The 57,671-nt window shown below is 69.5% G+C and carries 38 protein-coding genes and 4 pseudogenes (1 of these 42 running past the window's edge); 19 read left to right on the top strand and 23 right to left on the bottom strand.

The annotated features are described in order from the left end of the window. Window positions 1-115: 115 nt before the first annotated feature. From ABZT03_RS25425 to ABZT03_RS25455, 7 genes and pseudogenes are all read right to left on the bottom strand, one after another. Window positions 116-2,098: an alpha-L-fucosidase gene (locus ABZT03_RS25425; protein ID WP_356042939.1), complete on the bottom strand. Its 1,983-nt coding sequence runs from the start codon at window positions 2,096-2,098 to the stop codon at window positions 116-118. A gap of 68 nt (window positions 2,099-2,166) precedes the next feature. After that, window positions 2,167-4,569 (bottom strand): ricin-type beta-trefoil lectin domain protein, encoded by a 2,403-nt coding sequence (locus tag ABZT03_RS25430; protein ID WP_356042941.1) that lies wholly within the window; start codon window positions 4,567-4,569, stop codon window positions 2,167-2,169. Between the two features lie 144 nt (window positions 4,570-4,713). Beyond that, window positions 4,714-6,726: an RICIN domain-containing protein gene (locus ABZT03_RS25435; protein ID WP_356042944.1), complete on the bottom strand. Its 2,013-nt coding sequence runs from the start codon at window positions 6,724-6,726 to the stop codon at window positions 4,714-4,716. A gap of 44 nt (window positions 6,727-6,770) precedes the next feature. Then, window positions 6,771-8,198, bottom strand: a complete 1,428-nt coding sequence (locus ABZT03_RS25440; RefSeq protein WP_356042947.1) for an arabinofuranosidase catalytic domain-containing protein — start codon at window positions 8,196-8,198, stop codon at window positions 6,771-6,773. Between the two features lie 392 nt (window positions 8,199-8,590). Then, a pseudogene (locus ABZT03_RS25445) lies at window positions 8,591-10,060 on the bottom strand (endo-1,4-beta-xylanase); the annotation flags it as partial. 79 nt (window positions 10,061-10,139) lie between these two features. Then, complete coding sequence (locus tag ABZT03_RS25450) at window positions 10,140-11,279, bottom strand: ricin-type beta-trefoil lectin domain protein (protein ID WP_356042950.1); 1,140 nt, start codon at window positions 11,277-11,279, stop codon at window positions 10,140-10,142. 448 nt (window positions 11,280-11,727) lie between these two features. Continuing rightward, entirely contained in the window at window positions 11,728-13,323 is a 1,596-nt protein-coding gene (locus ABZT03_RS25455) for an arabinofuranosidase catalytic domain-containing protein (RefSeq protein ID WP_356042953.1), read from the bottom strand. Window positions 13,324-14,259: 936 nt separating this feature from the next. On the opposite strand from ABZT03_RS25455, the gene ABZT03_RS25460 reads away from it, so the two are divergent. Together ABZT03_RS25460 and ABZT03_RS25465 are read left to right on the top strand one after the other, a co-directional pair. Continuing rightward, the gene (locus ABZT03_RS25460) at window positions 14,260-15,282 is read left to right on the top strand and encodes a LacI family DNA-binding transcriptional regulator (RefSeq protein WP_356042956.1); all 1,023 of its coding nucleotides are present in this window, start codon (window positions 14,260-14,262) and stop codon (window positions 15,280-15,282) included. Between the two features lie 391 nt (window positions 15,283-15,673). After that, on the top strand, window positions 15,674-16,435 hold the full coding sequence (locus ABZT03_RS25465) for an isocitrate lyase/phosphoenolpyruvate mutase family protein (protein ID WP_356042959.1): 762 nt from the start codon (window positions 15,674-15,676) through the stop codon (window positions 16,433-16,435). 274 nt (window positions 16,436-16,709) lie between these two features. Here ABZT03_RS25465 and ABZT03_RS25470 read toward each other — a convergent pair whose 3' ends face one another. Next, window positions 16,710-16,913, bottom strand: a complete 204-nt coding sequence (locus tag ABZT03_RS25470; RefSeq protein WP_356042961.1) for a hypothetical protein — start codon at window positions 16,911-16,913, stop codon at window positions 16,710-16,712. Window positions 16,914-17,485: 572 nt separating this feature from the next. Here ABZT03_RS25470 and ABZT03_RS25475 point away from each other — a divergent pair. The 5 genes from ABZT03_RS25475 to ABZT03_RS25495 all read left to right on the top strand — a co-directional run bounded on the left by ABZT03_RS25475 (window position 17,486) and on the right by ABZT03_RS25495 (window position 22,092). Further along, the gene (locus tag ABZT03_RS25475) at window positions 17,486-18,346 is read left to right on the top strand and encodes a class II fructose-bisphosphate aldolase (protein WP_356042963.1); all 861 of its coding nucleotides are present in this window, start codon (window positions 17,486-17,488) and stop codon (window positions 18,344-18,346) included. 4 nt (window positions 18,347-18,350) lie between these two features. Then, window positions 18,351-19,202 carry an HAD-IA family hydrolase gene (locus ABZT03_RS25480; protein ID WP_356042966.1) on the top strand — a complete coding sequence of 284 codons (852 nt, stop codon included), beginning with the start codon at window positions 18,351-18,353 and terminating at the stop codon, window positions 19,200-19,202. A 20-nt stretch (window positions 19,203-19,222) separates the two neighbouring features. Next, the gene (gene dhaL, locus ABZT03_RS25485; RefSeq protein ID WP_356042969.1) at window positions 19,223-19,879 is read left to right on the top strand and encodes a dihydroxyacetone kinase subunit DhaL; all 657 of its coding nucleotides are present in this window, start codon (window positions 19,223-19,225) and stop codon (window positions 19,877-19,879) included. 65 nt (window positions 19,880-19,944) lie between these two features. Continuing rightward, window positions 19,945-20,940, top strand: coding sequence for a dihydroxyacetone kinase subunit DhaK (gene dhaK / locus ABZT03_RS25490; protein ID WP_356042970.1), 996 nt, complete (start codon window positions 19,945-19,947; stop codon window positions 20,938-20,940). Between the two features lie 111 nt (window positions 20,941-21,051). Beyond that, window positions 21,052-22,092 carry a YdcF family protein gene (locus ABZT03_RS25495; protein ID WP_356042973.1) on the top strand — a complete coding sequence of 347 codons (1,041 nt, stop codon included), beginning with the start codon at window positions 21,052-21,054 and terminating at the stop codon, window positions 22,090-22,092. A 616-nt stretch (window positions 22,093-22,708) separates the two neighbouring features. Here the strand turns inward: ABZT03_RS25495 and ABZT03_RS25500 are convergent. Then, window positions 22,709-23,848, bottom strand: a complete 1,140-nt coding sequence (locus ABZT03_RS25500) for a helix-turn-helix domain-containing protein (RefSeq protein ID WP_356042976.1) — start codon at window positions 23,846-23,848, stop codon at window positions 22,709-22,711. Window positions 23,849-23,934: 86 nt separating this feature from the next. On the opposite strand from ABZT03_RS25500, the gene ABZT03_RS25505 reads away from it, so the two are divergent. The 7 genes from ABZT03_RS25505 to ABZT03_RS25535 all read left to right on the top strand — a co-directional run bounded on the left by ABZT03_RS25505 (window position 23,935) and on the right by ABZT03_RS25535 (window position 33,379). Then, complete coding sequence (locus ABZT03_RS25505; protein ID WP_356042978.1) at window positions 23,935-24,990, top strand: ferredoxin reductase; 1,056 nt, start codon at window positions 23,935-23,937, stop codon at window positions 24,988-24,990. 7 nt (window positions 24,991-24,997) lie between these two features. Continuing rightward, entirely contained in the window at window positions 24,998-26,116 is a 1,119-nt protein-coding gene (locus tag ABZT03_RS25510) for an acyl-CoA desaturase (RefSeq protein ID WP_356042981.1), read from the top strand. A gap of 389 nt (window positions 26,117-26,505) precedes the next feature. Continuing rightward, the gene (locus ABZT03_RS25515; RefSeq protein WP_356042983.1) at window positions 26,506-26,886 is read left to right on the top strand and encodes a VOC family protein; all 381 of its coding nucleotides are present in this window, start codon (window positions 26,506-26,508) and stop codon (window positions 26,884-26,886) included. Between the two features lie 379 nt (window positions 26,887-27,265). Continuing rightward, a complete protein-coding gene (locus ABZT03_RS25520; RefSeq protein WP_356042985.1) occupies window positions 27,266-28,507 on the top strand; it encodes a low temperature requirement protein A in 1,242 nt (413 codons plus the stop codon). Between the two features lie 435 nt (window positions 28,508-28,942). Then, a complete protein-coding gene (locus ABZT03_RS25525; RefSeq protein WP_356043053.1) occupies window positions 28,943-32,143 on the top strand; it encodes a TIM-barrel domain-containing protein in 3,201 nt (1,066 codons plus the stop codon). A gap of 333 nt (window positions 32,144-32,476) precedes the next feature. Next, window positions 32,477-32,824: a hypothetical protein gene (locus ABZT03_RS25530; protein ID WP_356042987.1), complete on the top strand. Its 348-nt coding sequence runs from the start codon at window positions 32,477-32,479 to the stop codon at window positions 32,822-32,824. 24 nt (window positions 32,825-32,848) lie between these two features. Next, window positions 32,849-33,379, top strand: coding sequence for a hypothetical protein (locus ABZT03_RS25535; RefSeq protein WP_356042989.1), 531 nt, complete (start codon window positions 32,849-32,851; stop codon window positions 33,377-33,379). Window positions 33,380-33,780: 401 nt separating this feature from the next. Here the strand turns inward: ABZT03_RS25535 and ABZT03_RS25540 are convergent, their stop codons facing one another. The 3 genes and pseudogenes from ABZT03_RS25540 to ABZT03_RS25550 form a co-directional block, all read right to left on the bottom strand. Beyond that, window positions 33,781-35,559, bottom strand: a complete 1,779-nt coding sequence (locus ABZT03_RS25540; RefSeq protein ID WP_356042991.1) for a cation:proton antiporter — start codon at window positions 35,557-35,559, stop codon at window positions 33,781-33,783. A 292-nt stretch (window positions 35,560-35,851) separates the two neighbouring features. After that, window positions 35,852-36,772: an aldose 1-epimerase family protein gene (locus ABZT03_RS25545; protein WP_356042994.1), complete on the bottom strand. Its 921-nt coding sequence runs from the start codon at window positions 36,770-36,772 to the stop codon at window positions 35,852-35,854. 189 nt (window positions 36,773-36,961) lie between these two features. Further along, window positions 36,962-37,555, bottom strand: a pseudogene (locus tag ABZT03_RS25550) (DUF389 domain-containing protein); the annotation flags it as partial. On the opposite strand from ABZT03_RS25550, the pseudogene ABZT03_RS25555 reads away from it, so the two are divergent. Next, window positions 37,550-37,780, top strand: a pseudogene (locus tag ABZT03_RS25555) (GMC oxidoreductase); the annotation flags it as partial. The pseudogenes ABZT03_RS25550 and ABZT03_RS25555 overlap by 6 nt on opposite strands. Window positions 37,781-37,817: 37 nt before the next feature. Here ABZT03_RS25555 and ABZT03_RS25560 read toward each other — a convergent pair. From ABZT03_RS25560 to ABZT03_RS25580, 5 genes and pseudogenes are all read right to left on the bottom strand, one after another. After that, entirely contained in the window at window positions 37,818-38,858 is a 1,041-nt protein-coding gene (locus ABZT03_RS25560) for a cytochrome d ubiquinol oxidase subunit II (RefSeq protein WP_356042997.1), read from the bottom strand. Next, entirely contained in the window at window positions 38,858-40,345 is a 1,488-nt protein-coding gene (locus ABZT03_RS25565; RefSeq protein WP_356042999.1) for a cytochrome ubiquinol oxidase subunit I, read from the bottom strand. The genes ABZT03_RS25560 and ABZT03_RS25565 overlap by 1 nt, the downstream gene beginning before the upstream one ends. 90 nt (window positions 40,346-40,435) lie before the next feature. Next, a pseudogene (locus ABZT03_RS25570) lies at window positions 40,436-41,772 on the bottom strand (NAD(P)/FAD-dependent oxidoreductase). A gap of 6 nt (window positions 41,773-41,778) precedes the next feature. Next, the gene (locus ABZT03_RS25575) at window positions 41,779-42,588 is read right to left on the bottom strand and encodes an SDR family oxidoreductase (protein ID WP_356043055.1); all 810 of its coding nucleotides are present in this window, start codon (window positions 42,586-42,588) and stop codon (window positions 41,779-41,781) included. A gap of 984 nt (window positions 42,589-43,572) precedes the next feature. Continuing rightward, complete coding sequence (locus tag ABZT03_RS25580) at window positions 43,573-43,962, bottom strand: hypothetical protein (RefSeq protein WP_356043057.1); 390 nt, start codon at window positions 43,960-43,962, stop codon at window positions 43,573-43,575. Between the two features lie 887 nt (window positions 43,963-44,849). Between ABZT03_RS25580 and ABZT03_RS25585 the strand changes: the two genes are divergently transcribed. Both ABZT03_RS25585 and ABZT03_RS25590 read left to right on the top strand, forming a co-directional pair. After that, window positions 44,850-45,623, top strand: a complete 774-nt coding sequence (locus ABZT03_RS25585) for a heavy metal-responsive transcriptional regulator (protein WP_356043002.1) — start codon at window positions 44,850-44,852, stop codon at window positions 45,621-45,623. Beyond that, on the top strand, window positions 45,620-45,934 hold the full coding sequence (locus ABZT03_RS25590) for a hypothetical protein (RefSeq protein WP_356043005.1): 315 nt from the start codon (window positions 45,620-45,622) through the stop codon (window positions 45,932-45,934). The genes ABZT03_RS25585 and ABZT03_RS25590 overlap by 4 nt, the downstream gene beginning before the upstream one ends. Window positions 45,935-46,222: 288 nt before the next feature. Here the strand turns inward: ABZT03_RS25590 and ABZT03_RS25595 are convergent, their stop codons facing one another. Continuing rightward, window positions 46,223-47,068: a helix-turn-helix transcriptional regulator gene (locus ABZT03_RS25595; protein ID WP_356043007.1), complete on the bottom strand. Its 846-nt coding sequence runs from the start codon at window positions 47,066-47,068 to the stop codon at window positions 46,223-46,225. A gap of 94 nt (window positions 47,069-47,162) precedes the next feature. Between ABZT03_RS25595 and ABZT03_RS25600 the strand changes: the two genes are divergently transcribed. Further along, window positions 47,163-47,939: an alpha/beta hydrolase gene (locus tag ABZT03_RS25600; protein WP_356043009.1), complete on the top strand. Its 777-nt coding sequence runs from the start codon at window positions 47,163-47,165 to the stop codon at window positions 47,937-47,939. Window positions 47,940-48,188: 249 nt separating this feature from the next. On the opposite strand, the gene ABZT03_RS25605 is transcribed toward ABZT03_RS25600, so the two are convergent. After that, entirely contained in the window at window positions 48,189-49,430 is a 1,242-nt protein-coding gene (locus tag ABZT03_RS25605) for an Ig-like domain-containing protein (protein WP_356043060.1), read from the bottom strand. Window positions 49,431-49,852: 422 nt separating this feature from the next. Between ABZT03_RS25605 and ABZT03_RS25610 the strand changes: the two genes are divergently transcribed. Next, window positions 49,853-50,740 carry a hypothetical protein gene (locus tag ABZT03_RS25610; RefSeq protein WP_356043011.1) on the top strand — a complete coding sequence of 296 codons (888 nt, stop codon included), beginning with the start codon at window positions 49,853-49,855 and terminating at the stop codon, window positions 50,738-50,740. 329 nt (window positions 50,741-51,069) lie between these two features. Here ABZT03_RS25610 and ABZT03_RS25615 read toward each other — a convergent pair whose 3' ends face one another. The 4 genes from ABZT03_RS25615 to ABZT03_RS25630 form a co-directional block, all read right to left on the bottom strand. Next, window positions 51,070-52,362: an RICIN domain-containing protein gene (locus ABZT03_RS25615; RefSeq protein ID WP_356043013.1), complete on the bottom strand. Its 1,293-nt coding sequence runs from the start codon at window positions 52,360-52,362 to the stop codon at window positions 51,070-51,072. A gap of 22 nt (window positions 52,363-52,384) precedes the next feature. After that, window positions 52,385-54,634, bottom strand: a complete 2,250-nt coding sequence (locus ABZT03_RS25620; protein ID WP_356043015.1) for an RICIN domain-containing protein — start codon at window positions 54,632-54,634, stop codon at window positions 52,385-52,387. A 37-nt stretch (window positions 54,635-54,671) separates the two neighbouring features. After that, window positions 54,672-56,048, bottom strand: coding sequence for a ricin-type beta-trefoil lectin domain protein (locus ABZT03_RS25625; protein ID WP_356043017.1), 1,377 nt, complete (start codon window positions 56,046-56,048; stop codon window positions 54,672-54,674). 943 nt (window positions 56,049-56,991) lie between these two features. After that, window positions 56,992-57,671: the 3' portion of an amidohydrolase family protein gene (locus tag ABZT03_RS25630; protein ID WP_356043019.1), read on the bottom strand. The gene runs 301 nt beyond the window's last position; 680 of the gene's 981 nt are visible here — the last part of the coding sequence; its start codon lies off the right edge, out of view — the gene reads right to left on this strand; it ends in the stop codon at window positions 56,992-56,994.

Consider the following 57,671-nt stretch of genomic DNA (forward strand, 5'->3'; position numbering starts at 1 on the left):
GACACCACCTTTTCGATCATCTCGACTGGGGGCTCAAGTCATACCGGGGCCGAAGGCCGGGAGCCCCATTGCGAGGCCACGAAGAAGGTAACGGGGGAGCGTCGATCGAGCCGGCTCAGACGGCGGTGACGGTCCATGCGTTGTTGGTGCTGGAGTTCGGCGTCCACATCACCGCGGTGGAGCCGGCCGCGGCGGAGCCGCTGCCGTCGAGGGCGGTGCCCGTGCCCCGGTTGACGATCTGGTAGCGGTCGTCGCCGAGGCTGTTCAGCGACCACTGCTGGTTGTCGCTGCCGTTCCACGCCTGCTGGCGGGCGGGAGCGCCGTTGGCGGAGTTGCCGAAGCTGTCGGCGGCCATCCCGTTGGTGCGGTTCACGATGCGGTGGTAACCGTTGCCGAGGGCGATCAGCTGCCACTGCAGGTTGGTGCTTCCGTCGTAGTTCCACTGCTTGAGGTTCGAGCCGGAGGCGACGTCGCCCCCGCTGTCGAGGACCAGGCCGCTGGTCACGTTGGCGATTCTGACCCAGGTGGTGGTGCCGCCCGGCGCGCCCAGGACGGGTATCTCACCGGAGAAGGTGAGCTTGACCGTGTACGCCAGGGCGCTGAAGGGCGGGTTGGACGAGGGCATGGTCAGGTGCAGACCGGACGCGTCCTGGGTCGGTGCGGGCAGGTCGACGTACGTGCCGGCGGTGTTGTCGAGCAGCTTGGCGCTCGTCAGGCTGCTGAGGTTGATCCGGGTCGAGTTCAGGGTCGTGATGGTCATGGCGCCGCCCTGCCAGCCCAGCGCGATGGCATAGAGCACCTTGTTGTCCAGGCTGCGGGTGAACCGGACGTCCTGCGGTTTTCCGGCCACCGGTCCACTGAACGAGCCTCCCCCCATCTTGGTGGGGCCCTCGCCGTAACTGGCCCAGGGGCGGGTGGAGTAGACCGCCTGTCCGAAGCGGCCGAGCCAGTCGCCCATGGCGAGCAGGATGGACTGCTGCCCGGAGGGGATGGTGCCGTCGGCCATCGGGGCGATGTTCAGCAGCATGCTGCCGCCCTTGCTGACCCGGTCGATCAGGGAATGGAGCAGCGCCTGTGTCGAGTAGTAGCCGATTCCCACGGTGTAGCACCAGCTGGAGGAGGAGATGCTGTCGTCGGTCAGCCAGTAGGGGGTGAGCAGCCCTGCCGGGCCGCCGCGCTCGAAGTCGAAGACCTCGCCCTTGGTGTCGAGGCCGTCCTTGTAGGTCGCGACCACGTCCGTGTTCCACGCGACCGCCTGGTTGTAGTAGTGCGCGAGGAACTGGAGCCGGTAGGACTCCTGCACCAGGTTGAGGTCGAAGTCCTGCCAGACCAGGTCCGGTCGGTAGCCGTCGATGACCTCGATCAGCTTGTCGTACCAGAGCTTGTTCTCCGCGGCGGAGCCTTGCTGGCCGAAGAGGAAGCGCAGGTTCGGGTCCGACTGGTTCGGCACATGGTCGTAGAAGCCGTTGAAGTGATAGGCGTGGTGCAGGGAGGCCATGAACTTCAGTCCCTGCCCCCGGATGGCCTGCGACTGCAGCCCCACGAGGTCGAGCCTGGGACCGTGCTGGACCGAGTTCCAGGGGTTGGAGCGGCTGTTCCACATGGAGAAGCCGTCGTGGTGCTCGGCGACCGGACCGGCGAACCGCGCGCCCGCGGCCTTGAACAGCCGCGCCCAGGCGTCCGGGTCCCAGTTGCCGCCCTGGGAGGCGAGCTTGGGAGCGAACTGCACGTAGTTGCCGGCCTTGTCGCGGGCGCCGTCGATGAAGTTGTTGTACGGCCATGCCGAAGGGTCGCCGTAGGTGGCGATGTGGTGCCGGTTCTCGGCCGATCCGCCGATGTACATGTTGCGCGGGTACCACTCGTTGCCGAACGCGGGAACGCTGAAGACGCCCCAGTGGTAGTAGATGCCGAACTTGGCGTCCTGGAACCAGGCCGGGGCCGGGGGGTGGCGGTCCACGGAGGACCAGCTCGCGGTGTAGTTCGTGGGGCCGTCGGTCGCGGCGGCCTCGGGAGCGAACCGCAGCAGGCCGAAGGCGCCGGCCGCGCCGGCCGCAGCCAGCAGTCGGCGCCGGCTGACGGGCGGGGGTGAGGGGGACATGGGGGTGCCTCTCGGAGGGAGTCGACGGAGGAGTTGCCGCTGTCGTTGATCGTCAGCCGGTCACCGGATCAGTCGCGCCTCCACTTCTGGTTGCCGCCGGCGTCGCAGGTCGACAGCCGCAGCAGGGCGCCGTTGGCCGTGCCGGGGGCGTCAAGGCACAGGCCGGACTGGACACCGGTGATCGTGCCGTCCGCGTGGATCGTCCACTTCTGGTTGGCGCCGCCGTTGCAGTCCCAGATGTCCACCTTGGTACCGGGGGTGGTGCCCTGGCCCGCGGCGTCCAGGCAGTCGCTGCCGTAGATCCGCAGCTCACCGGCCGAGTTGTCGGTCCACTGCTGGTTGCCGCCGCCGTTGCAGTCCCACAGCGCCACCTGGGTGCCGGCCGTCTGCGACTGGTTCGGGACGTCCACGCACCGGCCGGAGCCGACTCCGACGATCGCGCCGGTCGTGCCGCCGTCGTTTCCGCCGCTGCCGGGGGTGATGGACAGGTTGTCGAACTGCGCCGTCTCGCCCTGGCCGGTCGCGTAGCCGACCTGTCCGCCGGCCCAGGTGCGGTCGTCGACGGAACCGACGGTGGTTCCGTCGACGACGGCGGAGATCGTGGAGCCGGAGAAGGTCAGGGCCAGGGCGTGCCAGCGGTTGGTGCCCAGCGCCGCGGTCGTGCCGCGGGCCAGGGTGGAGACGGTGCCGTTGGTGTTCGTGTTGAGGATCGACCAGGCCCCCGTGTCGCTCACCCTCAGGTGGTAGGCGTTCAGCCCGCCGGTGCGGTCGTAGTCGTGCCCGCCCGCGCGGCCGATCAGCTCGGCGTATCCGGGCTGTTCGAGCATCACGTCCGACGAGAGGGTGTAGTTGCTCCAGCCCACGTCACCGAGAAGGGCGTGCGGATCGGTCAGCGCGTCCCAGGTGATCGGTTTCTGCGGGCTCATCTGGCGCACGCACTTCCCGCTGCGTCCGCCGCCACAGCTCACCCCTTCGAAGGCGCCCTGCCAGTCCATGAGGTACTTGGCCTCGGCGCCGGTGGCGTAGCCGTCGAAGGAGTCGCCGTACGGCAGCTTGAGCGCGCCGCGCGCGGGGCCGGTGGCGGTGCCCTTGCCCTGGCCGGTCGTGGTGGTCAGGGTGTACAGGTGTCCGGGCTGTACGGTCAGGCTGAAACCGCCGCCGGACGGGGTGATGTCCGTGGCGTGCACGAAGTGGTCGGCGGGGTTGCCGGAGGTGACGTCGGTCGACCAGACGTGGACGGTCTTGGTGGACAGCCCGCCGGTGACGCTGAGGTTCAGCGTCTGGGCGCTGCCGGCGTCCATCGTCTCGATGACCGTGGAGTAGTCGGAGTTGTTCGTGGACTTCAGCGAGACGTAGCTGCCGTTGTTCCGGTTGCCGCCGAGGTAGCCGCTGGAGGCGTCGAGGTAGTGCCACCCCGGGGCGGTGAACTGGCTGGTGTGCGCCATCACCCAGGTGTTCTTGCCGATGGAGTACGAGCCTGACCACGGCTGTGCGGCCAGGGCGAGACCCATGGTGGGATACGGCAGGTTGGGTGTGATCGCGGCGACCACGGGCCAGTTGAGGTACGCGGTCATCCGTCCGTCGATGTACCCGCGGTTGATGCCGCGGGCCATCGCCTGCGCTCCGCCGTTGTAGTCGTCCGAGCCGTTCTCGCTCGCCCACAGCGGCTTGCCGGACGAGGTGGCGGCCGACGGCACCGAGCAGGAGGACTGGGCGGACCGGTAGCCGCAGGGGTAGTGCGTGCCGATGGCGCTCACGGCGGCGGCGAAGGCCTGGTTGGAGTTGACGTCGTTCGCCACGGTCCAGTCGGAGTCGGCGGCGACGATCTTGACGTTGCCGTAGCCGTTGGCGTTGAGCGTGCTGCGCAGCTGCACGTACCAGGAGACGTTGTAGCCCCGCTCGTTCCATCCTCCGAGGTAGTCGATGGCCAGCCCGTGCTGTTTGGCGCAACCCAGCCACGAGAGCAGGTAGTTGCTCATGTCGTTGGACCAGAAGTTGCCGCCGCCGATCCAGCCGGGCGCGCCCCAGGCCAGCCCGTACAGCTTGATGTCCGGGTTGCGCGCCTTGGCCTGCTCCATCAGCCACCATTCGTAGCCCCGGTCACAGTTGAGGTCGGACCGGGTGTGCTGGTGACTCGGTTCGGCCCCCGAGGTGGAGTTGGTGTCACCGCCGATCTCCGCTTTGAGGATCTGCAGGGAGGCGCCGTAGCCGGGCCGGAACAGGTAGTCGAGGACCTGGCCGCGCTGGGGCTCGGGGTAGTCGATCAGGAGTCTGCTGTTGCCTCCCCCGCCGCTGATCGCGCCGACGCCGTCGAAGGTCCGGCCGCCGGACGCGCCGTTGATCGTGAGGGAGGTGGCGGCCTGGGCAGGCGCAGCGACCGTGGCCACGACGCCGCCGGCGATCAGGAGGAGACCCGCGAGCACGGCCGCCCAGGCGCGCAGGCGCCGTAACGACCGGTTGAATGCTGACACGGTGGGTTCCTTTCGCGATTCGTGGACGACTCGCGGCCGACGGGGTGTGCCGGCCAGGAGACGCGATGGCTGTGCCGCTCATGGTGGCCGTGGCCCCACGGCCGACGGAGGTCGCTCGTGGGCCGGTGTCCGTGGGGCAAGGGTTCAGCGCACGATGAAGTCCTGGTTCGTGCCGGGGATGTTCTTGCACTGCCACTGGTCCAGCTGCTGTCCCGGGTTGGCGCCGGCGCCGTAGACGTCCAGGCACAGGCCGCTGTTCTGGTTGTGGAACTCGTAGGAGCCGTCGGACTGCCGCACCGGCAGCCAGAGTCGGTCGGCCACGGCCCCCGGGGCCCGCTGGACGATGTCCGGGATGCCCGCCGTGGTGGAACCGTCGGCCACCGCCACGTCCAGGCCGGAGTTCTGCGCCCGCAGTTCGCCGTAGCCGCCCGAGGCGGGCACGAACCGGAACTGCTGGTTGCTCTGCCCGTTGCAGGTCCACTGGTCGATCGCGGCGCCCGTGCTGCCGGAGCCGCCGGCGACGTCCACGCACAGACTGTCGTCGGCGACCACGAGTCGGTGGTAGCCGTCCGGGAAGCCGCCGCCGGACGCGGCAGGTGTCAGCTGGACGGCGAATGCGTCGTGCGCGCCCTGGAACGTGATCGGCACGGTGATCGAACCCCCCGAGGCACTCACGTTCTGGTCGTACACCGTCTGCGGGGCGCTGAGCGGGGCCTGGTCGGGGATGCGGTGCACGGTGACGTGCACACCGCCGGCGCCCGCCAGCCAGGGGACGGACGACACCCCGCCGAACGTCACGGCCGCGTCGCCGGTGTATCCGTTCGCATCGCCGACGATCGCCACCGCGCGCTTGTTCGCGGAGTCCTCGGAGGCCGAGATCGCCGTCGAACCCACCTGGCCGGAGGTGTCCACGAGGGTGCCGGTCATGTCGGCGTAGTCCCGAAGCGCCCACCAGGTGCCGGTCGGCTGCCAGCTCCCCCCGCTCTGGGTCAGGGCTCCGGTCAGGTTCGGGATGACACAGCACACCCAGTTGCCGCGCATCGCGTTGGTGTACCCGGACTGCGCGAACCGTGCAAGGTACCAAGCGGTCACCCCGGCGGACTGCCGGTCGGCCGGCTGGTACTCGTTCGAGGACAAGGGCAGCGCACCGATGCCCGCCGCGGTCAAGGCGCTGTTCAGGCTCTGCGCGACGGTGACCGGGTCGTCGACGTCGCCCTCGTTGTGGTTGGCGATCATGTCCGGCACGGTGCCGGCCGCCTTGACGTGCGCGAGCCAGGTCCGCCATTCACCCGGGTTTCCCTGCGGGGTGAACGCGAGCGACGGTCCCACGATCTGCGCCCCGGGGGCGATGCGCCGGATCTCCCGGTAGGCGGTGTCCCACATCTGGAAGTACTGGGCGCTGTTCACACCCCGGGTCCAGAACGCGGAGATGTCCGGCTCGTTCCAGATGTCGTAGGAGAACGTGAGTCCTGACGCCTGCAGCGCTCCCACCGTGGAGTCGATGAAGCCGACCCAGTTCGCGCAGTCGCCGTTGTCGCACGGGTACCTCGTATTGGACGGCTGACCGCCGTTCGCGCCGTAGATGTCGCTGACCAGAACCTGGTACTGCGCGTGGTAGGGCGGCCGGGTGAGCCGCTTGGCCTGCGAGATGATCGAGGCGACGTCGGCCCGGGTGGCCGAGCCGTACTGGTAGCCGTCCTTGATCCAGCCGCCGGAGAACCATCCCCCGCCACGGAAGGCGTTGATCCCCAGCGGCTGGATGAACTGGTCCGCCGGCAGGCTGCCGTCCTCGTCGATGCCGTAGAGGAACCCCTCCCCCACGCCGGTCGACGGCCCGCGGGTCGACGCCAGGTTCACATTGAGCGACCTGCCCGGAGCGGCCCGACGCCTGCCCGGGGCGGCCTGGCTCGCGGTCGTCGACAGCAGCGGTCCCGACTGCGGGGTCGGCGCGAGCCCGTTGCCGAGCGCGGCGGCGGGCTGCGCGGGAGCGGGTTGCGCGGCGGAGGGCTGCGCGGCGGAGGGCTGCGCGGCGCCGAGGGCGAGGAGGGAGGCGGCTACGGTGGCCAGCGCGACCGAGAACGCGACCGCCAGGGCCCTGCGCGAGGAGGGCAGCGGCGGCGGGAGCGTCGGAGGGCGCTTGGCTCTCTCACGGGTCATGGGCATACGTCATCGACTCCTGAGCCGGGTTGGGGGAAGGGAGCTCAGCGGTAGCCGGCCGCCGTGACGTTGGCCTGCACCGTGTTGTCGGTCGCATCGGAGGGGTAGCCGGCGACGATCGCTCCCTCGTAGAAGGTGCCGGCGCTCAGGTTGGCGCCGCCGCCGGGCTTGCAGCAGTCCCCACCGCTCCCCAGGACGATGGCGCCCTGCTTCTTCATGGGGCTGTATCCGCCGGGAAGCCCGCCGTCCCACAGGGTGGTCAGGCCGCCGGACTGCGCGTTGCCGCCCTTGAGGGCGAACCTCGACGTCCCGTTGTTCTTCAGCATCGCGGTGACGAACTTGCTGGGAAACGCCCGCTGGTTGGTGTTCCAGGACTGGCTGCCTCCGGAGTACAGGCCCCACTCCAGATCGGCCTGCACCCAGGGACCGCTGCCGGCGCAGCCGCCGAACCAGCACTGGGTACCGAAGTTGATCGCATCCATCGCCCCGGCGGCGTCGGCCTTCCGACTCGTCTCGCTGTTGCCGTAGTCGAAGCAGCAGCCGCCGTTGACGTGGGTGCCGCTGGTGACCACATAGGCCCCTTCGGGTGCGGCACCGGTCGGCACGCCCGTCAGGTGTCCGTCCCGCCAGTAGCTGTTGCCGGGATTGATGTACAGCGAGTAGGCCTTGGCGCCCCCGGCGGTCAGCGACTCGGAGTTCGCCTTCGAGGGGCTGCTCTGGCTCGATCCCGGGACCTGGGCCGACCCCTGGTACCACAGGTCGTTGCCGTGCCCGGACTGGTCGCGGACGACCGTGATCACACATGAGGTGCCCGCGCAGAACGAGTCCTGCGCCGCCGCGTCGGCGGTACCGCCGGGCGCCAGCACGCCGATGTCCCTGGTCGCGTTGTCCGAGGAACGCCTCACCTGGTACAGGGCGCCGTTGTACGAACCGTAGAGCGCGCGCACCGTACTGTGCGCGGCCACGCATGGCGTACCGCCCGCGGAGTAGATGTCGCACGGGCCCGACCCGTTGGGCGGAGGCGGAGGTGTCGGGGTGCTCCACTTCTGGTTGCTCTGGCCGTTGCAGGTCCACAGGATGACTGCGGTGCCATTGGCCGTTCCCGCCCCGTTGACGTCCAGGCACAAGCCGGACCGGACACCGGTGACGGACCCGTCGGAGTTCTCTCGCCACATCTGGGTCGACCGTCCGTCGCAGGACCGGATGACCGTGGGCGCTCCCGGAGCCGTCCGGTCGTCGTAGGCGTCCACGCACCGGGTGCCGCTCATCGTCCTCAGCTCACCCACGGACGTGAACTCGAACGCCTGGTTGACCTGGTTGTTGCAGTCCCAGATGTCCACCGTCGTTCCCGGCGTGTCGACGTTGCCCTTGACGTCCAGACACCGCCCCGACGCCGAACTCACCAGGGACCCCGCTGACGCCGATGCGGACCATGACGGCGCGGTCGCCGCCAGCGTGGCCAGCAGTGCCATGACGCATACGACGGCGGCCGCGGGTAAGCGTCGTCCATGAGCCGCGGGGCTCCGGGGTGATACGGATGAAGGCTGCATTCTGTTCCTCAGGTCTGTGGGGAGACGGGAGAGTGCCGTGCCTGTCCGAAGGGAGCCAGGACACCCGAGCGCCCCTTACGGGAAACCCTCAGACATCCCATGTCGACAGTGATTCCATACACCTCTCGCACTGTCAATAGACCTGTCTCACCCGGCCGGAACGCGATCCATCCCATGTCTCGCCCCGGTTGGGCCGCCGTGACGGCATGGCGAAACCCGCGTCCGGCGACGGCCGCCGTGCCGGGCGCGGGTGTTCGGTCCGGTCAGCCGGAGCGGTCCAGTGGCAGGAGCGCGCGCCGGCGTCGATCACCTCACCTGAAGTTCCAGTGCTGGTTGGCGCCGCCGTTGGAGTCCCAGATCTGGACCGGGCTCCCGTTGGCGTTCTGCCCGGCCGGAACCTCCAGCGCCCGGCCCGAGGCGACGTTGGTCAGGGTGTACGAACCATCGCCGTTCCGACTCGCCCGCCAGTGCTGGTTCGCACCGCCGTTGGCATCCCAGATCTCCATCCGCGTGCCGTTGCCCGTCTGGCCTCCCGGCTCGTCCAGGACCCGCCCACTGCCGACATTCGTCAGCGTGTAGGAACCGTCACTGTTCTGGCTCGCCCGCCACTGCTGGTTCGCAGCACCACTGGCATCCCAGACCTGTAGTGGCGTGCCGTTCGCCGTCTGCCCGGCCGACACGTCCAGCGCCCGACCCGCAGAGACCACACTCAGCGCGTACACCTGGCCCGAGACGATGCCTCCCGGGTCGCCCGTACCGCCGCCGCCCAGCGCGGACAGGACCGCGTCGTAGGCCGGCTTCTTGGCGCCGTTGCCGTTGAACAGCAGCGGGTTGTCACCCGACCGCCACGAGTCGCTGTCCCGGATGCCCCAGACGGTGATGCCGGTGCAGCGGGCGACGTTCCTGCAGGCCTTGACGGTGTTGGCGTAGGCCGTCGGCGGCGCCTGGGCGATGTCGAGTTCGGTGATCTGGACGTCGACGCCGAGGGCGGCGAAGTTGGACAGGGTGGTCTGGAAGCTCGACGGCGGGCCGCCCGCACCGAAGTGGCTCTGCAGACCGACGCAGTCGATGGGCACGCCGCGCGACTTGAAGTCGCGCACCATGTTGTAGACACCCTGGGTCTTCGCGTCGGTCCAGTTCTCGATGTTGTAGTCGTTGTAGCAGAGCTTGGCCGAGGGGTCGGCCGACCGCGCGGTGCGGAACGCCTCCTCGATGAACCCGTTGCCGAGCACGTCCTGGAACACCGAGCTGCGGTGCTGGCCGCTGCCGCCGTCGGCAAAGGCTTCGTTGACCACGTCCCAGGCGTAGATCTTGCCCTTGAAATGGGTCATCTCGCTGGTGATGTGGTTGTTCATCACACTGCGCAGGGTGTTCGCGTCCCTGATGCCGCTGACCCAGCCGGGCAACTGCGAGTGCCACACCAGGGTATGGCCACGCATGCGCTGACCATGTGCGGTGGCGTGGCTGACGATCTGGTCGCCCGGTCCGAAGTTGAAGTTGCCGCGGGACGGTTCGGTGGTGTCCCACTTCATTTCGTTCTCCGGGGTGATCATGTTGAATTCCCGGTCGAGGATCGTAGAATACGTCGAGTCACCGAGCCTTCCGGCGGCCACGGCCGTGCCGAAATAGCGGCCACTTTCGGCCGCGGCCGCGCCCAGCGTGCCGGAGGCCGCATGGGCGGCGGGCGTCGCCGCGCCGGCCAGGGCCAGTACCGTGCCGGCGGTCAAACCGGTGACCGAGGTCAGGGCCTTCCGGAGACGGGGCCCCTCGTTTAACCAGGACATGAAGGATCATTCTCCTTGTGTGTGGGTGTGTACCCCGACACCGACCCCGGGACGGTGCCGCGGTGGGTCGGGCACGGGCTCAGGAGACCGGCAGAGCGGTCCACTGCTGGTTGGCGCCGCCGTTGCAGTCCCACAGGACCAGTTGCGTACCGTCGGTGGCGGACGCGCCGGGGTCGTCGAGGCAGCGGCCGGAGACCGGGTTGAGGTAACCGCCGTGGTACGCCTGCCATTGCTGGTTGGCGCCGCCGTTGCAGTCCCAGATCTCGACCTCGGTGCCGTTGGCGGTACCGCGTCCGACGGCGTCGAGGCACTTCCCGAGCGCCCGCAGGGTGCCGTCGGAGCGCGCGGACCACTGCTGCGCGGCGGAGCCGTTGCACGTCGCGATGTCCGCGGCGGTCCCGTTGGCGCTGTTGCCGCCGTCGACGTCCAGGCACTTCCCCGTGATCCCGGAACGCACCTGACCGTCCGTCGAGGCCGGCGGCTTGATCCAGCCTGCCGCGTCGGCGGCCTGCACCCCCGCGTTGAAGGCGTCCGCCATCTTGCGGAATCCGTTGTCGTTGGGGTGCAGGGAGTCGGACAGGTCCGCGGCGGTCAATGCGCTCATGTCCACCAGGCGTACGTGTTTGCCGGCGGCCTGCTCGGCCTGGACGATCCCGGGCAGCTTGGCGTTGAACGCGGGCCGGTTGGCCTCTTCGGTGCCGCTGGTGGAGATGATCACGGTGCCGACGAGGACGGTCGCGTCGGGGGCGGCGCGGGTGATCTGGTCGAGGAGGGCGCGCAGCCGGTCGGGGGCGGTCGGGATCTGGTAGTTGCCGTTCAGGTCGTTGGTACCGATCTCCAAGGCGATCACGTTCGGACGCAAACGGCCCAGCACGGAGTCGGCGATGCCTGCGATCTGGTCGATCCGCCAGCCGGAGTGGCCTTCGTTGTCCGGGTCGGACATGGTTCCGTTGCGACCCGAGCCGACGAAGTCCAAGGCGTGCCCCTCGGCCGACAGCTGGTTCCACAGGAAGCCCCGGTAGCCGTTGCCGGACGGGCTGCCGACGCCCCAGGTGATCGAGTCGCCCAACGGCATCAGCCGCACGGTGGCGGGCGCGGCCGGGAGCCGTGAGGCGGGGGGCCGCGACCCCGTGCCGGTGGCGGCCGCCGCGGGCAGTGCGGCGCCCACGCCGAGCGCGGCCGTCAGCGCCATGGCCAACGGTACCGAGTACTTCTTCATCAGCGTTCCTCACTGGTGCGGGACAGTGGGTGGGGTGAACGAGTCCGCGAGCGGGTCAGCGGGGGTGAAGTCCTGGTCGCTGCCGGCCGTGTTCTTGCAGGGCCATTGGTCGAGCTGCCGGCCCGGGTTGCTGCCGCCGCCATGGCGTCAAGGCCCGGGCTGCTGTTCTTGCACGTCCTGTACAGACCGTCACTCCTATTTTGATCATGCACCTGCCAATCCACCAGTTGGTGGGCACCACTCACGACCGGCTGCGTTTTCCGGCGCCGAAGCCGCCTGCAGGGCGTAGCCTCACTGGGATAGGGCGAGGGGAATCGGGCGATTCGGCCGGACGGTCGGAGAATCCACGTGGAGCTGCACGCCGGGTGTCGGACACGCGGATTGCCTGGATCCGGTGGTGGTGGCCCGTGGCCGGGAGGAAGCCGGCCACGGACCGGACCCGTTCAGGTCAGTTGAGACTCCATTGCTGGTTGGATCCACCGTTGCACGGCCAGAGTTCGGCCGCGGCGCCGTTGGCCGTGGAGGCGCCGGTGACGTCGAGGCAGAGTCCGGACTGGGTGGCGGTGACGGTACCGTCGGAGTTCAGCCGCCACTGCTGGTTGGCACCGCCGTTGCACGGCCAGGTCACCACCTTGGTGCCGGCGGAGGTCTGCTTGTTGTACGCGTCCAGGCACATCTGGCCGCTGCCGCTGTAGACGGTCAGCTGGCCCGAGGACGTGCGGGTCCAGGTCTGGTTGGTACCACCGCTGCAGTCCCAGATCTGCAGCTGGGTACCAGCCGTGGTGGACGAGTTCGGCACGTCCAGGCACTTGCCCGCGCCCACCGCGTGCAGCGCACCGGAGCTCACCCCGCCGGAGGAGTTGCCGTATCCGGCCGCGGTGATGTTGACCTGGACCGCGTTCTCGGTGCCGTCCGACGGATAGCCGGAGGTCATCACGCCCTCGTAGAAGGTGCCTTGGGCGCCCTTGCTGTTGTCTCCGCCGATGCCCAGGATGATGGCACCCTGCTTCCGCATGGGGTTGTAGCCCGAGACGTTGGGACGTGCTCCGTCGTAGAAGGTGGAAAGGCCGCCGGACTGGGCGTTGCCCCCACGGATCGCCCAGTGGTTCGGGCCGCCCTTGATGATGGCGGTCGTGTACCGGTAGTTGATGGTCGGGTCACCCGCGTTGTAGTGCTGGTTCACCCCGGAGAACAGGCCGTTCTCCAGATCGGCCATGATCCAGGGGCCGTTGCCCGAACCGTAGCCCCAGACCTTGATGTTGCCGAAGTAGATGGCCTCCATGGTGCCGTTGCCGTCGTCGTTGCTGTCCGTCTCGGCGTTGCCGTAGTCGAAGCAGCATCCGCCGTTGTAGTGCGTGCCGTCGAAGATCGCGTACATGCCCTCGGGGTTGTCACCGGTCGCGATGCCGTTGGTGTGGTTGTCGCGGTAACCCGTGCCGGGCGCGACGAAGACGCCGTAGGCCTTGTGACCGCCCACCGTGGTGGGCGCGGCGGTCGCGTTGGCGAGGTTGTCGGGTCCGCCGGCGGCACCGCCTCCGGGCGCCTGGGTGAGGTGGTTTCCGCGGCCGGACTGGTCGTAGATGATCGTGATGAGGCAGGTCGTCCCCGAGCAGAACGAATCCTGGGCGGCGGCGTCCGCGTATCCGCCCGCGCTCAGGACGCCGATGTTCCGGGTGGTGTTGTCCGAGGCACGCCGGACCTGGTAGAGCGGTCCGTCGTACGAGGCGTACAACGCTCGCGTCGTGCTGTGCGCGGCCACGCAGGGCGTGCCGCCTGCCGCGTAGATGTCACACGGCCCGGACGTGTCGGCGCGGGCCGTACCCGCCGTGGCCGTGGCTCCGGCCAGTGTGCCGGCGACGAGCACGGCTGCGGCCGCCACACGGGCGAACAGCTGCGGGCGGGAGCCGGGCGAGCGCGCCGGCAGGGTGACGTGTGCCCGGTCCGGGACACTGTGCTGCCTGCAACGGCGACGTGCCGCCCCGAGTAACCGCTGCACGCCGCCGCGGCCGGACGGCAGGTGGCGCCTGGTGCGTATGGTTCCCATCTGATCTCCCTACTGTGCCGGCGCGACCCGATCGGGTCGCGTTGGTGGCGCGGACCGTCCGGAAGCGCTTCGAAGGTGCCGTGATTGCAGCGAGATTGCAGAGAGGTTTCGGGGGGAGACGGTGCTCCCGGCTACGTGGGCTGTCAAGGGGGGCGGAGGCTCCTGCCGTAAACCTTGTCGCGGAATCGATTCGACGGCTGATTTCTGCGGTTCGGGACCGATCGGCACGCTCGAACGGTTCCGGGCGGAGGCATGCGGGTGGCAGCGTGACCTCCTGCCGTGCGGGGCCCGGTGGGCCGCACAGGTGTGTCCGGCGCCGGGGCCCGGCCCAGCCCGTGCCTGCCTGTGGTGCCGGTGAGCAGGGCCGCTGCCGCCGAACCCACCGGGGGCGCAGGCCGGTCGGAAGGCAGTGGCCGAAGCGGCGGAGCCGTCGGCGCCGCCTCCGCCACGCCGCACGCCATGACCTCCGCTCCACCACTCTCGAATTCAACGTGTCGAAGCGCTTGCGTGGAATCGATTCGCTCCACGCCCGCCGGTCATGGTCATACGCCGAACGCGTGACGGCTCCCGACCGCCCGACGCCCTTCCGTGCGACTCATGGCACCCGGGCGTCTTTCGTCGGCTCGGACCGCCAGCGCGCGGGCCAGCCGCATGCACCGCCGGAACCCGGGCGCTCGACCACCCGTCCGTGACGAGTCCCCGAGGGGACGGCCGGCGAGTTGCCGAGGGGACGGTCGCGACGCCGTCAGCGCGTTCCACCGCCGCAAGCTGGGCACCCTCGCGCCCGCCGCCACGTGAAGCGCCTTCCGGCAGATCGCCGGCTCCCAGCGGTCGACGCGGAAGGCCCTACCCCCCCACTCCGACACGCGCGCCCGATGGCGAGGCGATTCGCGCGAGGTACCCTCTCTACCCGCGGGTAAGTTCTCGGGGGGCTGCATGAACATCGGGGAGATCGCCAGGCGCGCCGGCGTGTCACGCAGCACGGTGTCTTACGCGCTCAGCGGCAAACGACCCGTCGCGAGCAGCACCCGCAGACGTATCCAGGACGTGATCAACGAATTGGGATATCGCCCCAACGCGACCGCGAGGGCCCTCAAGGAGGGCCGCACCCGAACGATCGGTCTCGTCATCCCGCCGGCCGGCGACAGGCTCACACACATGCAACTGGACTTCGTGGCCAGCGTGGTCGACGCCGCCGCCCGGGTCGACCTGGATGTGCTGCTGTCCCCTTCCGGCGGGGATCACGACCGCTCCTTCGAACGGTTGATCTCGGAGAGCCGCGTGGACGGTGTCATCCTGATGGAGATCCGCCTGGAGGATCCTCGTGTGGGGCGCCTGCAGGATGCCGGGCTGCCCTTCGTCGGCATCGGGCACACAGCCGGCGACCAGCAGATGTCCTGGATCGACGTCGATTACGCGGGCTTGGTCCAGCACTGCGTGCGGCACCTCGCCGATCTGGGGCACCACCGGGTGGCTCTGATCACCCGTTCCCGGGAACTCGTCGCGGCCGGCTACGGTCCGGCGTGCAGGGCAAGAGAGGGCTTCGAGGCCGCCGTGGCGGAACGCGGCCTCGACGGCATCGAAGCGCCGTGCGGGGACGACGCCCGCTCAGGTCAGGAATGCGTCGAGGTGCTGCTGCGTGGCCATCCGGACCTCACCGCGGTCACCACCATCAACGAGGCCGCCCTGCCCGGCATCCAGCGCGCGCTGGCGGACACCGGCCTCCAAGTGCCGTACGACTTCTCCATCACCGCAGTCGCGGCCAGGACCTGGGCCGAGGACTTCCGCCCGCCGCTCACGGCAGCGGACGTACCCGCCCTGGAAATGGGCGAGAAGGCCGTTTCCCTGTTGGTGGAACGCATCACCGCGCCGGACACCCCGCCACGGCACATCCTGTTGGCTCCCCCGGTCTCGCTGCGCTCCAGCACAGCCCCCGCACGCACCGGCCGGCAGGGGTGAGTCGGCCGCGCGGCGCGCTGAGCCGGGCGGGTACGGCGATCGCGTCCACAAGAGCCCCCGACGCCGACCGTTCCACAGGTCGGCGAGTCGAGCTCCGAGTCGATCAGAAGCACGACGTCCCCACTCACGCCGGCGCATCGACGACGGCACGAGCGCGGGCGGCCCGCCGACCTGCACCAGGCAAGCTCCTCCAATCCCCTCGGCGGTGTATGAAGGCGCGCCGGAGATGACGGGCAGCGAAGCGACGACCGCGGATACGCGCCCCTCGTTCGCTCAGGGCAGCCGTCCGTGAGCATGTCCGGCCCGGCAGCAAACCGGACTGAACCTTTCCGTCACCCAACGGCGCGCTGTGGACACCTTGTTCGTGGCGGACCGGGGTAACGTCCTCGACATGGACATTCGCACCACCGTTGAGCGCGCTCAACGCCTCAAGCAGCTGCACGCCGAGTACAAGCCGCTCGTACTGCCGACCGTCTGGGACGTCTGGTCCGCGCGGACAGCAGCCGGCGCCGGGTTCCCCGCGCTGACGGTCGGCAGTCATCCGCTCGCCGACTCCCGTGGAGCGGACGACCACGAGGGGCAGACCTTCGAGGAGGTTCTCGCCGCCGTCAAGCCCATCATCGCGGCGGTCGACGTCCCCGTGTCCGTGGACCTGGAGGCCGGGTACGGACAAAAGCCCGCCGACCTCATCGCCGGGCTCATCGAGGTCGGCGGCGTCGGTCTCAACGTCGAGGACACCGTCCACTCGGACGGCGGACGCGTGCGCACCACGCAGGAGCACGCAAGCTACATCGCCGGCCTCCGCGAAGCGGCTGACGACTCGGGTATCCCTGTCTGGGTCAACGGGCGCACCGACCTCTTCATCCACGCTGAGGACGCCTCCGCCGTCCTCGACGAGGCGATCGAGCGACTGCGTGCTCTGCAGCAGGCCGGCGCCGACAGTGTCTACCCGGTGGGCATCCAGGACGACGACGACCTGCTGACGGCGGTGACCGGCGCCGTCAGCATTCCGGTGAACTCCACAGCTCACCCCGCCAAGCACGACCTTGAGCGCTTCCGCCGCCTCGGCGTCGGCCGGATCACCTACGGCCCACTGCTGCAACTGGCGTTGACGGACGCGATGAAGAACCTGCTCGGGCCGTGGGCGCCCTGAGGGCTGTCCCGTAAGCCCCTGCGGCCCGACCACGCCGCGACGGCCCGCGTCGCCACACCGCACAGCGCCGTCGCGGTCCGCCCCGCCGTCGACCACCGCGAGCCGCTCCACGACCACCGACCGTGGAGCGCGCGAAGGTGAGCGTCCGCCGCGGGCATGAAGGCCACGCCGACTCAGAGCTCCGCCAGAAGCCTCAGGGCCCCGGCGGGGTGTGGACGACGAGTGCCCGGCCCGCGGGGAGACGGCCTCGAACGGGGCCGCCGGAGCCGAACGCTCAGGCGGGGTGGTCCGGCTGCTGGTCCGGCGGCGTGCCGCCGCCCTCGCCGCCGCCTTTGTCGCCGCCTTTGTCGCCGCGGTCGTTGCCCTTGGCGCGGCCGCCTCCCTCGGCGGGCTGCGCTGCCGTCAGGGACTGGCTGTCCTCCGGCGTCGCCGCTCCCCTGTCAGTGCGCCGCAGCTCGGGCTGCCGGGGATCGGGCATGATCGTCGCACCTCCCACTCCTGCAGGGCTGTCCTCACGCCGGCGGGCCTCCGGGAGGGCGTACGGCAAACGTCCCGGTTGCCGCCACCGCGTCCGCCGGAACCGGGGATTGCCGTACCCGTCCCGGGGTCACGCGGCCGGATCGGCCGCGTGACCCCGCGAGGCTCGTCTGGATCGCCCGGATCCGAGTGCTTGCTCAGCGATACATGAAGCCGCTGCTCGAACGCATCGAGCGCGGGGAGATACCCGACCCGGGTCATCACGCACACCATGCCGCTGAGCGAGGCGCCGCACGGCTACGACATCTTCAAGAACCAGGCGGACAACTGCCAGAAGGTCGTGCTCAAGGCCTGAACACGCCCTGAGCGGACCGACCCAGGCGGCACGCACGGGAGAGACGGTACGAGACCGTTTCTGCCGTGCGTGCGTCGGGCGAGGGCGAAACGTGTCGCGTGATCCTCGGTCGTGGTGGCTATCCCGAGCGGGAGTGAGGTCGCTTCCCTGACAAAAGTGGCGGCGCGCCGTCGGCGGGCGTGGAATGGACGGAGTGGGGCCGCAAACGTGGAGGCGCCGTGGGTGTTGCACCGCTGACCGAGATCCTTTCCGAGCCGTTCGCCGAGCGCTACGCCGTACCGGCCATCAACGTGTTCAACGACCTGACGATGGAGGCCGTGCTGGCCACGGCGGTGGAGAAGCGGTCGCCCCTGATCGTGCAGACCTCCGTCAAGACGGTGAAGTCGATCGGCAGCGACGTTCTGTATGCGATGTGGACCTCCATGACCGCCGGGATCGAGGTGCCGGTCGCCCTCCACCTCGACCACTGTCCGGAGCGGGACGTGATCACGGAATGTCTGCGACGGGGCTGGAACTCGGTGCTCTTCGACGCCTCGAAACTGCCCGTCGAGGAGAACATGCGGCAGACGGTCGAGGTGGTCGCGGAGGCCCGTTCGTACGGGGCGGCCGTCGAGGGTGAGATCGAATCGATCACCGGCGTGGAGGACGGCGTCGGCAGCGACACCGCGGCGGAGCAGCAGACGCTGGAGGTCGCCCTGGAGTTCCTGCGGACCACCGGGGTCGACGTCTTCGCACCGGCGATCGGCAACGCCCACGGGTCGTACAAGCAGGCGCCGGTGCTCGATGCCCAGCGGGTCTCCGACATCGTTGCGGCGCACCCGGTGCCGATCGCGCTGCACGGCGGGAGCGGGCTGTCCGACGAGCAGTTCCACGACCTGATCTCGCGGGGCTGCGCGAAGGTCAACATCTCCACCGCCCTCAAGGAGAAGTTCATGAAGTCGAGCCTGGACTTCCTGGGGACGGCGGCCGAGCGGCAGAAATGGGACCCGCCCTCGCTGTTCAGGTCCGTGCGCCAGGACGTCATCGACATGACCGGTTCGCTGATGACCCTGTTCGGCAGCGCCGGCCGGGCGGGATGACACCGTGTCCGCGCTGGTCTACGACTGCGACGGCGTCCTCGCCGACACCGAGCGCTACGGACATCTGCCCGCGTTCAACGTCACGTTCGAGGAGTTCGGGCTGCCGGTGCGGTGGAGCGACACGGACTACGCGGAGAAGGTGAAGGTCGGCGGGGGCAAGGAGCGGATGAAGACGCTGCTGACACCCGACTTCGTCGCCGCGGCGGGCCTGCCCACGGACCAGGACGCGCTGGACGAGGAAGTCGCCCGCTGGCACCGGCGCAAGACCGAGATCTACACGGGGATCATCCACAGCGGCGCCATTCCGCCCCGCCCTGGGGTGCGACGGATCGCCGAGGCGGCGCACGCGGCCGGCTGGACCCTCGCGGTCGCCTCCACCTCGGCCGAGGCGTCCGTCCGCAGCGTCCTGGAACTCGCCATGGGCACCGAACTGGCCTCGCGCTTCGCGGTGTTCGCCGGTGATGTGGTTCCGCGCAAGAAGCCCGCCCCGGACATCTACGCGTTCTCCGTGCGCCGGCTCGGCCTCGACCCGGCGGCCGTCGTGGCGATCGAGGACAGCCGCAACGGCATGCTCGCCGCGCTCGGCGCCGGTCTCGCCTGCGCCGTCACGACCAGCGCCTATACCGGCGAGGAGGACTTCACGGGCGCCTCCCTGGTGGTCACCTCGCTCGGTGACCCGCCGCCGGAGGCGACCGTGACCCGGGTGCTGAACGATCCCCTCGGGGTGCACCCGGGCCCGTGGGTGGAGCTCACGGACCTGGCGGCGCTGCTCACGGCCGGAGACGCCGCGGTCGCGGAGCACACGGGTGCCCCGACGTCCGATCCCCCTGGTTCGGCGCCGCCCGCCCCGAGTTGACCAGGTCAGTCAGGAGAGTCATGACAACGTCAACGACATCCGCCGGCGACCTCGCGTTCGTCGTGCGGACGATCGCCCGGACGGCGGTCGAGAACGAGAAGGCCTTCGGTGACCTCGACGCCGTCGCAGGAGACGGAGATTTCGGCTTCTCGCTCGCCCGCGGCTTCGAGATCGTGCTCGCCGACTGGGACACCCTCGCCCCGGAGACTCCGTCCGAGTTCCTGAAGAAGGTCGCCATGGTGATCTCCAAGCGGGTCGGCGGCACGTCGGGGCCGCTGTGGGGCACCGCCTTTCTGCGGGCCGCCGTGGCCGTGAAGGACCGTGACGAGCTGAACGCGGCGGACGCGGTCGCCATGCTCCGGGCCGCCGCCGAGGGGATCAAGGCCCGCGGCCGCTCCGATCTCGGGGACAAGACCCTGCTGGACGCGCTCATCCCGATGACCGACGCGCTGGAGCAGCGGACGGCCGACGGCGAACCGCCCGCCTCGGCCGCGGAACTCGCCGCGCTGGCTGCTACGACGGCTCGAACCGCGGCCGACGCGACGACGCCGATGCAGGCACGACGCGGACGGCAGAGCTACACGGGCGAGCGCAGCATCGGCTCGCCGGACCCCGGCGCGGTGGCGGTCGCGGTGATGGCGGAGCGGGTCGCGGCCGAGTGGGAGGCACGCGACTGACCCCGGGCGCACCGTCGCATGAACCGCCCCCGGCACCCGGGCGACGAGATCACGAGGAGCACGGCATGAAGAAGTTCGTCAACGACCCGAAGGACTATGTCGCCGAGATGCTGGAGGGACTGGCGCTGGCCAATCCTGACACCCTCAGGTACGTACCCGAGTACAACCTGATCATGCGCGCGGACGCCCCGCAGGAGCACAAGGTCTCCATCGTGCAGGGCTCCGGTTCCGGGCACGAGCCCGCGCACGTGATGACGGTCGGCCGGGGCATGCTCGACGCCGCCTGTCCGGGCGACGTGTTCGCGGCGCCGCCCGCGGACTTCGTCTACGAGACGGTCAAACGGGTCGCCTCCCCCAAGGGCGTCCTGCTGCTGGTCAACAACTACACCGGGGACCGGATGGCCTTCGAGATGGCCGAGGAGCTGTCGCAGGCCGACGGTGTGACCGTCCGGACCCTGTTCATCGACGACGACGTGGCCGTGCAGGACTCGACGTACACCGTCGGCCGGCGCGGGGTGGCCGGCAACTTCTTCGTCATGAAGGCGGTCGGCGCGGCCGCCGAGCGGGGCACGGACCTCGACGAGATCCACCGGATCGGCGAGAAGGTCAACTCCCTGACCCGCACGATGGGCATGGCCCTCACCGCGTGCACCCCGCCGGCGAAGGGCTCGCCGCTCTTCGAACTCCCCGACGACGCGGTCGAGATGGGCGTGGGCATCCATGGCGAGCCGGGCCGCGAGCGGGAGAAGCTCCAGCCGGCGAACGCGATGGTGCGGGAGCTGGTCGACGCGGTGGTGGAGGACCTGCCCTTCGCCTCCGGCGACTCGGTGGCCCTGATGGCCAACGGCCTCGGCGGCACCCCCATCGGCGAGCTGTACCTGGTCTACGGCCTGGCCCACAAGCAACTCGCCGGACGGGGCATCGACGTTTGGCGTAGCTATGTGGGCGAGTACTGCACGTCTCTCGACATGGCCGGCGCCTCGATCACCCTGGTCCGCCTGGACGACGAGATCAAGGGGCTGCTGAGCGAACCGGCGGAGATCCCGATCAGGGTGTTCTGAGAGCGCACTGCCGGACGCCGAGAGGGCCCCGGGGTCCGAGCTCACCGGCGGACGCTGACGGCCACCGGGACCGGGTGCCCGGCCCCGGGGCACGCCTCGTAGCATGAGCGCATGCTGGCCTTTGTACCGTCGTTCGTCTGCTTCTTCTTGTTCTGCGTAGGGGTGGTACGGGACCGCCGCCGGGTCGGCAACGCGGTCCTCCTCGGGCTCTCCGTCGTCTTCGCCGTGATCGCGCTCTTTCTGCACCTGGCCTCCGAGAAGGCCCAGTTGGGCCACGACCTCGCTGTCGCGCTGCTGACCCTGGCGGCTCTGGGGGTCGTCACGCTGGCGTGGTTCCTCATCGCCAACGGGATCACCATGGTGCGCAGGGAGGGCAGAAGCCCGGGAAACCTGCTGTCCCTGGGAGCGGGTGTCGCACTGGTCGCCCTGCTGGCCCTGTTGATCACAGCGCTGGTGCTGCACACGCACGCACTCCTGGTGGTGGCGGCAACCGCCGTCGCGCTCTCCGGATACGTCGCCTTCCTGTTCCTGTGTTTCCTCTTCTACGGCGCGCTGTACGGGCGCCTGCGCATCCGGCGCCGGGCGGACTACGTGGTGGTCCTCGGCTCGGGCCTCATCGGCGGCACCACTGTGCCTCCGCTGCTGGCCGGCCGTCTCGACCGTGCCCGCAAGGAGCACGCACGGCTCTCGCGGAGGGGACGGCGACCCGTGCTGCTCACCTCCGGCGGACAGGGGCCCGACGAGAAGCTTCCGGAGTCCCACGCCATGGCCGACTACCTGGTCGCCCAGGGCTTCCCCCCCGATCTGATCGAGCGTGAGGACCGCTCGACGACCACGGAGGAGAACCTGACGTTCAGCAAGGCCCTGATGGAGAAGGCGAATCCGGACTACCGCTGTGTGATCGTCACGAACAACTACCACGTCTTCCGCGCCGCGGTGACCGCCCGCCGCACCGGCGTCCGAGGCCACGTGGTGGGCGCCCCCACGGCGTCGTACTTCTGGCCGAGCGCCATGATCCGCGAGTTCGTGGCACTCCTCGTCGCCTACCGTCGCACCAACGCGGCGATCTTCCTGCTCGTCCTGCTGAGCGGCCTGTTCATCTGGTGGCTGGGGTGGCCGTCGACGGGGGCCGCCGCCCTGTCCGGTGAGTAACCCAACTGTCCGGCCCGACGACCCCAGTGGCCGGCCATCAAGGAGCCCCACGCATCGGCGGCCTGGACTGCGTGAACGATGTCATGGGACGGGTTCACTCCTCGTCGCGCGGCCGGGACGCCAAAGAACAGTCAGAGGCGTGGAGACTCCACCGCTGTTCGGAACTCTTCGGCTGTCTCCTACGCGCTGAGGCATCGTTGACCTCGGTACGGGGCGAAAACGTGGAGTTGGATCGTTCCGGACGGGCTGTCGGAGATCGCGAAGCCGCTGATGAGGGGCGATGCTGAGTCGCTCGCCGCGTGCCGCAGGCCAGTATCGCGGCATCGGGCGGCCGGCTGTGGCCCCACCCGGGAGCGGGGTCAGGCTGCCACGGCGACGCCGATCCCGACGGTGATGAACAGCCAGCCGGTTGTCAGTTCCCAGCGATGGCGGATCTTCGGGCGAGCCAGGACCGCGCCTCATGGGCAGGTTCCGGCCACCCAAGGAGGCGCTTCCTGCCGCAGTAGCCCGCCTGAAAGCCGCTCGTCAACTCCCCCTGGAAGCGGACGATCCACGCGATCCCGGAACCTGCGGTCGCCCTGCTCGCGGACGCGGTCGTGGACGGTCGAAGAACGCGTCAGATGACCCGAGGACCGACCGCCAGCGTCAGTTCAAGGATCCGGTGCGGCGACCCGAGATCCGGAAACAGCTCCCGCAGCTGCGACATCCGGTACCGGACGGTCTGGGGGTGGACGAACAACGCCGCCGCCACCTCGTTCCGCCGGCCATGGTGCAGCAGCCACGCCCGCAACGTCTCCTCCAGGCGCCGAGCGGTCGCGACAGGCAAGGTCCGCAACGGGGCCAGAGCCCGGGCACGCAGGTCCGCGAACGCGTCCACGTCGGCGCTCAGCACCAGCTCGGGCAGGTGGTCCTCGGTGTCGCGAATATCAGAGGAGAGGGAGCGCGCGCGGACGGCTCGCGCGTACGAGGCGGACGCACGAGTCCATGGCCGGGCCGGGCCGACCACGGCGGTGCGGTCGGTCAGCTGCCTCAAGAGATGCGGTCGGTCGGCGTCGGGGACGAGCAGCACGCCGAAGGCGTCCGGCAGATCGTCGAGGACGAGGGTGCTCGGGTCGAGCGCGCGGTAGGCGGGCCGGGCCTGGGCGGCGGGCAGCAGGACCGCGGTGAGCGAGACCGGAGGCTGCCACCCGGCCCGTTGAGCGGAGGCCAGCAGCACGTCCGGGCTCGCGCCGGCGAGGAGGTCGCGGACCAGTTGTTCCAGGTGGCGCTCGTGAGCCCGGCCCTGGGCGGCCAGTTCGTCGGCGTGGCCCGCGGCGCTCGCGGCGGAGAGCTCGTCGATGTAGGCGAAGGTCAGTTCGGCGAACTTGGCGACCTCGGCGGCGGGCAGACCTGCGGGTACGGCACCCGAGGCCAGGCATCGCCAGGCCACGCGGGCGCCGACGCGGTAGGCGCTGAGCAGGGCGTCCATCGAACGGCCGTCGCGCACCTCGCCGCGGCCCAGCTCGTATGCTGCGTCACCTGCGTCGCCGCCCGTGGCGTTCCCGCTCGCGAGGTCGAGGTAGTGCCCCAGGGCGGTGCGGACGGCTCGGCGGATGGTGCCGCCCATGTGGCCCGAAAGGGCGTTGGCGTAGGGAGGGACCTCGTCGATGATCGCCTGGACGACCTCGTCGGCGGTGGTCTTCAGCGCGGCCCGCAGTGCGGTGACCGTCGCCTCATTCAGGGCCAGCTCGGTGGCCCTCCGGATTGCATGGCTCATTTTTTGTTCCCTGCGAACAATTCAGCCGACCAGATTTACGTCCTGCGGACAGGACTTTACGCCTTGAGGCACATCAAGCTGGAGTCATGACGAGTACAGCCCTCCGCAGTAGGGCGTGGAAACTGCTGGAGATGGTCACGACGCCGCTGCTGCCGTCGGACTACCTGGACCTGGTCAGCCCGCTGCGCGCGGGCGCGGACCTGCGTGGGCGCATCGAGGCCGTGCACCCCGAGACGGGTGACGCCGCGACCATCGTGATCAGGCCTGGACGGGGCTGGCGGGGCCACACGGCCGGTCAGTACGTGCGGATCGGGGTCGACGTCGACGGGGTGCGCCTGTGGCGTGCCTACTCGGTCACCTCGCCGACGAACCGCCAGGACGGCCGCGTCACGATCACCGTGAAGGCGATCCCGGACGGCAAGGTCAGCAACCACCTGGTCCGCAGGGCGAAACCCGGCACGCTGATCCAGCTCGACCAGGCGACCGGTGACTTCGTGCTGCCGGAGGCCAAGCCCGCCAAGGTGCTCTACCTGACAGCCGGCAGCGGCATCACGCCGGTGATGGGCATGCTGCGCGACACCGAGTTCGACGACGCCGTCATGATCCACTCCGCGCCACAGCCGCACGACGTGATCTTCCGCGACGATCTGCACGACCTGGTCGCGGACAAGAAGCTGCGTCTCACCGAGCTGCACACCGACACGGACGGCATGCTCGACATCGCCCGGATCGACGAACTCGTGCCCGACTGGGCCGAGCGCGAGACCTGGGCCTGCGGGCCCGCGGGCCTGCTCGACGCCGCCGAAGAGCACTGGACCGAGCACGGCGTCCGAGAGCGCCTGCACACCGAACGCTTCCGCCCCAGTATCGTCGTCGCCGGCGACGGTGGCGAGGTCACGTTCAGCACCACTGGCAGGACCGTCGACGCGAGCGGCGCCACGCCGTTGCTGGACGTCGGCGAGGAGGCCGGCGTGCTCATGCCGTCCGGGTGCCGCATGGGCATCTGCTTCGGCTGCGTCACGCCGCTCAAGGCGGGCGCCGTCCGCGACCTGCGCACCGGCGAGATCACCGAGGCCGAGCCGGGCGTCCTCATCCAGACCTGCGTGTCCGCCGCGGCGGGCCCCTGCGACATCGAACGGTAGGAGTACCTTGACCGCCATCGACCCCACCGCCCACCTGACCGCGGAGCAGATCGAGGAGCTCGGCCGCGAGCTGGACGCGATCCGTGACGAGGTGATCGCCGGCCGCGGCGAGGAAGACGCCGCCTACATCCGCAAGGTCATCTCGGCGCAGCGCAAGCTCGAGCTGGTCAGCAGGGGCGTGCTGCTGTTCTCGATCTTCCCGCCCGCGTGGCTGATCGGCACCGCCGGTCTGTCCGTGGCGAAGATCATGGACAACATGGAGATCGGTCACAACGTCCTGCACGGTCAGTGGGACTGGATGCGGGACCCGAAGATCCACTCCACCACCTGGGACTGGGATCACGTCTCGCCGGCCGAACAGTGGAAGCACTCGCACAACGAGCTGCACCACACGTACACCAACGTGATCGGCAAGGACAACGACCTCGGCTACGGCATCATGCGCGTCGACGAGGACCAGAAGTGGCACCCGATCCACCTCGGCCAACCGCTGTGGAACTTCATCAACGCCTGCTTCTTCGAGTACGGCATCGCGGCGTACGACCTGGAGCTCGGCAAGAACCTGCAGAAGCGCCGCCGCAAGGACCCGGAGTTCCGCGCGCGGGCCAGGGCCGTGGGCCGCAAGATCCGTAAGCAGGTGCTCAAGGACTACGTGATCCACCCGCTGCTGTCGGGCCCGTCGGTCCTCCCCACGCTCGCCGCCACGTTCACCGCGAACCTGGTCCGCAACATCTGGTCCCACTCGGTGATCATGTGCGGGCACTTCCCCGAGGGCGTGCAGGTCTTCGAGCGCCGGTCGATCAGGGGCGAGACGCGCGGCCAGTGGTACCTGCGCCAGATGATGGGCTCCGCGAACATCAGCGGCAGCAAGGCCATGCACTTCATGACCGGCAACCTGTCGCACCAGATCGAGCACCACCTGTTCCCGGACCTGCCGAGCAACCGGTACGCCGAGGTCGCGGTGAAGGTGCGCGCGCTGTTCGAGAAGTACGAGCTGGAGTACGTCACCGGGCCGCTGCCCAAGCAGGTGTTCTCCGCGTGGCACAAGGTCTTCCGGCTCTCGCTGCCGAACAAGAAGCCCCAGGTCAAGACGCCGGACCGGGAGAAGGAGCTGGTCGCGGCCTGATTCCCGACATGGGTTCAGATCTTTCCGCCGTAGCTCGCGCTGACCTGCTGTGCTCGGGCCGGTGGTCGGGTGCGTACGCGCCCCCGACCACCGGCGGGCGGGCAGGGTGGCCGCACCCGCACCCGCCTGACCGCACGCGCCTGACTTCTCCGTCGGAAAGCCGTTGGCACCATCCGGTCAGCGCCGCCCCGGCAAGGACCGTGGGCATGCGTCGCCCACAGGCTTCAGCGCGCGTGATGGGGGCGCCACACGGCTGAGCGCTCCCCGATCGCCGGGCGCCCGGGCCGCCCGTCTCGTCCTCCCTCTCCTCCCTCCCGGCCAAGGAGCATGGGCAAGCCTGGTCCATAAAGGCGCCTCGGACCTGCTATGCGATCACTACAGTGGCGTCCATGCACCGATCGCGCATGTACGCGCTCATAGTGGACGCCCCCGAGCAGGAAGCTTCGGCAACAGCCCAGTTCTGGGCGGCCGCTCTGGGGGTGCCGGCCCGTGCCGACTCGGCAGAGCCCCAGTTCACGTCGCTGGTCGGTGCGGTGGACGGTCTGGCGACCGTGGTTCAGTCAGTGGACGATGCGCCGCGCATACACATCGACATCGAAACCGACGACGTCGATGCCGAAGTCGACCGCCTTGTACGACTCGGCGCCACCGAGGTCTCCCGTTGGCTCCAATGCCACGTACTGCGGGCACCGGGTGGACACCTGGTGTGTGTCATTCCCGTGCACAGTGATCCGGATCTCTTCGCGGCGACCGCGAGGACTTGGAGCTGACACCCCGGTGGATCACAGCGGCGGAGCAGGCATCGGGCCAGAACCGGCCGGCCCGCGTGAATCTGCGCCTGGGCTCTCCCCGACGCAGTCGCGTGCGAACGGGGCGCGGCGCGGCTGACTTCTGTTCTCTCACCTGTTCCCCGGACAGACCGCAGCCTCCCGCCCGGCCTGGGCCCGCATCACGATCCACTCACCCTCGTCAGTCACATGCTCGATGGCGGGCGGCACCCCGAATGCACCGGTTGAGCAAGCTCATTGACGTCCGTCCCACCAAAGCCGACGACCCCGACGACCCACCGTGGCCACCGAACGTGAGACAGGGCCGCCCTTCTTACAGTCCCTCAGACAGTGAAGGTGGTTGCAGAACTATGCTGCGACCGTGACTGACTTGAACACTGCGGAAGAGCGTGAAGATACCAAGGTCGAGCGGCATGCGAGCTGGGCCGAGCTGTTCTTCGACCTTGTGGCGGCGGCGGGCGTGGCAGCCCTTACGCATGTCCTCGGGTCCGAACTGGACGCCTCGCGGCTTGGTGTCTACGCGCTGTTGTACCTCACGTTCTGGTTGTCGTGGACGACGTTCATGCTGTACGGCAACGTCTCAGCGGGGCAAACCCGTGTGATACGGCTGATGATCGGGATGTTCGGCCTTGGAGTGATGGCTGCGTCCGTGCCGGGGGTGGCGCACACCGTACTCGGGCACGGGAACGAACTCCGCCCGCTGACTGTCTTCGTGATCGCTTACCTCGCTACGCGCATCTGCGGGGCTCACTCGTGGCGCCGGGGCGACGTTCTGCTGGACTTCCCCGTTGTGCAGTACTCGGTAGGGCTGCTGCCCTGGTTCATATCCATCTGGGTCGACGAGCGGTGGAAGCCTACGCTGTGGGCGATGGGCGTGGGCCTGGACCTGCTGTTGATTCTGGCCGTCTCCGGTAACAAGCTTCTTGAGCAGGTCCAGGTGAAATTCGCCGCACAAGCCACCACCCGGCGCCGGCGCCGGCCCGGTGCTGGCCCCGGCGGGACGGCACCGGTCATACAAGGGGTGTCGGTCGATCCGACTCACCTCTCCGAGCGGCTCGGACTCTTTGTGATCATCGTGCTCGGCGAGTCCGTGGTGCAGGTCGTCAACGCCGCGTCCGATGCCCGGTACACCATTGGCCTGTTGGCCACCGCAATGGCCTCGTTCGTGTTGGTGGCCGGCATGTTCGGCCTGTCCGTGGTGTTCGGATACGCTGGCCTGCCGCATCTGCGCGCCGGCCGCATCTCCACCCGCGCCGCCCTTGGCCTGCACTGTCTGGTCACCGGGGTCGTTGCCACCATGGGCGCGTCGTTGTCATCGGTGGTCAGCCATGGCTCCGATTCGCTGCCCGATGAGAGCCGCTGGCTGTTGTGCGGCGCGGTCGCTGCCTACTTCACTCTCGGCGTGGTCACCGGCGTTGCCAGCCGCAGTTCGGATACGCAGCGGACGATCTCTCGGGTCATCACCGGCATCGCGGTCCCGCTCTTGCTCGGCCTGCTCGCCACCGGCGTCAGCGGCAGGGCCCTCGTGGTGTGCCTGGCCTTGGTAGTACTCGCCCACCTCTGGTTCGAACAGCGATCGACGCCGGCCCAGGGCCAGGTCTGATCAGGCGACCGTCTGACCGTAACCCCGCGCAACAGATCGAACTACCTCGGCTGGTGGTTCGTCACCTACGTCAACTTCCAGATTTTCGCGCCCATCCTGACCAAGGCCGGCCTGAACAGCAGCCCGCAAATCACGACCCCGCGGTGCGGTTCGCCGGCCGAGCCCGCGACGCCTACACCCGAGCAACGCGTCTGAGTGACAAACGTGCTGCAAGGGGCCAGCGTTACCGGCCTCACAGGCCCTACCATCCTCAACGAGTGCACGCTGCAAGCGTGTTGAGCGCCACTTGGCCGTCGGGATGACGCCCCGCCGAGAACGGGCGGAACGCCCGACCAGAGGACGGAGTCGCGTATGCCAGGCAGTTCTTTCAGACGTCGGCTGAGGTCCGTGCTGCGACCGGCGGTGGTCTCGGTCGCCCTCGTGACCACCGCGGCGATGACACTGGCCGACACCGGCACCGCGGTGGCGGCCGGAGGCGTCCACCGCGCCGCGCTGCCGACCGTCACCTCGGGCAACGCCCGATTCGAGATACTCTCGCCGACGCTGATCCGCACCGAGTACGCGGGCGACGGCAAGTTCGCCGAGGCGGCGACGTTCAACGCGATCGGCCGCGACACGTTCACGCCCACCCCCTACACCGCGACGACGGCCGACGGCTGGCTCACCGTCAGGACGAGTGCAGTGTCCCTGCGCTACCGGATCGGCAGCGGCGCCTTCGACGCCCAGAACCTCTCCGTACGGCTCACCGCCGGGGACCAGCCCGTGACCGCCGCACCATGGCAACGCCTCACCTGCACCCTGGGCGCCCTCTGCGAGGCCGAGGACCAGCAGCTCAACGGCGTCTCCGTGGCCGACAACCACACGGGCCACACCGGCAGCGGCTTCGCCGCGGGCTTCGAGGGCACCGGCGGTTCCCTGTCCACTGACATCGATGTCAGCAGTGCCGGGACCTACCAGTTCGGCGTGCGCTACGCCAACTCCGGTGGCGGGGACGGCCAGACGAAGACCCGCACCCTCACCCTCACCGTCGACGGCGGCGCCGCACAGACCCTCAGCCTGCCGACCACGGCCAACTGGGACACCTGGAACCTCGTCACCGCCCGGCTCGCCCTCGGTGCCGGCCACCACTCCATCGCCCTGACCCGGACCGCCTCCGACTCCGGCGACGTCAACCTCGACAGCGTCGCGCTCACCCGCCCCGGCGACCCCTACCCGCCGGTCTCCACCACCGCCATCACCGACTGCCTCTACGGCGTCAGCTGCGAGGCGGAGTCCGCCCGGCTGAGCGGCACGGCGGTGGGCGCCACCGACCACACCGGGTTCGCGGGCAAGGGCTTCGTCGCCGAACTCGACCAGGGATCGACGCTCTCGGCCCACGTGGTCGGCGTACCCGCCGACGGCGACTACACCCTCCTCGTGCGCTACGCCAACGGGACGGGCGGCGACGGCCGGCACGAGACCCGCACCGCGGCCGTCAGCACCGGCGGAACCACGAAGACGCTCTCCTTCCCCGCCACCGACGGCTGGGACGACTGGCAGACGGCTTCCGTACCCGTGACCCTCAAGGCGGGTGCGAACGACCTCACCCTCGGCTGCCCCGACGCGACCAGCTGCCACATCAACGCGGACACCTTCTCCGTGGCAGCCCAGCAGGGCGACGTTCCCCAGCCGCACCTCGCGCTGGGCGGATACCGCCGCGGCCTGGACGGCGTCACCGGCAACGCCTCCGTCCCCACCACGCCCGGCCTGCTGCACAAGGACGGCTGGTACCTCCTCGACGACACCACCTCCGCCCTGTACGACACCGCGAAGCAGAAGGTCACCCAGCGCCCCGGCCACGGCGGTGCGCCCTACCAGGACGGCTACGTCTTCGGATTCGGCCACCACTACAAGCAGGCGATGGCCGACCTGGCCACACTGACCGGGCCGCCCGCGCTGCTGCCCCGATGGGCCTACGGCGTCTGGTACTCGGAGTACATCGACCGCACCGCGGCCGACTACGAGAACAAGATCCTGCCGGCGTTCCGCTCCGAAGGTGTTCCGCTGGACGTCCTGGTGACCGACACCGACTTCAAAGCCGTGAACTCCTGGAGCGGCTGGGAGATGGACCCCGCCAAGTACCCCGACCCCAAGGGCTTCTTCGACTGGTCCGCCGCCCAGGGACTGCACAACACCCTCAACGTGCACCCCAGCATCCTCGCCTCCGACCCCCAGTTCGCCCAGGCGCAGGCCACCGCGAAGGGCAAGCTGACCAAGGGCGGCTGCGCCTCGGCCGCCGGCGTCCAGAACAACTGCTACACCTTCGACTTCGGCGACCCCGACCAGCTCAAGGCGTACCTGGACCTGCACCGGACCATGGACCAGCAGGGCAACGACTTCTGGTGGCTGGACTGGTGCTGCGACTCCTCCCAGTCGTCGCTGCAGGGCGTCACCCCGGACGCGTGGATCAACCAGCAGTACGCCACCGCGACCGCCGCCGACCTCGGCCGGGGCTTTGTCCTCTCCCGCGCCTACGGCTCCCTCCAGGCCGGCGGATACAGCGGCCAGCAGGCCCTGCCGACCGGACCGTGGGCCGACAAGCGCTCCACCGTCCACTTCACGGGCGACACGTCCTCGACCTGGGGCACCCTGAAACTCGAGGTCGGCTACACCCCAGCGGAGTCCGCGGCGACCGGAATGGCCGCCATCACCCACGACATCGGGGGCCACAACGACACCACGGGACTGACCGGTTCGGAGACCTACACCGACGGCGGCACCACCCGCACCACCCACAAACTCCCCGACGACCTCTACGCCCGCTGGGTGCAGTTCGGGGCCTTCCAGCCGGTCGACCGCCTGCACAGCAACCACAGCGACCGGCTGCCCTGGCAGTACGGGACCGCGGCCCGCAAGTCGGCCGACGCCTTCCTCAACCTGCGGGAGAACCTGGTCCCCTACACCTACGGCCTGGCCGAGGAAGCCAACCGCACCGGCCTGCCCATCGTGCGGCCCACCTACCTGGAGTACCCCGACGAGCCGCAGGCGTACGCCGCCGCCGGCAGCGAGTACTTCTACGGCTCCGGCATCCTGGTCGCGCCCGTGACCACGCCCGGCACCTCCGCCACCACGTCGGTGTGGTTCCCGCCCGGCCAGTGGACCGACTACTTCACCGGCAAGACCTACACCGGCGGCGCCTCCCACGACATCACCACCGGTCTCGACACGATGCCGGTCTTCATCAAGGCCGGCGGCATCCTGCCCACCCGCACGCACGACGTCGGCAGCGACGACAAGAACCCCCTGACCGACGTCACCCTGACCATCGCCGGCGGCGCCTCCGGTTCGTACACCCTCTACGAGGACAACGGGGCGGCGAAACAGAGGATCCGCTCGGCCACGACGAAGATCCGCTACACCGAGAACGGCTCCCGCCACACGGTCTCCATCGCCGCCACCAAGGGTTCCTTCCGCGGCCAGGTCCACAACCGCAGTTGGACCCTGTCGCTGAAGGCCGCGGAGGCGCCCGCCAAGGTGGCCCTGAGCGGCAAGAAGCTCTCCCCACACGACTACCGGTGGGACGCTGCCACCGGGACGCTCACCATCACCCTCCCCAAGCGCAGCGTGCACCGCCCGATCACCGTCACCTACCAGTAGGCCCCGTCGTCCCCCGAGGGCATCGTCCCGGTCGGCGGTCGCGCACAGGTATCCGTCTCCTGTGCGCGACCGCGCCGGCGCAACCCGCCGCCACCGGAGCGGAACACCGGGCCCGAAGGCGGCTCGCGCCCTGCCCGCGGGTGTTCCGCAGCATCAAGGACTCGACTTCTCACCGCCGACCGTGCACGAGGCCGTCAGGTCCTACGAGGAGCCGGCAGGGGCGATATCGGGACGTTCTATGCCGCAGATGTCTACTTTCCGGTAGATGGGGATATCTCTGGCATGGGCCCGGCGATAGGCTCCTGAGCCACGGACGAGTACGGGGGAGAGTTCATGAAACGACACCTCATCGCGGGTATGTCAGCGTGCGTTCTGGCAGCATCGGTGATCTCGATGGCGCCCGGTGCGCAGGCTCTGGGCAACAACCGGACCGTGTCGCGCGGGTGCGGAAAGAATTACGTCGCCAGCAATCGGTGGAGTGACGAGGGCGGTTGGGCCCAGACGACGAAGGTGAGCGGTCACTGCAAAGGACGCCTCAGTGCGGCTCTGCAGTGGAGTACCGGTTACCGGACGCCTCGCGTCTACGGAGACAACCAGAGCGCCTACACGTCGACCGACCTGGGCACCGTGGTTCTGGGACTGCACTGGGGCTGCGACAACTGCGACCTGACGACAAGTTAGCCCGTGCGCCATCCACTCCTTGCAGTGCTGCTCATCACGGCGGGATGCGTCACCGCATGCGCGTCCGCCGCTGAGGAGGTGACCCCTGAGGCCCGCAGCGACACTGTGGTTCGCGCCCTCAGGGACGCAGTGGTCACTCCGAACGAGTACCGGAGCGCGGTCCGCCAGTTTGTCTCCTGTCTTCACCGGGCGGGCTACACGGCTGAAGCCCGTGGGGTGAGTCCGGTGGACGGCCTCAGCCGGCCCGTCGATATCACGCCGTCCGGTGATCCTGACGTCTACAACGCCGAGGTCCAGAAGTGCAATGTCGCTTCCATCGCTCACCTGGAACCCGTGTACGTCGAGAACAACATCCAGGTCATGGCGCCACCCCTACGGGAGCACGTGCGGAAGTGCCTCTCCCGAGCCGGAGTGAGAACCACAGGCTCCGAAACCAACGCCCCTGAATTCTTCGCTTCGGCGGACGGTGACAAAGGCCCGGTCGTCACCTGCATCACCAAGTCGGCGCACCGTCTGTATCCCTCTCTCCCCCTGCCCATCACTATCAGGGGATGACGACCGGACGACCCGGTGCAGGCGCACCTTTGCTCACGCGCCAACTCTGAGGAACCCCGTTTACAAGCGTCGATGGGACGCGGACGTCGTCGCCGCCGGCGCGGGTGTTCCGACGGGGGGTGTGCTGTCGGCATCCCGCTCGGAGGGCACGGGCACGCCCGGCGCGTCACGGTTCGGACGGCGGGGCGATGCAGTCTGGCGCGGACTCCCGGGCGGCCGAATCCAGCAAGCACCGGCGGACGCCCACCTGCCACTGGGACTGCCCATGCGGGTGACCTGCGCGGGAGCGGCAGACGTGCCTCTGACCAGCGAGTCGGACCCGATGAGCCGCGGCCCCCGGTACCGCCCGCCGGCCCCGCCGAGAGCGACACGCGCGGGGCGGCGGGCAGCCGACGGCCGGCCTACTCCGGCGGACTCTCGGTACCCCGTCCGCCCGGGGTCAGCAGGACGACCGTGTCCCCCGGCCGGGGCAGTGGTGTGCTGCCTCCCGTGGCCGGATCGAGGCGGCCGTCCCGGCGCACGAGGAACAGCAGATCGCTGCCGGGCCGCACGGCATTGCCGGCGGGCTGCCCGAGCACGGCCGCCCCCGCCTCGTACCTGTGCGCGAACGTCGGCCAGGTCAGATCCGGGCCGAACAGAACCTCGCCGCCGATGAACGGCGCCACTGCACCGTGGCTGTCGGCCGGTGCGTTGAGGCGGTGGACCGCGCCCTCCACACTGCCTCGCAGAAGCACCGCCGCCAGTGCGTTGAAGTCGTCCTCGGCGGTGAGGAAGTACACCGCCGTGATGCCCTCCAGCTCGGCGGCCTCACCCGTGGCGGCACCCAGCAGCTCACCGGGCGCGAGTTCGATCCCGGCCTGCCGGACCCGTTCGCGCTGTCCCTCTTCCCCTGCCCACATCAACACTTCCAGCCCCGCCGTCTTCAGGGCCACGCCCAGGTCAACCACCCAGGGGTCGCCGCCGACCAGCAGGGGCCGCGAGCGGGACTGGCGCACGACGCCCAGACGCCGGGCGACGGGAGAGGCTGTCAGGCCGTAGAGCGTCACGGTCGCGACGATGACCACGAACGTGGCCGGAAGGATCTTCGACGCACCACCGATCCCCTTCGCCACCAGGCTGGCCGAGAACGTCGAAGCCGTGGCGGCCGCGACGATGCCGCGCGGGGCCATCCAGCCGATGAAGCCCCGCTCGCCGCGTGTCAGGTCGGTGCCGGCGGTGGACACGAGCGCGACCAGCGGCCTGACGACCAGTACCAGAAAGGCGGCGAGCCCGAGCGCTGGCAGCCACACATGGCGCAGCGAGTGCGGGGTGACGGTGGCCGAGATCGAGATGAAGAGCACGCCGAGGATCAGACTGACCAGGGTCTCGAAGAAGGGCCGACGCGCGGGTACGTCGATGCCGGGGAGGTTGGCGACGGCCAGGCCCATCACCACCGCGGCGATGAGTCCCGTGTCGTCGCGCAGGACGTCGCAGAACGCCGCCACACCGATGACCGCGGCAAGCTGCGCCGTGGTGCCGAGAACCTCGCCGAGCCGCAGTACCCGGAACAGCACCCACAGCAGAGCCGCCCCGGCCGCTCCCCCGGCCACTCCGATGCCCATGCTGGCGGTGAAGCGCTCCATGGCACCGCCGATGTGGTGGCGCGAGCTCGCCACGACCGCGTGGAAGACCAGTGCGCCCAGGACGCCGCCGACCGGATCGATGAGGGAGCCTTCCCAGATCAGGATGCGCTGGAGCCGGTCCTTGGGTCGTACGAAGCTGAGCAGCGGTCCGACGACCGTCGGACCCGAGACCACGAGGATCGCGCCGAGCATGAGGGCCGCCCGTGGGGAAATGTCCAGCAGCGGCGCGGCGAGGAGCGTGCCGAGCACTCCGGTGATCAGGACGCCGAACCAGAGCAGCCGGACGACGACGCTGCGGGTGTGGCCCTTCAGCCTCGCCAGGTCCAGCCCGAGGCCGGCGTCGTAGAGGATCACGGCGACGGCCAGCGACACCAGCGGTGAGAACGCCGCCCCCAGCAGTTGCTCGGGGTCGACGTCGTCGATCAGAGCGCCGGCGGTGAAGCCGACCGGCAGCAGCACGATGAGGGCGGGGACGCGCAGGCGGCCGGCCAGGATCTGCGATCCGACGGCCAGGACCAGGATCAGGCCCACGCCGATGAGCACCTGGTTCGTCGTCACAAGTGACCCCTTCGATGCGTGGTGGTGGGACGAGTCGGTGCCCTTGTGGGCCGGCTGCGCGGCCGGCCGGGTCAGACCTGCGCCGAGCGCGGCGAGGATGTCGCGCGGACCTCCATCGGGAGCAGGCCGGCGCAGGGCGCCACGGATCGAAGGGACGGCACGGCCGGTGAGCGACGGTGGTGATCCCGGCCCGCACGATCACGGCGGCGGCTGCGGCGAATCCCCAGGAGGTCCACGTCGCGTGGTGGTTCTCGGCCCGACGAACATCAGGTCGGGGACCGTGACAGCGCCGTCATTCTCCCCACGGCGTGATCCCCCAGCGAACTGTGTGCTGCTCGCCGGGGCCGAGGCTGACGAGCCCCATCCCACTGCGGAAGGCGTCCGGCGGGCAGGTCATCGGCTCGACGGCGACCGCGCGACGGCGCTCCCCCGGCGGGAGGGTGTCACCGGTGTAGAGCTGCACGTAGTCGGCGCCCTCGCCGAGCCACACGTCCGTACCGAACGCCCCCGACGGGTGGGCCAGGCGCACCACGGCACGGCCGTCCGCGTCCCGGTCGAGGTCGCCGAACGGAGTGTCCAGCCGGAGCGTGCCGACAGCTCCGGGCCTGCGCAGGTCGTACTCGGTACCGGCGACCGGTTCGGCGGCCACCGGCAGGCCGCGCTCGTCGGTACGCAGCCATGTCCTTGCCGGGACGGTCAGCACCGCCTGGTCGACGACGGCGGTGCCCGCGGTGACGTAGGGATGCTGGCCGAAGCCGTAGGGCGCGGCGCCGGCGTCGAGGTTGCGCGCGGTGACGGCGACTTCGAGCCCGCGCTCGCCCAGGGCGTACTCGGCGCGGACCCGGAGGTGGAAGGGGTAGCCCGGCTGCGGCCACAGGGGAACCTCCAGGACGGCGCGGCTGTCGCTCGCCTCCACGACCCGCCACGCCACCCACCGCAGGAGCCCGTGGATGGCGTTGGCGCCATCCGGCTCACTGAGCGGCAGCTGCAGGTCCTGCCCGTCCCAGGGGTAGCGGCCGTCGCGGATCCGGTTGGGCCACGGCACCAGGATCTGGCCGCGCCCGCCGGTGATCCGGTCCTGTTCGCCGAATCCGTCGACCACGGTGCGTCCACCGACCGCGTACGACCGCAGGGCCGCGCCCAGCTCGACGATGACGGCACTGTGCGTGCCATGGCGCAGGGTCAGTTGCCGTCCGGTCCGGCTCTCCTGCACGCGTGGCCTCCTCGGTCCGCCCGGCCGGCGTCCTCGGACGCCGATGTAGAGATGGCCTGCGCCGCAGACCCTCCCATCGGAGCCTGCGGCCCCTCGTGGACCCGGTCAAGCGCAACACGTTCCTGTCGGTGCGATCGCCGGCTGGTTCGCCCGCAGGGGCCACGCGATGGAGCGGGCGGCGGTCGACGGTCACCCGCTGCCCGAACGCTTGCTGCTGCGGCCGATGCGCCGCCAGGCAGCCCGTTGGAATCTGATCATCAGCACGCCCACCAGGATCAGCAGCACGATGTTGAGCAGCAGTTGGACCAGGGATCCGCGCGCCTCGCTCCAGCTGGAGAACGCGCAGGACACGCCGATGTCTGCGGCGGCCGGGATGGTGGTGACCGAGATGAAGACGCCGAGCAGCGCGCTCGTCCTGGCCTGGGTCAGCGACATGATTCCGACGATGCCGGCCAGCACCGCGACGACGACGGAGAAGACGTTGGGGGCGTCGATCAGCGCGGAGACCGGCCTGAAGCCCTGCTCGAACGCCCTGGGCTGAAAGTCGAGACCCCGGATCGCCCACGAGAACAGGAGGGTCACCAGGACCGCCGGCAGGAATCCCGCGGTCAGGGCGAACAGGCCCTGCCGGACCCGGGTGCCGTTGCCGCGGTCGATGCCCAGCGCGACACTGGTGATGGCGCCGTACTCCGGTCCCACGACCATCGCCCCGACGATCAGAATCTGGGAGTTGGTGAGGATGCCCACCGCCCCGATGACACCTGCGATGGCCAGGTAGATGTACTGGCGCACCATGCCGTCGACTTCTGGCTGTGCGGAGAGGCGATGTTGTTCTTCTCGTCGAGAGACAGGTGGATGGCGTCGTCCTTGTCGAGGGTGCACGACCTCGACAACCTCTACGTCGTGGACACCGGCTTCTTCCCCAGCATCGGCGCGGTGAACCCGTCACCGACCGCCATCGCCAACGCCCTGCGGGTGGGCGACCACATCGCCGTCCGGCTGAGCTGACGAAAGCTCCGTCGCCCGGTGAACCGGCTGAGCGCCACTACAGATTGTCGCCGGGCGCCCGGGCGGCCCCGGTGTCGGCGTCGCTGAGCTCCTCCAGCTCACCCATCGTGTCGAGCCGGTAGAGCAGCACCAGCGCCGGACCGACCAGCACGATCGCGATGCCCGTGACGATCATCAGCCAGCGCAGGGTGTGGGCGGCCCCGGCCGCCTCGGTCACCGTCAGCGAGGTGGGCAGCAGGTACGGCCGCTGCGCGCAGCCCCAGGCGCCGACGACCAGGGCGACGCTCGCCACCGAGGTGTAGCGGGACCAGCCGTACGACCGGCGCCACAGAAGCAGCACCGTGGCAAGACCACACACCGCTGCCACAATGATCAGCAGCAGCCCCAGACCGCCGGTGAGGCCGTCCCAGACGTACCGGGCGTCGTCGTGGGTGACGGGCCGAGCGATGAGTGCCAGGACGACGACCGCGGCGAAGGCGACCATCGCCCGCGCTCGGAAGTAGTCGACGAGGTCGTCGGCGCCGAACCGCAGGGCGTCGGAACAGAGGAAGACCGCCCCGAGGAACGCGGTGGCGGCAACGGCCAGCAGTCCCGTGAGGACAGAGGTTCCATTGGTCCACGCGTCCGCGGAGGCGGTCGTGCCGACCTCGACCCGACCGGAGGCGATCCCGCCGAGCACCGCCCCGAATAAGAACGGCGTGAGCAGCGACGAGATGGCGAACACAGCGCCGTAGAACCGTTGTTGGGCCAGGCGTCGGGTCGGCTTGCGCAGGGCGAACCCGGCGCCGCGGAGCACCAGGCCGACAGCGGCCAGGGCGAGCGGCAGCCACATCGCGGAGAAGACGGCCTGGAACATCGTCGGGAAGCCGGTCCACATGATCACCAGGACGAAGATCAACCAGACGTTGTTGGCCTCCCAGACAGGTGCCATGGCGTGGTCGATCAGCCAGCGGGGCCGCTTGCCCCGTTCCGCGCCGCCGGCCACGAGATCCCAGAAGCCCGCACCGTAGTCGGTGCCTCCGGCGCAGGCGTAGGCGGCGATCGCGACCACCAGCACCCATGCGATGAAGTCGGCCATCACGACTCACCGCCGGAGGTGTGTCCGGACCCGCCACCGGGGGCGGCCCCGGAAGGTGTGGGATCGGGCTCGCTTCTGGGCCCGTAGGGGGTGTCGGTCTCCGGCGGCAGTTCGGCGCGCGCGGCGGCCGAGCCCTCGTCGGCGATGCGCCAGCGGGTCCGCATCTTCAGGACGACCGCGAGGAACGCGCCGAAAACGGTCACGTACACGACCATGACGATGCCGAGCATCGCCCACAGCGATCCGGCGCGCGTGCTGGTCACCGCCTCCGAGACCCGCATGTGGTTGTAGACGATCCACGGCTGACGGCCGACCTCCGTGGTGATCCACCCGCATTCGACGGTGACCAGGCATGCGACTCCCGCGAGCGCGGCGCAGCGGTAGAACCAGCGGCTGCCGGGGTTGTCCCGATGCCGCCACCATGACCAGGCGTACCAGAGCGCGAGCAGGATCAGCACACTGCCGATGGTGACCATGGTGTCGAACGCCCAGTGGACGATGGTGGCCTGAGTCGCCGTCGGGCGGTCGCCGGCCGCGACCGACGACAGGCCCGTCACCTTCGTGTCCGGGCGGAATCCGGCGAGAATCGAGTCCAGCTGGGGGATCTTGAGGCCGCCGGAGATCGTCCCGTCGGGATGCAGGCGCCCGAACATGTACTCCGGTACGTGCGTGTCGGTCTTCCAGACGATCTCCGTGGCGGCGAACTTGATCGGCTGCTTGTGGAAGACGGCGCGAGCGGTGGAGTCGCCGAGCATGAACTGGACCGGAGTGAGGATCGCGGCAACCGTGAACGGCACGGTGAAGCCGAGCCGGTGGTAGCGGTCACGGCGCCCGCGCAGCCAGCCGACGGCGTACACACCCGCGACCACGTATCCGGCGGTCAGGAGCATCGCGACCACGAAGTGCCAGTACTCCGGGCCGAACATCGGCGTGAAGATCGCCTGCCGCACATCGACGTCGACGGGCTTGCCCTGGGCGTTCAGGCGGAAGCCCTGCGGGGTGTTCATCCAGGAGTTGGCCGCGACGATGCCGAACGCCCCCAGCAGGGCGGTCAGCGGCAGCGGTACGGCGAGCCAGAAGTGTGTCCAGGGCTTGAGCCGGCGCCAGCCGTAGAGGTAGATGGCGATCAGGACGGCCTCCAGGAAGAACGCCCATGCCTCGACGCTGAAGCCGAGGCCGAAGACGTCTCCCCAGCGGCCCATCATGCCGGGCCACAGCAGACCGAACTCGAAGGACAGCACGGTGCCGGTGATGACGCCGATGGCGAACTGGACGGCCATCACCGCCGACCAGCGCCGAGCGAGTGTGAGGGCGACGGGGTCGTCCCGGCGGAGTGCCCGGTGGTGCATGAGCAACGTGATGAAGGGCAGTGCCACGCCGAACGGGACCAGCAGAATGTGCATGGCCAGGGTGAAGGCCATCAGCTCCCGCGCCGGCAGGAGTTGGGCCGGGGAGCTGTTCGCCAGAACGGCGGCGGTGCTGAGCATGTACGCCTCGATGGTCTGCCGTGCGGAGGTGGTGGGACTGAGGGAGGACAGGATGCGGAGGGACCCCGAAGAGCGTCGGCCGGGGCGTTGTCAGGGAGGCGGAGGCGCCTTCGGCCCGGACGCCCGGGCCGCCGACACTTCGCTGTCGGGCATGGTGAAGGCGCGTTCGCGGCGCGAGCCGGTGGCGAAGACGACGGACCAGCTGAGCACTGCTCCGAGCCTGCTGCGGAAGCCGGTCAGGAAGGCCACGTGAATGAAGAGCCAGGCCAGCCAGCCGGTGACGCCCGACAGATGCAGCGGGCCGGCCTTGACCACGGCCCGGCCGCGGGCGATGTAGGCGGCACTGCCGAGATCCACGTAAGTGAAGGGCTTCGGTTCCTTCGTCCTGCCCTCGACGGCGCGGCGTACGCTCCGACCGGCGTACGCACCGGACTGCATGGCGACTTCGGCCAGGCCCGGCAGATTGTTCAGGCTCATCACGTCGCCCGTGACGCGGATCTCCGGATGGACGGGGACGGTGAGGTCGGGTTCGACGAGGATACGTCCGGCCCGGTCCTGCTCGGCACCGGTCGCCCGGGCCAGCGCGGCGGCGATCGGCGGGGCCTCGACGCCGGCCGTCCACAGCACGGTGCGTGCGCCGAACCGGGTCGTCCTGCCGTCGCGGTCTCTTACCGTCAGGCCGTGGGCGTCGATGTCGGTGACGATCGTGCCCAGGTGGACCTCCACACCGAGCCCCCGCAGGGTTCGCGCCGCACGGTGGGCCAGCGGGGGGCCGAACGCGCCGAGCACCGCGTCGGACCCCTCGAAGAGCAGCACCCTGGCCTCGGCGGGGTCGATCCTCCGGAACTCCCGGTCGAGCGTGTGCCCGGCGATCTCCCGGATCTGTCCGGCGAGTTCGACACCGGTCGGCCCGCCGTCGACGAGCGCGAAAGTGAGCCACCGCTTCCGTTCCCGGTCGTTCGCCGCCGTTTCGGCCATCTCGAACGCCCGGTGGATCCGTCGGCGGATCTCCAACGCGTCGTCCAGGGTCTTCATACCGGGGGCGTGCGCGGCGAACTCGTCATGCCCGAAGTAGGACTGGCGCATGCCCACCGCGACGATCAGATCGTCGTAGGGCAGCTGGACGACTCCCCCTCCGGGCCGCCGGGCGTGGACCAGCCGGGCGACGGCGTCCACGTCGGTGGCCTCGGCGAGCACGCAGCTCACGTCGTGGTGACGGCGCAGGACCCCGCGGAGCGGCTGCGCGATCGCCCCTCGGACAGGATTCCGGAGGCGCACTGATAGAGCAGCGGCTGGAAGAGGTGGTGGGCGCGGCGGTCGACCACGGTCACCGCGACCGGTGACCTCCTCAGGGCACGGGCGGCGAACAGCCCCGCGAACCCTCCACCGAGGATCACCACCCGGCGGGGCGTGACGTGATCCTGCATCGGACATCAGCCTCCGGTCGCGAAGCCGGGAAAGAGCGTCATTCCGCCGTCGACGTAGAGGGTGGTGCCGACGACGTAGTCGAGCAGGTCGGACGCCATGGCGACCACGGCGTTGGCGATGTCGTCCGGGTCGCCCACGCGGCGGTACGGGATCAGACGCAGGAGATCAGCCTCGGCCTCGGGAGTGGACCAGGCATCGCGGTTGATCGGCGTGCGGATGGCGCCGGGCGCCACGGCGTTGACCCTGATCCGCTTGGGGGCCAGCTCCTGGGCGAGGGTCTGCATCAACATGCTCACACCGCCCTTGGACGAGGCGTAGTTCACGTGCCCCGACCACGGGATGATCTGGTGGACCGAGCTCATACAGATGATCTTTCCCGCCGAGCGGGAGACCTCCTGCACCACGCCGCGTCGCATGAATTCCTTGGCGGCCTCCCGCGCGCACAGGAACTGGCCGGTCAGGTTCACGTCGATGACCTTCTGCCACTGGGCGAGCGTCATCTCCGTCAGGGCCGCGTCCCGCTGGAGGCCCGCGTTGGCCACCATGATGTCGATGGTGCCGAACTCCTCGACCATGCGCGCGACCATGGCGGTCACCTGGGCCTCGTCGGACACGTCGGCCTCGTGGGCGTAGGCGCGGACCCCGAGACCCTCGATCTCCTTGACGACGTTCTCAGCATCCTCGGCGCCGACGACGTAGTTCACCACGACGTCCGCTCCGGCCCGGCCCAGGGCGATGGCGGTGGCCAGGCCGATGCCCGAGTTGGCGCCGGTCACCAGCGCCTTCTGACCCCTGAGAAGCTGCGCGGACACCATCCCGCGGCTTTCGTTGACGTTGCCTGCCACCACGCTCTCTCCTTCTGCGTTCGAACGGACGCCCTCAAGGACCGGGCGACGCGCAGGAGGAAGGCTGGGCATCGGCCGACCCGTCAGGACAGACACGGGAGCCGTCGCATACCCGGCCCCCCGACCAAAGCATCCTCCGCCTCGGATGGGACAGGCCGCCGCGCAAGGCGGCCCTACTTCGGCCGGGCACGTCACACGGTCGGTCTACGAGCAGCCCCCGCCCCAGAGGCTGACGTGACCGCGTGCAGGCCATGGGAGGATTTGCCGTGGTCGCAGGCCGGTCGGCGAACCGTCGTTCAGGCTGGAATGCGCTGGTCAGGAGGACGTCAAGTGGGAGCGCGACGATCCCCGATCACGTGTAGTCGGAGACAGGGCGGCCGGCGCCCCGTGCGAGCGGGACAGATCGCGTCCGCGTGGGCCAGAGCTGATGTGGCGGCCGCGCCGCCCCCATTGCAGGATTCACCCTCGCTCGGAACTCCGACGCCGTTTGAAGGTCATCTCAACCGGATCAAGATGCTCAAGCGCCGCATGTCCGGCCGCGCGGGCCTCGACCTCCTGCGCAAGCGCGTCCTGCTGGCGTGGCAGACGCGAATGACCATGCCGGATCCAACGGGGCCTGCTCCGGACGCCGTTCGCGCGTCACGCGTGCGGCCACCCCGTGAGCCGCCTTCTACTCCCGCTGGTTCGGCCGCACAGGCTTCGGGCACTCCAACAGCACCCGTTGTCGGGGGCGGCCGACCCTGGCACGACCGGGTCGTGCCGCGCGAGCCGAAAACCCTCATCGCACGAATCCGCCATCCCCCACGAAATGACTGATGGCTACCGCATCACGGAAGTCGGAAGTTGAGCGAGAACCCGGCTTTCGACAACACCTCGCCTGCTGTGGCGTGCCCGTTGGCGAAGGACGCGGGGCCGATAGGAGCCCGCAGCCGGGCGTGGTCGCGCCGTGCTGGGCTACGGGTGCGGCTGCCACCAGCTGTCCGCCTCAGCACGAGCGACTTCGGCGTCGTACCGACCCGCCTCGAAGTGCAACTCCGGCGGAGGACAGGGCACGGGGATGTGCCTCTTCGACGGAACCTCCCAGTCCGACCACTGCACGATCTCCCCGGACCGCTGCACGACCACGGTCAGGAAGCCGCAGCAACCGCCGGTGCATCCGGGCTCTCCCAACTGCAGGTGACGCGCTTCGCCGGTCGCCCGGAGCAGGCTGGGACGGCCGGCCGGCAGTACATCAGCCGCGTACGGCCCGCGGCCACCTTCACCGACTGCCTCTTCGACCACGTCCTCGCCATTGACCCAGAACCGCAACTGAGCAGCGAACCGGGAGCCCGACGGCAACACCACGATCTCCAAACGATCAAACATCAGACCACCCTACGAGGCGCGCTGACGTCAGGACACGGCTCAGCGGGCGCCTCCCCCGAGGCCACCATCCAGTTTTCTGACCGCGTCGACGAGACCCGCCTGTCAGGATGGAGACAACTGGGGAAAGACCTCCGGTCAGAGTTCGTAGAGGTAGAGCGATCTTCTCGCGCTCGATGAAGAGCTCGACCCAGGTGGCCGGCAACACCGTCGGGCAGCGGATCAACATCCGTGCCGTGCACTCTCGTCACGCTGGCTTATCGCAACCGTTCACGGACACACGACAGAAAGACGAACCGACCGAGCGAACCGAGGTCCTCATGCCACTGCCGTCGCTCCTTGCACTTCACCCACATGAAGGCCCTTGCGAGTTGTGCCGCTACCGGCTCATGACCGACGCGGCGCTCCGTGCAGACGTCGCTACGGGAGCGAAAGCGTGAGCGGTGGCCTTCCGCCGCTGCGGGACCGGCACGTTGCCGCAGCCTTCATCGTCGTCATGTACCTGCTGGTCGGAGCCCTCTTGGCCGGCCTGCTCGTCACGGGGCTCACGCGCAGCGACGCGGGGGGAATCGTGGCGGCTCTCGTGGGCGGGGCCCTTGGCGCGGTTTGGGGTGTGTGGCGCATCCGACGCGCTCGCGAGGATGAGAACCGGACTGGTTGAGCGGGTAGATCTCCGCGAGACTCGGTCAACAGAGTCGCTGGGTGCGCGGTGGCGTCCTACTTGCTCGCAAGCGTCTGCACGCGGGCGTCCCCGCTGTCGACCGGGTTCAGGCCACCGGCGGGCGAAGGCATCCAGCCCCTTTTGCCTGCTCGTCAGTACGGGTTCCGGCTTGACCTTCGAGCCGGGTCGAAGGTTTACCGTCGGTGATGTGACCACCTACCGCATCTCACAGCTGGCCGAGCGCTCCGGCGTTCCGGCCACGACGCTGCGCTTCTACGAGGATGTCGGTCTACTGCCCGCCGACCGCACGCCGTCCGGCTACCGGGTGTACGGCGAGGATGCGGTGGAACGTCTGGCCTTCATCTCCTCGGCCAAGCTTCTGGGCCTGGCCCTGGAAGAGATCCGCGAACTCCTCGATGTCCGCGAGGAAGGGGTGTGCGCCTCCGTGCGGGAGCGGATGCTGCCACTGGTCGCGGAACGGATCGTGGGGACCGACGGCAGGATCGCCGAACTGCGCGCGTTCGCCGCTCACCTGGCCGGCGTCCACACCGATCTGTCCGGCCCGGCGCCCGCAGGGGCGTGCGGGCCTGACTGCGGCTGCACCACGACCGGCCCGGCGCCTGCGGCCGGGCCGGTGCCGATCACGTTGTCGCCGACCCGCTCGTCCCTGGACACCGAGCCGTGGCGGGACGCCCCGGTCGCCTGCACTCTCAGCGGGGCCGAGCTGGGCGAGCGCACCGAGCGGTGGCAGCAACTGGTCGGCAAGGCCGACAGACGCGAGGAGATCGACGGCGGCGTTCGCCTGACCTTCCCCGCGGGCGCCGAACTGGCCGGCGAGCTCGCGGCCCTCGCCGCAGCGGAACTGGGCTGCTGCGCGTTCTTCGATTTCACCCTGCATCTGACCCCGACCGCTCTCCAGCTGGAGGTGCGGGCACCCGAGTCCGCCGCCGTGCTGGACGATCTCTTCGGAGCCCTCGCGTGACCGCCTCCTCTTCCCGTCCGACCCGAGCCTGGGGAACGCTCGGCGCCGGCGCGGCCGCGGTCGCCGCCTGTGCGGCGTGCTGCGCGGGCCCCCTCCTGGCCGTCCTGGGAGGCATCGGCGTGACCTCCGCGCTCGGAGCGCTGTGGATGCCCGCCCTGGCGGTCCTCGCCGTGGCCGCCGGACTCGGCATCCTCGTCGTACGACACCGCCGCCGGACGTCCTTCTGCCGTACGGCGTCGGAGTCGGCCGACCTCGGAATGCCCACCGTGGGCCCGCCCACGGAGACGAGCGGCGGCCAGACCGCTCGCTGAGCGGGAGCCGCAGGCTGGGCCGGCGGCGGTCCTACGTCGTCCTTGCCCTCACCGGCACCGCGCTGGGGTGGTTCGGTGGTGCGCTCGGGGTGGTCGTACACCGCCTGCTCGAGAAGGACGCCTACGGAATGCTCCGCAGCCGAGCCCGCACGGGGCGCCCAGTCGCGCCGGATGGTGAACAGCGGTTCCTGCCCGGGGCTGGGCCCACAGAGCAAGTCGCCGCTCGTCGTGATCCGGCGTCCGGTGCAGGTCAACTCCGTCACTTGCTGGGCTTGTTGAGCGTCCTCATCACACGATGGCCACCGTCGCCTGCCATGCGCCCGGGCGCAAGCCTGTCGCCTTCCGGAAGAAGACCGAGAAGTTGGACGCGTCGGGGAAGCCGAGCGTGTCGGCGCAGGCCGCCGCCGTGAGGCGGTCGTGGGCGAGGAGTCGTTTGGCTTCCAGGACGATCCGGTCGACGATGTACGCCTTCGCGGTGCGGCCGGTGGCCTGCTGCACCGCTCTCGAGAGGGTGCGGGGCGCGTAGCCCAGGGTCCGGGCGTAGTACCCGGCGTCGTGATGTCGCCTGAAGTGGGCCTCGACGCTGGACCGGAACAGTCGGAAGACCGGATGTGCCGACCGTGCTCCGCCGTGCGGGGGCCGGAGCCGGCCGATCAGCGCGGAGAGCAGGATCCCGGGCAGCTCCGTGGCGAGGTCCCCCGGTGGGGCGGATGCCTCGAGGACGAGATGATTCCGCGCTGCGTCGACGAACGGCCAGTCGGCCTCGGGGATGCTCCAGTGCGCGGCCACGTCCGGGGACGCGACGAGTTCCCGGGTGGTGGGCGTGACCGGCGCGGTCGGCACGAACAGCACGACGTGCCCTGCCACGCCGGCGATGTCGTCCCACCTGTGCACCGCCGCCGGAGGGATCCACACCGCGGACCGCTCCCGCAGCGGGTGCCGGAGGAAGTCCACCGTGACGGATCCGCGCCCGGCATCGACGACGGCGAGGACGTGGAAGTCAGCACGCTGAGTCCCGCCGTCGTTCCGCTCGCGGAGGCGGTCGAACGTCATCGTTTCGACGGCGGCGGCCCGGCGCTCGACGGGCCGGTAGGTCATCTGCCGGATCACGGTCACGTGTCCACTTTCCACCATCGAGCGACCGGTCACGCCGATGCCCGGGATCAGGTGGCGGGATTCAATGAACGCACAGGCACATCCCCTCGTAGCAGTGACCGAGAGAGACACGATGACCACCACGCAGCAACCGCTACTGCCCGCTTATGACCACAGGCAGGGGACCGGACCGACCCTGGTGTTCCTGCACTACTGGGGTGGTTCCGCCAGCACCTGGGACCTCGTCGTCGACCGCCTCGCGGGTCGCGACCTGCTCACTGTCGATTTCCGCGGGTGGAACCGCTCCAGCAACATGCCAGGGCCCTACACCCTCCGCCAGCTGGCCGAAGACACACTCGCCGTGATCGCCGAATCGGACGTCACCGACTACGTCCTCGTCGGACACTCCATGGGCGGCAAGGTCGCGCAGCTCGTCGCGGCGACCCGGCCGGCCGGGCTCCGCGGGATCGTCCTCGTCGCCTCCGGCCCGGCGGCACCCGCCGAGGCGGTCACTGCCGAGTACCGGGAAGCCCTGTCCCACGCCTACGACTCCGAGGAGTCCGTCGCCGGCGCCCGGGACCACGTCCTGACCGCGACCGAACTGCCCGCGTCGATCAAGGCGCGGATCGTGGCCGATTCGCGTGCCGGCGCCGATGCCGCCCGCACGGAGTGGCCGCTGCGCGGCATCGCGGAGGACGTCTCCGAGCACACGCGCATGATCAGCGTTCCCTCCCTCGTCGTCGCCGGAGGCAACGACCGCGTCGAGCCCGTGGACGTGCTCGTCGACAACCTGCTGCCCTACCTCTCCGGAGCCGAGTTCGTGGTGATCCCCCACACGGGGCACCTGATCCCGCTGGAAGCTCCGGCCGACCTCGTCGACGCCATCACGGCGTTCGCACCGACCGCCTGACCAACTCGGCAACTGAAGGCGGACGTTGTCTCAGACCGTCCACGGCAGGCCCGACCGCGTGACAGCGCCAGGCAGGAACCCTTCCGCCTTGGGCCCCCATCGCCGCTTCTGCCTCGCCGTGTTCGCCCTGGTCGCCGCAGTGGTCGTCCCCTGCGCCCCACGTGCTGGGTCCCCGGTCCGAGGGCTGTTCGAGCATCCAGTCAACGCAGGCGAAAAAACGTCCGATCGGCCGCATGGAGAGTCACGTTGTCAGGTCGTGGGGCTACCCGCGGTCCACTCGCTCCACGACATGTTCCAGTCGCTGAGGCCGTTGCCCGGGGCCAGCATGGTCTTGTCCTTCGAGTTCTTCACGATGACGACGTCACCGATCATCGAGTGGTTGAAGAACCACGAGGCGGGCTGCCTGCTGTCGCCGCCACCCCTCGCATCCTTCAGACCGACGCAGCCGTGACTGGTGTTGACCTTGCCGAAGATCGAGTCGGTAGCCCAGTAGTTGCCGTGGATGAACGTGCCCGAGTCGGTCAGGCGCATGGCGTGCGGCACGGCCTTGATGTCGTACGAGGGCTTGCCGTCCTTCTCCGTAAGGCCCACGCTCGCACCGTTCATGTGGATGTGGCCGTACTTCTCGGAGATCACCATGTGGCCGTTGTACGTCGGGTGTTCGGGACTGCCCGACGAGATCGGCACGGTCTTGATCGTCTTGCCGTCCCGAACGACGGCCAGCTGCTTCGTCTTCGCGTCCACGGTGCTGATCTGGCTTCGGCCGATCTTGAACGTGACCGTCTTCTGGATGCCGTGACGGGTGAGCGTGACGGTCACGATGGAGCCGGGCTTCCAGTAACGCTCGGGACGAAAGTCCAGGCGGTGCCCGCCGAACCAGTGACCGACGGCCCGCTGGCCGCTGCTGGAGCTGACCTGGATCTCCGACTCCACAGCGGCTTTGTCACTGATCGACTCGTCGAAGTTGACCGTCACCGGCATGCCCACGCCGACGATCGATCCGTCTTCGGGGAAGACGTGCCCGATGAAGTCGTTGGCCGGAGAGACCGTGGTGATCGTGGCGTTGCCGGTGGCGGAGCGGCCCTTGGCGTCCTCGGCCTCTGCGGCGATCTGATATTTGGTGGCCCGCTCCAGCCGACCGTCCGGCTTCCAGGAGGTGCCGTCCGCGGACAGGGCGCCCGGGATCTCGGCGCCGGTCGCGACGGCGGTCATCGTCACCTTGGTGAGCTTGCCGTTGCTGACGGTCACACTCACAGGTGCGTTGACCTTGACGCCGTAGGCACCCTGCCCAGGCGTGATGACTATGCGGGCGTCGGAGGCATCCTGGGCACCCGCCCGCTGTGCCGGCGCCTGCGATGTCGAGTGACCCCCGACGTGATCGTTGCTGGTGGCAGCGTTGCTTGTGCCGCCGAGGGCCGTGACTGACAGTACTCCGCCGAGTACGCCGATCGCCGCCACCAGCCCGGTACGTCGTTTACACAGCGTGGACAAACGCTTCTCCCATGTCACTGCCTTGGTTCCATGCGCTCATCGCCAGAGGAGCGGCCACAAGCCTTCAATCCACTTATAAGCGCACCTGTGCCAGAAATGGGCGAATCGTGATGAAGGACACGCATTGCGCATACCGCAATGGGTCACGGCGCCCTTGAACGCCGCCGGTGCACCCCAGGCGATTCGGACCGGCCGCGGTGAAGTCAGGGCAGGCGAGGTCGCCGGTGAGCCGTCGGCAGTTCGCGATCAGGTCAAGAGCGAGCTCGACGACAACTCCTGGCAGATCGCAGGGCAGTAGTCGCCGGAACAGCCCTCCGATAACATACCGACCGGACGGCATGACTGGGCGCCCCGCCCTCAAGGCACCGTCGTGCGCTCCATGAACAGCAACGTTTCATCCGCCGCAGGACGGAGAGCCGCTCATGACGCAGAACATGGACCGCGACAGCCTGGCCCTCGCACGCACGACCTGGAGAACTCTCGAGCCCTACCACGGGGCTGTCTACTTCTCGCCCGAAGCCGCAGACCTGTACGCGGAGTTGGGCGTGGACGCCAGGACGGGGTACTTCGCGTCCCGCTCCGCCGCGCTCGGCGCGGTCCCAGCTGATCTGGTCATCGCCACGTTCTACAACTTCAGTCCCGAACTCGTGCGCCGCGCCATACCCGCGGCATGGGAAGCGGCCACGCCGCAGCGGTTCGCCGCAGCGCGGCTCACCGGAATCGATGCCACGCTCCGCCGCATCCTCGGCGCCGACGTCTCCTCACCCGCGTTGGCCCGTGCGGCGGAACTGGCTCGTACCGCAGCTGAGGTGACCATGCGCCATCCGCAAGGCCGCCCCCTGTTCGCCGCGCACGCCGCACTGCCGTGGCCGAGCGAACCCCACCTCGTGCTCTGGCATGCGCAGACCCTGCTGCGGGAGTTCCGCGGCGACGGGCACGTGGCGGCGCTGCTGGCTGCCGGACTGAGCGGGATCGAGGCTCTGGTCACGCACGCCGCCGGAGGTGACATCGACGGGGAGGTGCTGCGCACATCGCGGGGATGGACGCCGGAGCAGTGGGGACAGGCCGTACAGAGTCTGCGTGAGCGTGGATGGCTCGATGACGTGTCCCACCTGGCTCTGTCCGAGGAGGGTGCGCGGCGCAGGGCGGAGATCGAGGACACCACCGACGGGCTGGCCGCCCTCCCCTATGTCACGCTCGGTCCGGCCGCCTGTGCCGAACTCAGTTCGCTGGTGCGGCCCTTCAGCCTGTCCGTGGCCAAGGAGCTTCTGCCGTGGGCGGTCGACCGCCTCAGCGAAGAGAGCACATGAGAGAAGCGAACGAGGTAGAAGGATCTCGACGGCGGGTCGCAGCGGTCGCCACAGGTGCGGCGGCCGCTCGCTCCACAACCCGGTGTCCGTCCGTGCTCGCAACGACCGCCTGAGCACTGGCCCGCGTTCCGACGGCTCCCTCAGCCACGAGCAGGGGACGGCGACCAACTGGGGTTCAGCCAGCCCGTCATGTACGACAGCACCGCGGAATTCGGCGTCAGCGCCATCCCGCTCGGCTGCACCTTGGCCCGGCCGGCGTGCGCCGGACCCATGGCGCACATGTGCCCCCGACGCAGGTTCGCGGCGGGGGCACATGTGACCGAGGCCGGTCAGGGTTGCGCGGTGAGCGCGAAACTCTGCGCCGCCGAGCCGTCACAGGCCCGCTGGGTGAGCTGCACGCTGTTCGCCGCCGAACCCGCCGAGGTCAGGCACTTGCCGCTGTGCCGGGCGGTGAAGTGATAGCGCCCGCCGATCTCCTGCACCGGCTGCCACTGCTGGTTCTGACCGCCCGACCAACTCCACAGCTGGAGCGCCGCGTTGTCGGCCGTGGACCGGTCGGTCACGTCGACGACCTGCTGCGGATTCGGACGGATCGTCATCCGCGTGTAGCCGCTGTCCGTCGAGCGGAACTGGAACTGCTGCGCCTGCGTGCCGTTGCAGGCGTACTGCTGGATCGCGGTCCCGTTGGCCGTGGCGGCCGCCCGGGCGTCCACGCAGGTGCCGTTGCCCGCGTTGGCCAGGGAGTACCAGGTGGTCTCGGAGATCGGACCGGGCGGCGGCACCGACCCGCCCGCTCTGCCCAGCCACTTCAGGCCGTCCAGCAGGAACCGGTTCTGGGTGGCGCTAGCGAAAGTCGACGACAGGGTGGTGTTCGTCGCGTAGTCCATCGCGTTGTGGCCGAAGTTCGCGTACAGCATCTTGTACTTCGTGTTGGTCCACAGGATCGGGTAGTAGCCGCTGTACCAGGTCTGGTTCGGGTCCGTGCCCAGCGGGAAGCTGCTGGGGTCGATCGAGGCGAGGATCCGGATGTCCGGGTTCTGCCGCAGGTCGTTGGACCAGCTGTACCACTCGCTGACCGACGAGGTGAACGTCGCCGGCAGGTTCAGGGTGGAGGGATGGGTCCGGTCCTCCACCCTGAGGACGGCCGTGGTCGGCCCCCAGGTGTTGGAACGGAAGTCGCCGGTGCCGAGGAACTGGTCGTGGTACCACGGCCAGCTCTGTGCGTCGGTGGTGAAGGCGGAGACGTGGAAGCCCATCCAGGCGCCGCCAGCGCGCATGTACTGCTCGAAACCGGTGCGTTGGGCGGCGGTCTGCGGCAGGTCGTCGAGGAACAGCACGACCTGGTAGGCGTTCACGCCCCCGTTGCTGAGCAGGTCCCAGTTGTTGCTGGCCGTGTAGGTGAAGCCGTTCGCCGCGGCCTGCCTCGGGAACCAGTCGTTGGCCTCGTGGACGAAGCTGATGTGGGCCGCGTCCCAGGTGCCGTTGTAGAGGGCGAGCACCTTGAAGGGAGCTGCCGTGGTGTTCGCGTGCGCGGCCGGCGGTGACGCCAGGCCGAGCAGGGTCGCCAGCAGGACGAGGAATCCGAGGATCCCGCGTGCCGGGCCGGATCTGCTGATGTGCATCGGACGGTCCTTCCCGGACGGGTCAGGGGTAGCTGACGAGGTTGGCGACGTTGGTCGAGGAGTTGGACGGCCCGCCCCGGTCGTTGACCACGTGCCGGATGGTGCCCGTGCCGCCCAGCGAGACCGTCACCATGTCCTTGAAGCGCACGTTGGCGTTGTTCGGCGCCTCGATGGCGTGCTCGGCGGCGACGGACGGGTTGACGTTGAAGTAGCAGTAGCTGCCGAAGCCGTACACCTGATGGCTCGTCACGGACGGCGCGACCTTGTAGGCGGCGTAGCCCTGCGTCGAACCGTTCATCCAGGCGGCCTGGTTGGGCGGGTCGTACGGCATCTCGTTCTGGTAGAAGTACGTGCGTCCGCCGTTGCCGTTCCAGACGGTCTGGTACTTCTGGTAGTGCTCGACGAACAGGCCGTACATGGTCACGTCGTCGCCGTTCACCACGAGTCCGGTGTCCGCCGTGTTGCTGGTCCAGCCGACTCCGCTGCCGTGGTCCGCGCGCCACAGCCACAGGTGGTCGCCGATGACGTCGTCGCTGTTGATCGTCAGGCTGGTGGTGGCCTTGCCCACGCCGGCGCCGCCGATGCGGAAGAACACGTCGTGCAGCGAGCTGGGGTCGGCGGCGTGGTCCGCTGAGGAACCGTTCGGCCCCATCTCCAGCAGCTGCGCGGAGTTGGTGGTGCCCGCGTCGATCAGCAGCCCGGCGAGCTGGACGCCGTCCACGTCGGCGACCGTCATGGCGGTGATGCCGTTGTCGGGGATGAGGGTGGCGAGGCCGAGACCCAGCACCACGGTGTCGGGCCGGGTGACCTTGAGCGTCTGGTCGAGGTGGTAGACGCCGGGCGTCACCAGCAGGTTCTTGCCCTGCGCCAGCGCGTCGTTCAGCTGCGCGGCCGTCGCGCCCGGCTTCACGACGAAGAAGTCCGAGAGCGGCAGTGACGTCCCGGCCGGCGTCCCCGAACCCCACGAGACACCGGTCGAGTTGGTGCGGACGGCCGGCACGAACACCTTCCAGGCGCCCGCGGAGTCGACGTACAGGAACGGCTTCTCGCGGGAGACGGGAGTCTGGTTCACCGTGGTGTACGGCGGGCTGGGGAAGCTGTTCGCGGGAGCGTTCTTCGCGCCGACGAACACCATGTTCCAGTTCGAGCCGGTCCAGTTGGACCACTCGGTGTTCCGCGACAGCCACTGCTGCTGCGAGCCGGAGTTGACCTGGCCGTCGATCCTGGTGTCGGCCATGTAGCCGCCGCTGGACCAGCCGCCGTCGTCGAGGGCGAGGTCGCCCCGCAGGTGCATCCGCCGGTACGGCGCCGCCTGCGACACCGCCCACCGGTCGGAACCCGAGGTCGGGGTCACCGACAGGTTCTCCGCCGAACGCCAGAAGTTCTGGGTCGCGTTGCCCTGGAACCAGTCGGCCTCGGCGTGCACCGCGCCCCGGATCGTGACGTCGTCGGGGGACAGCCCGAGGCCTGCCACCTGGGTGTAGAAGCCGACGTTGGCGTTGGCGTCGTAGCTGCCGGGCTTGAAGAGGAAGGCCTTGCGCGCGGTGCCGAACTGATTGGTCTGCTGCTGCTGGAACGCCGCGTCGAGGCTGCTCTGGACGGTGGCCTCGGGCGTCGACGGGTCGAAGACGGTGACGTTCGGGCCGAGGTCCGGTGTGCCGGGCGGCAGTTGGACGTCGAGGGGGTTGACGGAGAAGGACTGCGCAGCCGAGCCGTTGCACGTGTACTGCTGGAACTGCACGCTGTCGGCCGTCGACGCGCTCGGCACGTCGAGGCACTTGCCGCTGTTGCGGTTCACGAAGTGGTAGGTGCCTCCGGACTCCGCCACGGCCTGCCACTGCTGGTTGGCGCCGCCGCCGTACGTCCACAGCTGCACCGGGGCGGCGTCCGCGGCCGAGACACCGGTGACGTCCCAGGCCTTGGTCGCGTCGGCGCGGTTGTCGACCCGGTAGTAGCCGCCCGAGGTGGCCGTGAGGCGCCACTGCTGCGCCTGGCTGCTGTTGCACGCGTACTGCTGGACGGCCGTTCCGTCGGTCGTGCCGGCGGCGCGGGCGTCGACGCACTTGCCGCTGCCCGCGTTGACGACGGTGGCCCAGCCGGTCGGCAGGGCCGCGGCCTGGGCGGCCGCGCCGGTGGCGGCCACCGCGTCGCCCTGCGCCGCGACGGACAGGCCCGACAGGGCAGTCGCCACGAGGGCGGTCACCGTGAGCAGTCTCGGTGTCCGGTGCCGACCGGACGCTCTTCTGTTTCTGGACAGGGTGGAACGGGACATGGGAGCACTCCTGCGCTGGTGGGGGGTGTGACGGAGCTCAGCCGGTGTACTTCGCGAGGACGCGGGTGTAGTCCCAGTCCGACTGGCCCACGCCGGAGCAACTGTCGGCGACCCCGCTCGTGCAGGGGCGGTCCCGGTTGACCGACCAGAAGGTCAGTCGCGCCAGATGGTGCTGCTGCGCGTAACCGAGGATCGTCTGGAAGTCGGCGACCGTCACCGTCTCGTTCTCGTCGGTGATCCCGTTCATCGAGGAGATGCCCATGTCCCGGTACGCCTGGTCGTCGCTGTAGCCGTAGGCGTTCTTGAGCGCGGTCTTCAGGCCCTCGGCGGCCCGCGTGGTGAGTGTCCCCATGTTCTGGCCGGCGCCGCCGAAGTCGAAGGGCATGATGGTCCAACTGTCGACGCTCAGGCCGGAGTTGGCGGCCCGGTTGATGAGGCTGGTGTCGGGGCCGCTCGTACCGGTGCCGATGGTGACGTACACCTTCAGGCCGGGGTTGTTCGCCTTCACGGTCTTGAGGGCGTCGACGGTGCGCTGCTGGACGGTTCCGTTGCTGTAGGCGTCGGCCTCGATGTCGATGTCGATGGCCTTGAGCCCGTAGGCGTTGACGACCTTCTGGTAGGCGGCGGCGAGTTCGCCCGCGCTGGAGCAGGAGCTCTCCAGCTTGTTGCCGCTGTAGCCGCCGAACGACGGGATGATGTCGCCGCCGTTGGCGCGGACGGTGTTGACGGTCTGCTGGTCGACACCACCGGTCAGCGGGCGGCTGCCGTCCCACTGAGGATTGCAGTAGCCGTTGCTGAGCACGAAGGCCAGGGTGAACCACTTCACGCCGGTCGCGTTCATCACCGTCGCCGGGTTCGGCGGGCTGCCCCAGCCGTTGTACAGGTACGGGGCGACGGCCATCGGCGCGCTCGGGGCGGTGCCTCCGCCGCCGGGCGCGGTCCACTTCTGGTTGGCGGCGCCCGTGCAGCTCCATATCTGGACCGGAGTCGCGTTGGCCGAGGTGTTGCCGGTGACGTCTGCGCACTTGTTGGACTGCGGATTGACGAGGTCGCGGGCGGCGGTGACCGTCCACCTCTGGTTCGCGCCGCCACCGCAGTCCCACAGCTGGAGGCGCGTGCCGTTGGCGGTGGAGTTGCCGGTGACGTCGAGGCACTTGCCGAGCGCGCGGATGGTGCCGTCCGAGCCGACCGTCCACTGCTGGGCGGCGGTGCCGTTGCAGTCGTAGAGCTGGACGGCGGTGCCGTTCGCCGAGCTCGCGGAGGCGACGTCGAGACACTTGCCGCCGAGCCCCGTGATCGTGCCGGTGGCCGCTGCCGCCGGGGTGGTACTCAGGGCGCCGACGGAGAGGGTGAGCGCGACGGTGGAGAGGGTGAGTCGGAGCGCGGTGGAGCGCGCGAGGGATGGACGGATCATCTGGGGGGATCACAGCCCTTCGCAGACGGCTGACGTGGGGGGTGCTGGCGTTCACATCCATGAACAACAACTGCATTCATGGCGTCGTGGTGATCGGTGAACCTAAAGGTCTGCACCAGAGGCGTCAAGAGATGAAGCAAAGAACCCTTCCAAATTGACGAAGGGCGCGAGGAGTTGAAGGTCTCCGCTGGGCGCTGTTCGGCCATCTCGACTCGATCGAGCGGCTATCGATCCGTCCATCGCGGTGGAACAGGGCCCGCGTTTCACTTCTTGAAGCGCGTCCGTGCAGGTTCCCCTCGCAGGATCGACACGCCGGCTACCTCGGGCAGCCCGGGCCTGTGCCGCTCTCCTCAGCTGACTTTGCCGGTCCGGCCGAGGGCGGTTGCGGATCCCCCGCGGGCTGGACCGTGCCCGCGCCGCCCCACCCCGGTCGCTACGGCCTTCGGGCCGTGGACAACAGCGCACCCTGGCCGCGCACTTCGGCCACCGGCCGGGAGAGATACGTCGATCACGGCAGCGCCGACAAAGCCGGGGCGCCCGGACATCGGGGTGCGTGCGTCAGCGTCGCCTCTTGAAGTAGCCGCGTCGATGCAGCTTGTAGAAGATCCACGGGGCAAGAGCGATCCACACCCCCAAGAACGTCCACTTGAGCCACGGAGGCCCGTCCGGTCTGCTGTCCTGGGCCAACACAGATAAGGTCACCTCAAGCGGAGTCATGCTCCACGGTTGCCCCACCCACGAAGGCGGACACGCGGTGTCGAGCCTTCCGCTTCCGCCGCGCTTCCACCACTCCCAGGCTGGCCGGCAGGCGCCGTCCTGGGCTGCCGAGAGCGGGCGGGAGCGGCAGACAGACGGGGAGCAGTCATACGGTCGGCGTCGGAGCTCACGGTCGGCGGGGAAGTATTCGACGGCCGCCGCAGGGGCGGCCGGGGCGGCCCTTGAGTCAGTCGGTTAGGCCGAACAACCGGGCGCTGTTGTCGTGGCACACCGCCCGCAGCCAGTCGTCGCCGAGACCGAGCCTCTCCAGAGCGTGGAGCTGATGGACGTACGGGTAGGGGATGTTGGGGAAGTCCGTCCCGAGCAGGACCCGGTCCTGGAGTGCGGCGAGCCGGGGCGACGCCGCCTTCGGGAACGCTGCGAGGCGCTCGCTGAAGTCCGTGAACGCCATGGTCGTGTCGAGCCGCACCTCGCCGTACCGCTCGGCAAGGTCCAGAAAGTCCTCGTACTCGGGCATCCCGAGGTGCGCGACGACGAGTCGCAGCCGCGGATGCCGGGCGAGCACCCCGGCGACCGGTCCCGGCCCGGTGTGCTTGCCCGGCGCGGGGCCGGACCCGCAGTGCATCACCACCGGGATCCCGGCCTCGGCGAGCAGCCCCCACACGGGATCCAGGAGCCGGTCGCCGGGGTCGTACGCGCCCACCTGCACATGCGACTTGAAGACACGCGCCCCCGCATCGAGCGCCTCCCCCACATACGCGTCGACGCCCGGTTCAGGGAACAGGGTCGCCGTGTGCAGACAGTCCGGGGTGCGGCGGGCGAAGTCGACGGCCCACTCGTTGAGCCAGCGCGCCATTCCGGGCTTGTGCGGGTAGAGCATCGCGGTGAAGGCCCGCACCCCGAAGT

Source organism: Streptomyces sp. NPDC005574 (assembly GCF_040605435.1).
Taxonomy (GTDB): Bacteria; Actinomycetota; Actinomycetes; order Streptomycetales; family Streptomycetaceae; genus Streptomyces.

Coding starts and splice junctions, on each gene's coding strand:
- ABZT03_RS25425 (WP_356042939.1), bottom strand. CDS start 2,098: ATGTCCCCCTCACCCCCGCCCGTCAGCCGGCGCCGACTGCTGGCTGCG.
- ABZT03_RS25435 (WP_356042944.1), bottom strand. CDS start 6,726: ATGACCCGTGAGAGAGCCAAGCGCCCTCCGACGCTCCCGCCGCCGCTG.
- ABZT03_RS25440 (WP_356042947.1), bottom strand. CDS start 8,198: ATGGCACTGCTGGCCACGCTGGCGGCGACCGCGCCGTCATGGTCCGCA.
- ABZT03_RS25450 (WP_356042950.1), bottom strand. CDS start 11,279: ATGAAGAAGTACTCGGTACCGTTGGCCATGGCGCTGACGGCCGCGCTC.
- ABZT03_RS25455 (WP_356042953.1), bottom strand. CDS start 13,323: ATGGGAACCATACGCACCAGGCGCCACCTGCCGTCCGGCCGCGGCGGC.
- ABZT03_RS25460 (WP_356042956.1), top strand. CDS start 14,260: ATGAACATCGGGGAGATCGCCAGGCGCGCCGGCGTGTCACGCAGCACG.
- ABZT03_RS25465 (WP_356042959.1), top strand. CDS start 15,674: ATGGACATTCGCACCACCGTTGAGCGCGCTCAACGCCTCAAGCAGCTG.
- ABZT03_RS25470 (WP_356042961.1), bottom strand. CDS start 16,913: ATGCCCGATCCCCGGCAGCCCGAGCTGCGGCGCACTGACAGGGGAGCG.
- dhaL (WP_356042969.1), top strand. CDS start 19,223: ATGACAACGTCAACGACATCCGCCGGCGACCTCGCGTTCGTCGTGCGG.
- dhaK (WP_356042970.1), top strand. CDS start 19,945: ATGAAGAAGTTCGTCAACGACCCGAAGGACTATGTCGCCGAGATGCTG.
- ABZT03_RS25495 (WP_356042973.1), top strand. CDS start 21,052: ATGCTGGCCTTTGTACCGTCGTTCGTCTGCTTCTTCTTGTTCTGCGTA.
- ABZT03_RS25500 (WP_356042976.1), bottom strand. CDS start 23,848: ATGAGCCATGCAATCCGGAGGGCCACCGAGCTGGCCCTGAATGAGGCG.
- ABZT03_RS25505 (WP_356042978.1), top strand. CDS start 23,935: ATGACGAGTACAGCCCTCCGCAGTAGGGCGTGGAAACTGCTGGAGATG.
- ABZT03_RS25515 (WP_356042983.1), top strand. CDS start 26,506: ATGCACCGATCGCGCATGTACGCGCTCATAGTGGACGCCCCCGAGCAG.
- ABZT03_RS25525 (WP_356043053.1), top strand. CDS start 28,943: ATGACACTGGCCGACACCGGCACCGCGGTGGCGGCCGGAGGCGTCCAC.
- ABZT03_RS25530 (WP_356042987.1), top strand. CDS start 32,477: ATGAAACGACACCTCATCGCGGGTATGTCAGCGTGCGTTCTGGCAGCA.
- ABZT03_RS25560 (WP_356042997.1), bottom strand. CDS start 38,858: ATGGCCGACTTCATCGCATGGGTGCTGGTGGTCGCGATCGCCGCCTAC.
- ABZT03_RS25565 (WP_356042999.1), bottom strand. CDS start 40,345: ATGCTCAGCACCGCCGCCGTTCTGGCGAACAGCTCCCCGGCCCAACTC.
- ABZT03_RS25575 (WP_356043055.1), bottom strand. CDS start 42,588: ATGGTGTCCGCGCAGCTTCTCAGGGGTCAGAAGGCGCTGGTGACCGGC.
- ABZT03_RS25595 (WP_356043007.1), bottom strand. CDS start 47,068: ATGGTGGAAAGTGGACACGTGACCGTGATCCGGCAGATGACCTACCGG.
- ABZT03_RS25600 (WP_356043009.1), top strand. CDS start 47,163: ATGACCACCACGCAGCAACCGCTACTGCCCGCTTATGACCACAGGCAG.
- ABZT03_RS25610 (WP_356043011.1), top strand. CDS start 49,853: ATGACGCAGAACATGGACCGCGACAGCCTGGCCCTCGCACGCACGACC.
- ABZT03_RS25615 (WP_356043013.1), bottom strand. CDS start 52,362: ATGCACATCAGCAGATCCGGCCCGGCACGCGGGATCCTCGGATTCCTC.
- ABZT03_RS25620 (WP_356043015.1), bottom strand. CDS start 54,634: ATGTCCCGTTCCACCCTGTCCAGAAACAGAAGAGCGTCCGGTCGGCAC.
- ABZT03_RS25625 (WP_356043017.1), bottom strand. CDS start 56,048: ATGATCCGTCCATCCCTCGCGCGCTCCACCGCGCTCCGACTCACCCTC.